The organism is Paenibacillus monticola (assembly GCF_009664975.1).
GTDB lineage: Bacteria > Bacillota > Bacilli > Paenibacillales > Paenibacillaceae > Paenibacillus_AQ > Paenibacillus_AQ monticola.
On record NZ_WJXB01000001.1, the window covers coordinates 519,043 to 576,713 of the forward strand.

At 48.6% G+C, this 57,671-nt stretch carries 29 protein-coding genes (2 of these 29 only partly in view); 26 read left to right on the forward strand and 3 right to left on the reverse strand.

The window, feature by feature from the left end; translation table 11 throughout:
* The 5 genes from GJB61_RS02345 to GJB61_RS02365 form a co-directional block, all read left to right on the forward strand.
* Positions 1–34, forward strand: partial view of a metal-dependent hydrolase gene (locus GJB61_RS02345; RefSeq protein ID WP_154116718.1) — the end only. The gene continues 677 nt to the left of window position 1, outside the view; the window shows 34 of its 711 coding nt (coding positions 678–711); its start codon lies beyond the left edge, outside the window; its stop codon occupies positions 32–34.
* A gap of 195 nt (positions 35–229) precedes the next feature.
* Entirely contained in the window at positions 230–886 is a 657-nt protein-coding gene (locus tag GJB61_RS02350; RefSeq protein ID WP_154116720.1) for a response regulator transcription factor, read from the forward strand.
* Positions 886–2,301, forward strand: coding sequence for a sensor histidine kinase (locus tag GJB61_RS02355; RefSeq protein ID WP_154116722.1), 1,416 nt, complete (start codon positions 886–888; stop codon positions 2,299–2,301). The genes GJB61_RS02350 and GJB61_RS02355 overlap by 1 nt, the downstream gene beginning before the upstream one ends.
* Positions 2,302–2,364: 63 nt before the next feature.
* Positions 2,365–2,931 (forward strand): hypothetical protein, encoded by a 567-nt coding sequence (locus GJB61_RS02360; protein ID WP_154116724.1) that lies wholly within the window; start codon positions 2,365–2,367, stop codon positions 2,929–2,931.
* A 72-nt stretch (positions 2,932–3,003) separates the two neighbouring features.
* The gene (locus GJB61_RS02365) at positions 3,004–3,690 is read left to right on the forward strand and encodes a M15 family metallopeptidase (RefSeq protein WP_420819727.1); all 687 of its coding nucleotides are present in this window, start codon (positions 3,004–3,006) and stop codon (positions 3,688–3,690) included.
* Between the two features lie 361 nt (positions 3,691–4,051).
* Here the strand turns inward: GJB61_RS02365 and GJB61_RS02370 are convergent, their stop codons facing one another.
* A complete protein-coding gene (locus GJB61_RS02370; RefSeq protein WP_154116728.1) occupies positions 4,052–6,052 on the reverse strand; it encodes an oxidoreductase in 2,001 nt (666 codons plus the stop codon).
* 192 nt (positions 6,053–6,244) lie between these two features.
* Between GJB61_RS02370 and GJB61_RS02375 the strand changes: the two genes are divergently transcribed.
* Positions 6,245–6,832, forward strand: a complete 588-nt coding sequence (locus tag GJB61_RS02375) for a TetR/AcrR family transcriptional regulator (protein WP_154116730.1) — start codon at positions 6,245–6,247, stop codon at positions 6,830–6,832.
* 85 nt (positions 6,833–6,917) lie between these two features.
* Here GJB61_RS02375 and GJB61_RS02380 read toward each other — a convergent pair whose 3' ends face one another.
* Positions 6,918–7,919, reverse strand: coding sequence for a lipoate--protein ligase (locus GJB61_RS02380; protein WP_154116732.1), 1,002 nt, complete (start codon positions 7,917–7,919; stop codon positions 6,918–6,920).
* A gap of 205 nt (positions 7,920–8,124) precedes the next feature.
* On the opposite strand from GJB61_RS02380, the gene GJB61_RS02385 reads away from it, so the two are divergent.
* The 4 genes from GJB61_RS02385 to GJB61_RS02400 all read left to right on the forward strand — a co-directional run bounded on the left by GJB61_RS02385 (position 8,125) and on the right by GJB61_RS02400 (position 11,985).
* A complete protein-coding gene (locus GJB61_RS02385) occupies positions 8,125–9,246 on the forward strand; it encodes a pyridoxal phosphate-dependent aminotransferase (protein WP_154116734.1) in 1,122 nt (373 codons plus the stop codon).
* Positions 9,247–9,564: 318 nt separating this feature from the next.
* Positions 9,565–10,326 carry an adenosylcobinamide amidohydrolase gene (locus GJB61_RS02390; RefSeq protein ID WP_154116736.1) on the forward strand — a complete coding sequence of 254 codons (762 nt, stop codon included), beginning with the start codon at positions 9,565–9,567 and terminating at the stop codon, positions 10,324–10,326.
* Positions 10,327–10,360: 34 nt separating this feature from the next.
* Complete coding sequence (gene cbiB / locus GJB61_RS02395; RefSeq protein ID WP_338115643.1) at positions 10,361–11,320, forward strand: adenosylcobinamide-phosphate synthase CbiB; 960 nt, start codon at positions 10,361–10,363, stop codon at positions 11,318–11,320.
* Positions 11,321–11,328: 8 nt separating this feature from the next.
* Positions 11,329–11,985 (forward strand): histidine phosphatase family protein, encoded by a 657-nt coding sequence (locus tag GJB61_RS02400; RefSeq protein WP_195724201.1) that lies wholly within the window; start codon positions 11,329–11,331, stop codon positions 11,983–11,985.
* 100 nt (positions 11,986–12,085) lie between these two features.
* Here GJB61_RS02400 and loaP read toward each other — a convergent pair whose 3' ends face one another.
* Positions 12,086–12,619, reverse strand: coding sequence for an antiterminator LoaP (gene loaP / locus GJB61_RS02405; protein WP_154116740.1), 534 nt, complete (start codon positions 12,617–12,619; stop codon positions 12,086–12,088).
* Positions 12,620–13,316: 697 nt separating this feature from the next.
* Here loaP and GJB61_RS32115 point away from each other — a divergent pair.
* The 16 genes in view from GJB61_RS32115 to GJB61_RS02485 are tightly spaced (at most 34 nt apart) and all read left to right on the forward strand, a layout consistent with a single transcriptional unit that may run on beyond the window.
* On the forward strand, positions 13,317–13,994 hold the full coding sequence (locus tag GJB61_RS32115) for a 4'-phosphopantetheinyl transferase superfamily protein (RefSeq protein WP_195724202.1): 678 nt from the start codon (positions 13,317–13,319) through the stop codon (positions 13,992–13,994).
* 17 nt (positions 13,995–14,011) lie between these two features.
* Positions 14,012–14,689, forward strand: coding sequence for an MBL fold metallo-hydrolase (locus GJB61_RS02415; protein ID WP_154116743.1), 678 nt, complete (start codon positions 14,012–14,014; stop codon positions 14,687–14,689).
* Between the two features lie 26 nt (positions 14,690–14,715).
* Positions 14,716–15,684 carry an acyltransferase domain-containing protein gene (locus tag GJB61_RS02420; protein WP_154116744.1) on the forward strand — a complete coding sequence of 323 codons (969 nt, stop codon included), beginning with the start codon at positions 14,716–14,718 and terminating at the stop codon, positions 15,682–15,684.
* Positions 15,685–15,700: 16 nt separating this feature from the next.
* On the forward strand, positions 15,701–18,061 hold the full coding sequence (gene fabD / locus GJB61_RS02425) for an ACP S-malonyltransferase (protein ID WP_154116746.1): 2,361 nt from the start codon (positions 15,701–15,703) through the stop codon (positions 18,059–18,061).
* 19 nt (positions 18,062–18,080) lie between these two features.
* Positions 18,081–18,332, forward strand: coding sequence for a phosphopantetheine-binding protein (locus tag GJB61_RS02430; RefSeq protein WP_154116747.1), 252 nt, complete (start codon positions 18,081–18,083; stop codon positions 18,330–18,332).
* Entirely contained in the window at positions 18,329–19,606 is a 1,278-nt protein-coding gene (locus GJB61_RS02435; protein WP_154116749.1) for a beta-ketoacyl synthase N-terminal-like domain-containing protein, read from the forward strand. Before GJB61_RS02430 ends, GJB61_RS02435 begins: the two co-directional genes overlap by 4 nt.
* 5 nt (positions 19,607–19,611) lie before the next feature.
* Entirely contained in the window at positions 19,612–20,844 is a 1,233-nt protein-coding gene (locus tag GJB61_RS02440) for a hydroxymethylglutaryl-CoA synthase family protein (RefSeq protein ID WP_154116751.1), read from the forward strand.
* A 21-nt stretch (positions 20,845–20,865) separates the two neighbouring features.
* A complete protein-coding gene (locus tag GJB61_RS02445) occupies positions 20,866–21,636 on the forward strand; it encodes an enoyl-CoA hydratase-related protein (protein ID WP_154116753.1) in 771 nt (256 codons plus the stop codon).
* Positions 21,637–21,656: 20 nt separating this feature from the next.
* The gene (locus GJB61_RS02450) at positions 21,657–22,337 is read left to right on the forward strand and encodes an ABC transporter ATP-binding protein (protein ID WP_154116755.1); all 681 of its coding nucleotides are present in this window, start codon (positions 21,657–21,659) and stop codon (positions 22,335–22,337) included.
* Positions 22,338–22,363: 26 nt separating this feature from the next.
* Positions 22,364–23,581 carry an ABC transporter permease gene (locus tag GJB61_RS02455; protein ID WP_195724203.1) on the forward strand — a complete coding sequence of 406 codons (1,218 nt, stop codon included), beginning with the start codon at positions 22,364–22,366 and terminating at the stop codon, positions 23,579–23,581.
* A 34-nt stretch (positions 23,582–23,615) separates the two neighbouring features.
* Positions 23,616–24,938, forward strand: coding sequence for an ABC transporter permease (locus GJB61_RS02460; RefSeq protein ID WP_154116759.1), 1,323 nt, complete (start codon positions 23,616–23,618; stop codon positions 24,936–24,938).
* Between the two features lie 10 nt (positions 24,939–24,948).
* The gene (locus GJB61_RS02465; protein WP_154116761.1) at positions 24,949–29,592 is read left to right on the forward strand and encodes a beta-ketoacyl synthase N-terminal-like domain-containing protein; all 4,644 of its coding nucleotides are present in this window, start codon (positions 24,949–24,951) and stop codon (positions 29,590–29,592) included.
* Entirely contained in the window at positions 29,567–35,614 is a 6,048-nt protein-coding gene (locus GJB61_RS02470) for an SDR family NAD(P)-dependent oxidoreductase (protein WP_154116764.1), read from the forward strand. Before GJB61_RS02465 ends, GJB61_RS02470 begins: the two co-directional genes overlap by 26 nt.
* The gene (locus tag GJB61_RS02475; RefSeq protein ID WP_154116766.1) at positions 35,611–45,564 is read left to right on the forward strand and encodes an SDR family NAD(P)-dependent oxidoreductase; all 9,954 of its coding nucleotides are present in this window, start codon (positions 35,611–35,613) and stop codon (positions 45,562–45,564) included. The genes GJB61_RS02470 and GJB61_RS02475 overlap by 4 nt, the downstream gene beginning before the upstream one ends.
* Positions 45,565–45,588: 24 nt before the next feature.
* Positions 45,589–51,846 (forward strand): SDR family NAD(P)-dependent oxidoreductase, encoded by a 6,258-nt coding sequence (locus tag GJB61_RS02480; protein ID WP_229521416.1) that lies wholly within the window; start codon positions 45,589–45,591, stop codon positions 51,844–51,846.
* A gap of 23 nt (positions 51,847–51,869) precedes the next feature.
* Positions 51,870–57,671: the beginning of an SDR family NAD(P)-dependent oxidoreductase gene (locus GJB61_RS02485; RefSeq protein ID WP_195724204.1), read on the forward strand. Its footprint extends 9,264 nt past the window's final position; 5,802 of the gene's 15,066 nt are visible here — the first part of the coding sequence; the start codon lies at positions 51,870–51,872; its stop codon lies beyond the right edge, outside the window.

Consider the following 57,671-nt stretch of genomic DNA (forward strand, 5'->3'; position numbering starts at 1 on the left):
GGCACTGGTTATTTATGTATTTGTCCTAATATAAGAATTTTCGCACGATAAATTATCCTTATATTTCTCGAAGAAACGGATACCGTCCATTAAAGGACGGCGAAGCCGTTTCTTCTTGTTTCTTCCTAAGAAACGTGGCTGTCCTCACAACTGTAACGAATTTTACAACTCTATAACATCTTTTTGTTACAGTTATGCCACAATAAAGGATAAGAAGGAGGCCAAAGACATGGCAAATATACTGATTGTGGAAGATGAAATGGCAATAGCGGATTTGATAGCCATGAATTTAAAGCTTGTGGGACATGCTACCACTCAAATAGATGACGGTAATGAAGTTATGGCGGCTATTCAAGCTACTACGCCTGATCTCATTATATTGGACGTTATGCTGCCGAATAAAGATGGTTTTGAGCTAATGAAAGAGATCGCGCCGCTTGGCGTTCCTGTTATTTTTCTCACGGCCAAAGATCAGTTGGATGACAAAATCATGGGACTGCGATCCGGAGCGGATGACTACATAGTAAAACCCTTTGCCATAATAGAGCTGATTACGAGAATCGAAACGGTCTTGAAGCGTTATCAGGTACACAGCAGTATTTTCAGGCTCGAACAGCTGGAAGTGCGGCTGGATGAACATGTGGTTCTGCTAAATGATGAACAGGTAGATCTAACGACCAAAGAGTTTTCCCTGCTAACCCTATTAATTGCGAATCAGAATCTGGCACTCTCGAGAGAGAAGCTGTTATCCCTGGTCTGGGGTGTTGAGTTTATGGGCGAAACCAGGACGATCGATGTTCATATTCAAAAGCTGCGCAAGAAGCTTTCTCTGGAAGACCGAATCAAAACCGTCTATAAAGTCGGCTATCGACTTGAGGTCCGCTAATGAAACTATGGCAAAAAATGGTCCTCAGTATTATTATCGTTTTTGTGCTGGGCATGGATATTGTGGCGTATGTACTTATTAATAAAAGCTACGCTCTGAATAAGACTACGGAATATTCCGCTGCGCAGAATGAACAGTTTTTTATCAAAAAATCGTTGAGTCAAAGTATAGCTTCCACTGCTGGAAATTATACAGCCCTGAATTTAGACAATTTAAAGTCTAATATTATTCCTTATGCCGATTATTATCGTAATCAAAAAGTCTACTTGGAGCTTTATATTAACAATGAAATCGTGTATTCCAACTTTAACAATTCCATGAACTCAAGACCTGAGTTAAACATAGGGATCGGAGAACAGAGTCGTATCGCACAGGATAGTGGAGAATCTCGTTATTTATTTATCGCCAGCTACCTGGCCGAACCCTATTCCAAGCTGAAATTTGTATATATCAAGGATGTACAGGGATTAATGGATTATAAAAAACAAATTACAGACTACTTTGTGATCATCAGTTTAGTAGCCGCACTTTGTCTATCTTGCATAATCATCCTGCTGGTCTGGAAATTGACCCGACCCCTTAGAGCACTCACTAAAGCAACAGGTGAAATTGCAAAAGGTCATTATCAGCAGCGTGTGCAGATCAATAGTCAAGATGAGATCGGAGAATTCGCCCGTAATTTTAATATTATGGCGGGTTCGGTGGAAACACATGTTCAACTGCTATCCAATGCAACTGCGGAAAAGCAACGGTTTATCGATAATCTTGCTCATGAGATGCGCACACCGATCACAGCTATTATGGGATACGGTGAATTTCTCAAATATGCTAATTATAGTGAGGAAGAACGTATTAAAGCACTGGACTATATCATCAGTCAGAGTGAACGCATGCAGAATATGAGTTTGAAATTGTTGGATTTGGCCGGGATAAGAAAGGATCAAATCTGTTTTGGAAATATCAAATTGGATGAAATTGTCGAGCGAGTAGAGGCGACCCTTGCCCATAGACTCACCGAAAATAAGCTTGAAATAAAAAAGATTCTGCAGCATACCGTGCTGTGGGCTGATGCCCATTTAATGGAATCCCTGCTGTTGAATTTACTGGAGAATGCGATCCGTGCGTCTTCTCCGGGTGGCAGTATCGATGTGCTTTCTTATGTGAAACATGAGCAATTTGTCCTCCAAATATCCGATCATGGACAAGGAATGGCTGAAGATGAAATACAGAAAGTTAGGGAGCCTTTTTATCGAGTTGATAAAGCAAGATCCAGCCAAAATGGCGGAGCCGGACTCGGACTAGCGCTTTGTGAGCAAATTTGCCTGTTGCATCAGGCGACCATGAACATTTCTTCAACCCTGAATATAGGCACAACCGTGGAAATCATATTTTACAACTCGATGACGACTTTATGAAATGATCGGTGCTAAGATGAGCTTGTTTTTCAAATACCAGTTAGTAGAAGGAGTGGACATGTAATGAAAAAAGCGACAAAAATGTTATTGAGCGGTGTGATTACACTTACTGTAGGTTCGGGAGTATTCATTGGGAATGGCCTCTTGGCTTCCAATGTAATGGCCAAAGACTATGACAGCAACGAGCTGGTGATTACTAAGGACAGCTCAAATACAGTGCCGGCAAATGAAGACCAGCCGGTGAAGATCATTAAGAGAATTAAGAACGGAGCAGTCATTGCCAATGGACAGGAGGGCTTAGACTCAGATCAGAGAGAGGGGATTTGGGATGAGGGTACTCCGGGAGTGAATGAAATAACCAGAGAACAATCGCTTAGCACTGCCAAAGAAAAAGTAATCGAAAAGTATGCCCTACGTCCAGAGATTCTCGGCAAATTCACAATTGAGGCTACCTATCATGAAGCAGGAACCTACATTGCGAACTCGAAAGGTAATCATTCAGTATGGGCTATTGAACTCCAGCCGATCAATCAAAGTGATTTTGCAGAAATTGGCACCTATGCGGTTTATATCAATGCAACAACGGGCGAAGTCATTAAAATATTCTCTGCCGCAGATGCAGTAGGTTGATCATTAATGAATGCATTACAACATAAGCATTACCGCATTACAGTTGGTCTATGGCTTCTTCCGCTACTACTGATGACCCTCATCACAGCTTGCACTAAGGAAGACAGTGTCGCTGGCAATACAGAAAACACAGGGAAAGTAACAGCCGCCCCAACTCCTGTAATTTCTGTAGATACTGACCCCGAGAGCATTGCCGTTCTGGTGAACCCACAGCTTGGGCTGCCAGACCATTATGTACCAGCTGACCTGGTGTATCCGGATGTACGTTTTATTTTCACGGAAATGATAGAGAAACGAATGATGCGCCAGGAAGCCGCCTCAGCTTTGGAGCAGTTGTTCGCTGGAGCGGAGAAGGATGGTGTTTATCTGGCTGGGGTATCTGCTTATCGTTCTGCTTCGACCCAGACCACATTATTTAACCGTTATGTCCAACGGGATGGGGAAGCGAAGGCGAAAACCTACAGTGCGGTTCCAGGTTACAGTGAGCATCAGACCGGGCTTGCCATAGACGTTAGTGATTCTGCCGGAAATTGTGCAGCTGAAGCCTGCTTTGCGGGTACGAAGGAAGCGAAATGGCTGGCAGAGCATGCGCCAGAATGCGGGTTTATTATCCGCTATCCGGAAGGAAAGCAGACCATTACAGGATTCACCTATGAGCCTTGGCACATAAGATACGTAGGAACAGAGCTGGCCCAAGAGATCAGCAATAAAGGGATTACGCTTGAAGAGTATTATGATGCAGTACCTGTTTCTAAATAAGCTAAGTATGATATGCAAATGAGACAGCGTCTTGCACTCCAAAGCTGTAGAAGCTAATAAAAACGAGTCAGCCTCCGGTTTAATGGAGACTGACTCGTTTGTTTTTTTAGTGGATTGTAGAAAATTTTTCTGCTCAAAGCAGCGGAGAGGACGGAACGATTGTGGAAAAGCGATAGCGTTCGCCCGAAAGCTTTCCGTAGGAAAGCTCGCTTCGAAAGCATATGCTGTCTCCGGATTTTCACCGCTAAGGGGAATGAAAAAAATCTGGAGACCACAGCGATTGGAACAACGGTCCGTTCGCGGAGCGTCCACATCGAGTGCCAAGTCGATCCTACTCCAAAAGCAAAAACAAAAGCAAAAGCTACAGGTTGCGGGCAACCTCATAGGCATCCCATACCGCATACATAATGTTCTGCACTTGTCTAGCATCGCCCAGCAGATGAACATTCACTGGCAGGTCTTTGTAAACCTCTTCATACAAAGCCTTCTGCGGCAGGTAGCCAATCGCTACAATTGCCGAATCTGCAGTGATCTGTTCTTCCGCATCTCCCGATTTGAGGGTGAAGCCGTCTGTGGTATTTCCACTGACCATGGTATTGGTCCGCAGATTGATATTTTTGAAGGCGACTAAATCCCGCAGCATATCTTCATTCGCATGGCAAAGTGGGCCGCCAACGGTGAGAATATCATCCTGCAATTCAACCAGGGTAACCTGTTTCCCCTGATCAGCCAGCCACAAGGCAGTTTCACAGCCAACGAGCCCTCCGCCGATAATCACAGTTGATTGGCCGGCGTCCTTTTTGCCTAACAGAACGTCTTCGGCGCTATACACATTGTCCGCATTGCCGATGGCCAGCATTCTTGGTGTCGAACCTGTAGCGACAATAATCTCGTCCGCAGCAGCCTCAAGCAGGCTATCCCGAGTTACGACACTATTCAGCCGGACATCCACGCCCAGATCGCTTAATTGTTCCTCATACCATGATATCAGCATATGATCATCTTCTTTGAAGTCAGGCACACCGCCGGCAATTACATTGCCGCCGAGACGGTAGTTCTTCTCATGTAGCGTAACATGATGGCCTCTAATGGCGGCTACTCTTGCCGCTTCGCAGCCGGAAATGCCTCCACCCACAATCAGGACATTCTTAATCTTACGGGCAGGCTCAATGCCGTATTCCTTTTCCCGGCCGCAGGCAGGATTGACCGCACAGGAGATCGAGGCGTATTTGGCCAAACGGCCCATGCAGCCTTCCTGACAGGATAGACAAGGACGAATCTGGCTAAGTTGTCCTTTTCTTATTTTGTTGGGGATATCAGCGTCCGCCAGCAAAGGTCTTCCTAAAGCGACCATATCGGTCATGCCGTTAAGAATGGCCGCACTGGCCAGATCAGGATTCTCCATTCGGCCCGCCGTAATAATCGGCACAGACAGATGCTGCTTCAGAATTTCGTTGAAGGGAAGGTACAAACCCTTCTTTTGATACATTGGAGGGTGGGACCAGTACCAGGAATCATAGGAACCTACGTCTCCATTAAAAGCATCATAACCCGCTTCTTCGAGGATTTTGGCGGCTTCGATCCCTTCTTCAATGTCGCGGCCCATCTCGGTGAATTCCTCGCCAGGTAAGCCGCCTTGTCGCCAATCCTTAATAAAGCTCTTGATGCTGTAGCGAATGGATACTGGGTAATCCTGTCCGCATTCCGCCTTGATCGCCTGCACGATTTCTATTGCGAAGCGGAGACGATTGCGTAGGGTACCGCCGTATTCATCGGTTCGCTGATTGAACATGGCAATCGCGAATTGATCAAGCAGATAACCTTCATGAACGGCATGGATTTCTACACCGTCGAAGCCGGCTTTTTTGGCAATGGCTGCGGATTCAGCAAACTTGCGAATATAGGTATGAATTTCTTCGATCGTCAGCTCGCGGCAAGTCACGCCGTCCAGCCATCTATGGGGAATAGGGGAAGGAGCGACAGCCGTTTTCCCTACGATAGAAGGAATGCTGACTCTGCCGAACCCGGCGGATAATTGCAGAAATATTTTGGCGCCATAAGCATGAACTCTTTCGGTCATCAGCAGTCCTGTCTTCACAAAATTAAGCGGGCTCAAGGTTGGACAGGGCATGGAAGGCAAGGCACATTTCTCAATGTCGTTCTCGACCATCGTTACCCCGGTCATAATTAGTCCGGTGCCACCTTTGGCGCGTTCCACATAATACTCTACTCCGCGCTCATTATACGTACCGTCAATGTCACAGAGCCCTCCGGGTCCCATCGGGGCCATGGCAAAACGATTTTTAATTTCCAGCTTGCCGATTTTGAGTGGTTGAAAAAGAATCTCATGATTGCTATTCATCGAGAAAAAACTCCTTCAGCTATCCTATTTTATTTTGGGTGAACGCATTCACCGAATGAGATCATTATATTCTCTGTCTTCTATTTATTTTGTGATTTATTTCACTTAACAGCGAAAACATTGACTTTCTAAGCAGTAGCTTCAATAATTTAGAGTATCAAGTTTTGGGGACAGGAGAGTTTGCGTAACCTTATGACTAAATTAACAAGCCGACAGCTACAGGCCATTCAGACCAAAAACAAAATTTATGAGACATCCCTTTCACTCATGGAGCTTCATGGCTATGATCAAATTACGATTGAGCAGATCTGCCGTAAGGCAGGCGTATCGGTCGGGTCTTTTTACAATTATTTTAAATCCAAAAATGATATTCTGATTGAGCTGTACTCCAGAGCCGATGAATATTTTGAACAAGAGGTTATGCCCCACCTAACGGAGACTTCCATGCCGGAGAGAATTGTCGAGTATTTTGACTCCTATGCGAATTTTAACGTTAGTACGGGGATTGGTACGATGAAGCAATTGTATAATTCCAACAACAGTCTGTTTATTCATGAGGGCAGGCTGATGCAGGTTTTTTTAACCCAAATGATTAGTGCAGGCCAAGCGAAACGTGAAATTACCGCGTCCCAGTCGCCTGAATATATAACCGAGTTTTTATTTATTGTTGCCAGAGGCTTGATCTACGATTGGTGTCTGCATAATGGAGAGTATAATCTGCGGGAAAGAATGCATGAAATGATGCTGCCCATTGTGGGGGTATTTCGTGAGGTGGAATAGCGCTAAGTATGAGAAAAAAAGGCTGTCCGCTGCATAATGCAGTAGAGAGCCTTTTGTTTAGGTGACAGTCTGGTCGCTTAAGAAACTATTCCTCCAGAAAAATCAAACCAATGAAGTCCTCCGGCTCTATGCGGCCGAAGTAATGCCCCAGGTCCAGCTCAGCTAATGCTTGTCTGACTTCGACCTCCGCATAACGTTTGCCGCGCAGCGCATTCTCTACATCGGCAACGTCACCGACTCCGAAGAAATCGCCGTAGATTTTGATCTCTTGAATGAGTGCATCCTCAATATCCATCCGGATATCTACTAGTCCTGCTGGGAATTTACGCATATGCTTCACATTACTCTTAGGAGACAAACCGTAGTTCCACTCCCAATTCTGGTAGTGCTCCTTGGAGATTTCTTCTATTTTCAGCCAATCATCCGGTTTCAGCTTGTACTGCGGAACCTCGGACGGTTCCATGTCAAAGATCGAACGCAATAGCCCTTCGCGGAACTCCTCAATCGTGATGTCGGTGCCAAGCAATTCTTTGATGTTCGCTACGCGGCTGCGCACGGATTTGGTGCTCTTGGATTTGAATTTCTCCGGATTCACATTCAGCGATGCTTGTACATCATCCAGGTTCAGATCAAACATCAACGTACCATGGCTGAACATGCGTCCGCGTGTGGAGAACTGGGCGTTGCCGGAGATTTTGCGCTCACCGACTTGAAGATCATTACGACCGCTAAGCTCAGCATTCACACCCATGGCTTGCAGATAGTCGATGACCGGCTGAGTGAATTTCAGAAAGTTATGGAACGATTGCCCGTCGTCTTTGGTAATGAAGCTAAAGTTCAGGTTGCCTAGATCATGATATACGGCCCCGCCGCCGGATAAACGCCGCACGACCTTGATATTATTGTCTTTCACATACTCCTGATTGATCTCTTCAATAGTATTCTGATGTTTGCCGATGATGATGGACGGACTGTTGATATAAAAGAGTAGATAGCTATCGTCCATAGGCAAATGTTTTAGCGCATATTCCTCAATCGCCAAATTAATAGAGGCGTCAGTAATCCCAGTATTATCAATAAAAATCATCGTGAAATTCCTCCGTTGCAGCATGATTAGATACAGCATTTATTGTAAACTAAAAGAGGAATTTTCACAAAAAAGAAAGCCTTGCCATGGGCGTTAGCATTGACGTTATTCTGCCCTTGCGGCAATAATGGGGCATTGAACTACATATATCTGGTAGAAACTGATTAAGAGATTTAGGACAAGAATGATTAGAGGGAGTGTAGGCATGCTTGAAAAATATGGCCATGGCGGCGATGTGCTAACTGCGGCTGAGCTCTATGGGGGCGAGAGCGGCGCTTTTCTCGATTTTAGCGCCAATATCAACCCACTTGGGCCTCCGCCCGCCGTGTTGGAGATGCTGCAGAATGCGCTGCCAGCAGTGATTGCATATCCGGACCCCGGGCACCGGCGCTTAAAAGCTCTGCTGTCTGAGAATCTTGGAACGGACAGCAGCTGGCTGACCGTAGCTAACGGTGCAGCTGAATCCATGGCTTTGTTGTTACTGGCGATAGCCCCTAGGACAGTTGGCATCGTAGAGCCGTGTTTCTCTGAATACCGTCAGCTCTCGGAGCAATTTGGAGCGCAGGTATTATCTGTGCAGGGGACAAGAGAGTGGAGCTTCAGGGCAGGCGTGGAGGAAATCTCCGGGCTGCTGGAGAAGGTGGAACTACTGTTTCTGGGGCAGCCAAATAATCCTAACGGCGTGCAGTATTCACTGGATGAATTAAGAGTATTGGCTCAAAAAGCAGAAAGCTACGGCACCTATCTGGCAGTGGATGAGGCTTTTATCGATTTTATTCCGCAAGTGCAGCGGAACTCGCTGCTGCCGGAGTTGTTGCATTACCGGCACACGGTGCTGGTGCGCTCGATGACGAAGTTCTATGCAATTCCTGGGCTGCGCCTCGGGTTTACCATTGCGCATCCAGAGCTTGCAGCAGCCATGACCGGCAAGCAGGTCACCTGGAGCGTGAACGGCTTGGCGCTGCTGGCAGGGGAAGCCTGCCTTAGGAGCGGTGAAGACTATGAGCAGCGCACACGCGAGCTCATTATCACAGAGCGCGCGCTGCTGCGGCAGGGGTTGCAGCAGCTAGGCTGCGACGTTCCGCCAGGCGAAGCCAATTTCCTGCTCTGCGGCTTGCCTGCGCCGTGGCGTGCGGCTGAGCTGCAGACGCGGCTTGGCCGCAGCGGTATTCTGGTGCGCAACTGTGCGATGTATCCGGGCCTTGGGCCGGAGCATATCCGCGTTGCGGTCAAAGGCCGCGAGGATTGTACCTCTCTGCTGCGGCAGATGGGGAAGATCCTCGCGGCGGGACCGGAAGTTGTGTCCAGTGCGCGTGGGAGGTACTGAGAAGTAAGCGGCAAGCGCTGAACAGCAGATTTAGGATAAATCCTGTATTTTTTACAATATCTCTCTCAAAAAAATCAAGATAAAGCTGAATTCCTGTATGAAGTCCAACATTTTATCTCAAATGAGACTTTACAGCTAGCGAATGCTGGATTTGATCCAACATTTAAAGACTGCAGAGTAGATACAACAACGTTTGTTGGATTTCATACAGTATTTTGCTTAAGTAAAAGTAACAAAGTGAAAAGCATCTCCAAGAGAAGCGTGATTCCCATTAGCAGTAGATGGGCTTAAGCTAAATTGAAAGGAGCAACGATCAGAATGGATACAATAATAATGCCATTTAATCCTATAGAAACTATATTGCCTTATCAATCAAAGGTATGGCCGGGGCTAACGCTGGAGTTGAAGGGAGATCATCTGCTGCTGGAGTTTCCGGTAGAGGTGGATGGTTTGTCGAGTGCAGTATACGGTGGTGGCATGGTCCGCCTGAAACGGGCGGTTAATTTGTTTGTCAGCCGTGATTATGAATGCAGCGACCCGGTAAGAGATATGGAGAACAAGCTGCACGAATGGGGTTATCCGATATCGGCAGTTGCCGGCCTCATGACGGCAGTGCCGCTGGAGCATGCGGCGGTCGCGGAAGAGGATACGGGTTCGGCGAGCATAGTGTGCTGCGTCACCGCTGCTGCGGGGAATGCGGCACGCGCAGGTGTGAAGCGCAACGTGCTGAAGGCTTACCACCTGGGCACGATTAACATCATGCTGGGTATTGACGGCCGTCTGACCCCATCGGCAATGGTTAATGTCGTGATGACAGCAACGGAGGCCAAAGCGGCTGCACTGGCCGATCTCGGAATCACAGATCCCGAAAACGGCTTGGTGGCTACGGGTACAACCACCGATGCTATGGTGCTCGGTGTGAGCCAGAGTGGGCGATACGGCGCAGAGCATGTGTATGCTGGAACAGCAACCGATCTTGGCGGGGCCATTGGCCGCTTAGTATATAGCGCTGTGACGGGCAGTCTGCAATCCGTGCAGTCCGCGTTTTATACTGCTGAGACAAAGAAGGACAGCCAATGAGCAAGAGTGAGCGGATGCACAGGGGGGAGCTCCTGTGACAGTTTCTTTGATTCTGCTGGCTGCCTATGTTATTGACCGGATCGTAGGCGACCCACGGCGTCTTCCCCATCCTGTGATCGGCATGGGAAAGGCAATTCATGCGGTAGAACAGCTGATTCGGCGTTTCTTTACCCGGCCGCAAAGTCTGCGGGTTGCAGGGATACTGCTGCCGCTGATCGTGGTGGGTGGTGCCTGGCTGCTGACGGCGGTGTTATTATGGCTGCTGTCTTTGGTTTCGCCCTGGCTGGTGTGGTTGGCTGAGGCCTGGCTGATCTCTACCACAATTGCCTCCAAAGGATTAAAGGATGCGGGTATGGCGGTGTACATAGAATTGCATAAAGGTGATCTGCCCGCTGCCCGCAGGGCGCTAGGTATGATTGTAGGGCGTGACACGACCACTCTTAGCAGTCCTGAAATTGTGCGCGGTACGGTGGAGACGGTGGCGGAAAATATCGTTGACGCGATCATTTCTCCACTCTTTTATGCGCTGCTTGGCGGGGCGCCACTAGCTATGGCCTATCGTGCAGTCAATACACTAGATTCCATGGTTGGCTACAAAAATGAGAAGTACCGCGATCTCGGCTGGGCATCTGCGCGGCTGGATGATGTCGCGAACCTAATTCCGGCGCGAATCGCAGCGCTGCTGCTGGCCCTATGCGCTTGTCTGCTGCAGCTGGACTGGCGGAGAAGCCTGCGTACGGTTCGCCGCGATGCCCACCGTCATCCCAGCCCTAACAGCGGTTATCCGGAATCTGCCGTTGCCGGAGCACTGGGCATTAGACTAGGAGGCGAGAACGTGTATCACGGCGTTGCTTCTTTTCGGGCGTACATGGGCGAGCCGCTGCGGCCCTTGGAGCCGGAGGATATTATCCGCACCTCCCGGCTGATGCTGCTCTGCTCTTCAATATTTGTCTGCCTCTGCGCAGTGGTGGCATGGTTCTGGATTGGGGGTTGAATGAAAGAATGATACCTCCAATAGAGATACCACAGATAGAGCTTGAGTTGGTACTTATTCGCCACGGGCTGACGAAATGGAATGCAGAACACCGTTATCTCGGTCATACCGATCTTCCGATCCTTCCGTCTGCATTGGATGAACTATCAGCACTTAAAGAGCAGCTCCAGCTAACTGGAGAATTTTGGCGTGTGTTCTGCAGCGATTTGCTAAGATGCCGGGAGACCTTGGCTTACATTGCTCCTTCATTAGAGCAATCCACTATCTACGATAACCGGCTGCGCGAAATGAACTTCGGGGATTGGGAAGGTTGTACCTATGAGCAATTAAAGGACAATGAGCAGTATCGTAGCTGGATCGACTCTCCAGCCGCGGTTACACCGCCGGGTGGAGAGTCGTGGAGGCAGTTCGAAGCACGGCTGGGGAGTTTTTTATCCGATTTGGGACAGGCAGCTGAGAACGGTAGATATGCTTCTGCTGCCAAGCTTCCGTTTCGGCGAGCGCTTATCGTGACACATGGCGGTGTGATTAGGGGTTTACTGGCGCAGACATTACCTGCTGTTACGTTCCATAATACGGCTGCACCGGCTCACGGTACCGTAATCGTAATAAGGATGATATGGCAGAACGGACAATGGTCCGCAGCTTCCTCCATCTCCACTTAAGCGTAGCCATTCAGTTCCACACAATAAATGATCCTTCTATTTCTCGAAGAAACGGGTGCCGTCCATGTAAAGGACGGCATCCGTTTCTTCTTGTGGAATTCTATAGTTCACGGAGAACTTCTATGCCTACATCAACGGTCAGATTCTGCTGCAGTAAGTTAATTACGATTTTCGCTCTGTTCTTATGTCGGTCAATTTTTTTGATAATACCTTCCAAACCCTTTAGAGGGCCTGAAATAACCGTGACCTTGGAGTTCTTATCGATGTGGACAGTGGAGTAATCAATACAACCTTCAGGTCCGACCAACTTTAAGATTACATCCATTTCTTCCAGATCAATACTTGAGAAATGGATTTCTTTACTTTCATAAACATTCCCAATGTTGACCAGCTTGTATATCCGCGGTGTGCTTTTAATGTCATTATAGATGACACTGTTCATTTCCGTTTGAATAAAAATATACCCCGGAAACATTTTTTTAAACACATGCTTAACCATACCTTGTTGCTTCTCAGGTATTTTTCTTTTGGGCACTAGTGTCCGCAATGTATATTGATCAAATTTCAAATGCAGATGCTTCTGGACCAGATCTTCTTTACCACTCTCGACGAACAAGGCATACCAATTAACCATTCTCAACACCTCATAATTTTATAGTGAACTTTGAAGCAGTTTTAAGTCAATCGAACACTAAATAGCATGAGTTAAAGGCTAGAGGAGGATCACGGGTGCGATTGCTGTGTGTGATAATTGGTGTGTAATAGATAAGGGGGATGATTATGAGTATATAATACATGAATTTTATTAAAAGAATTATAGAGTTTCAGTGAAATATTTATCAAATATCAACTGTGAATTAAGTGGTGAAATCACTAATTTTACAAAACATTACAATATGTTCGAGAAAACTATGCTATTATGTTTTTGAAATCACTAACATAATAATAAACACAAATCCCAAAAAATGTGATTAATATCATAATGGAAAACACTTAAAATATTTAATATATAAGTATATATAGAATTTAATGAATATTTAGGGAAAAATGATTATTTATATATAATTATCCCAAATTTTAAAATTGACTAAACGCTGTTTCGGCACGTTAGCACAGTTTTAAAATATATATTCGACTTAGCGGCCTGCATTTCGGGTAGGGATGGTGGTGAACTGCCGAAAAATATGTAAAATAATTACATTTAAATATTAAAAGATTAATTTCTCATATTTGGAGGAGTGAAAGGCCTGACAAATGAAGCTCTTTTTACATGTTGCCTTGTTCAGAGATTACTGATAAGGCTGGATAACTGTTCATATAGTGCTTGCTTAGTGATCGCAGATTTTACAGAACGTTCTTTCAAGGCCGCAGAGAGTACATTGCATCCTCAGGAACTCAACTATTATCGGCAGCTCATTTTTCCCAAAAAGGCGCAAAGTTATCTCATTGGCAGGTTTGCAGCTAAATATGCAATATCCTCGCTGGAAACAGAGATTGATCTGAAATATATCAGAATAGACAACGGATTCTTCGGACAACCGGTAATCATCGGCCATCCGCTGGAGAGAGGTGTGCAGGTCTCGATAAGCCATTCAGGCTTACTGGGAGCTGCCATTTCTTTTTATGAGGATTGTCCGACCGGAGTAGATATTGAAGTTATCGATGCTGACAATTCGAGATTTCTGCACATGACTACTTCGGTGAGTGAACAAGAGCTGCTTGCTCTGCTGCCTATAGCAAAGGAGGTCAGTTTGACCCTATTGTGGACAGCCAAGGAAGCGTTGTCGAAGGCTATACGGACCGGATTTACTTTGGACTTTGAAATATTGGAAGTTAATCAGATTACTCTGGTAGGCGGTGGTTATGAAATAAGCTTTAGTCATTTCCCACATTTTCGAGTGATCTCACACCACTACAATAACTTTATCTTTTCTATAGCATTTCCTTTTAAAAGAGATTGTGAGTATTCATTGACAGGTTGGAAGGATGAAAAAGTTAACGGTAATTAAAGAAAGGGGGGATTTTTTTGAATGCTAGCTACGAGATTCATGAGCTCAAGACGGGTTATTTTCATTTTCTTAACTATGGCTACGTTATTGTAGACCTGGCAACCAGATATGCGGCTATTGTAGATCCTGCTTGGGAAATCAGGAAATACACGGACTTGCTAAAGAGCTTGAACGTTGAAGTAACCGCTATTTTATTAACGCATTCTCATGAAGATCATGTAAATCTTGTCCCGCCTTTATTAAATTTGTATCAGCCCAGGATATATATGTCGGAAATTGAAATGGATTACTATCACTATCAAAGTCCCAATCTTACCGGGTTCAAGCACTTGGACCGCATTAGAATCGGAAATACCGTTATAGAATGTCTTGTAACTCCAGGACATACGGCGGGTAGCACATGCTATCTGCTGGCAGACAGCATGTTTTCCGGGGATACGGTATTTACTGAAGGCTGCGGCATCTGCAATTGCCCTGGAGGTTCACCATCCGATATGTATGAGAGCATTCAGATGATTAAAAGCTATGTGCCTGACAACGTGAAAGTATACCCGGGACATTCGTTTGGCAAAAGCACGGGGCATACCCTCGGCAGTCTCAAAGAAGACAATATTTATTTTCAGATTTATAAGAAAAACCATTTTGTGGATTTCCGCATGCGGGCAAATCAGAAAAACATCTTCAGCTTTAAATAAGCAGGCAGCAGATTGGAGAGGAAACTGTGAAACCGTCCACCGTATTTCTGTTCTCAGGTCAAGGCTCCCAATATTATCAGATGGGCAGCAGTTTATTTCAGGGGAATTCTACATTCAAAGGCTATATGAACAGGCTGGATGAACGGGTTCAGCAGCAACTGGGTATCAGTCCACTGTACGAACTGTACCATGTTGGCCGGAAGGCAACGGAAACATTTGATCATTTACCAGTAACCCATTTGTCCATATTTATGGTGGAATATTCCCTTGCTAGCACCTTGATGAATGAGGGTATCATTCCAGACTATGTACTGGGAACAAGCTTAGGAGAGTTCGCGGCGGCGGCAGTAGCAGGAATTATAACAGCAGATCAGGCAGTGGATATGCTTGTTACTCAAGTACGATATATCGAAGAGAACTGTGAACAGGGAGGGATGCTGGCCATTCTGGGTAATCCCGCGATTTTCAGCCAAGTGCCGTCTATTTATGAAAAATGCAGTTTAGTTTCAGAAAACTATAATATGCATTTTGTCATTTCGGGCAGTACAGGCGATCTGGAGAAAGTGGCGCATGATTTGGATGAACAACATATCCTCTCTGTTAAGCTGCCGGTACGGTATGCCTTTCATTCTCCGATGCTGAGCGGGATAGGGTCCAGATACAAAACGTATTTGAATTCTATGAACTTCCAGGCTCCTCAGATTTCTTTTATATCCAGCTTGTATGGAAAAGAAATCTCTCGGCTGCCGGAAGCTTACTTTTGGAATGTAATCAGATATCCAATCCTGTTTCGCAATGCCCTATCGGGAATGGAGCAGTCCGCTCCCCACTTGTACATCGATGTAGGCCCTTCCGGCACACTCGCTACAATGGTCAAGTACAACCTGGCACAGGATTCAATGTCGCAGCAGCATATGGTATTGACACCGTACGGCCGAGCTGAATTTAACAACATAGAGAATCTCAAGCAGACGTTGATGTTATCCAAAAATTAGATGAAGAGGTGACTGTATGACAACGTATCTTTTCCCCGGTCAAGGCTCTCAGTACAGGGGGATGGGAGAGGAATTGTTTGAGAGCTTCAAAGAATATGTTGAGGCCGCGGATGACATTCTGGGCTATTCTCTAAGGCAGCTATGTTTGGAAGACCCGGAGCGGAAATTGGGACTTACTCAGTATACTCAGCCGGCACTGTATGTCGTGAATGCTTTGAGCTACCTGCAAGTGCTAAGAGAGACGGGGATTAAACCTGACAATCTCGCGGGCCACAGCTTGGGAGAGTACAATGCATTGTTCGCAGCGGAAGCCTTTGATTTTGCCACTGGGCTCAAGCTTGTTCAAAAGAGAGGGGAGCTGATGAGTACCGTCTCCGGCGGAGGTATGGCTGCTGTATTGGGTCTTGAAGAAGAGGCGATCCGGGCTATTTTGCAGGATGAGAGATTCAGGCAGATTGATATAGCCAATCTGAACACACCCACGCAAATTGTGATCTCTGGCCCTCAAAATGATATCGAGCAGGCTAAAGAGGCGTTTGAAGGCGCAGGCGCTTATAATTATGTCGTTTTGGCTGTGAGCGGAGCGTTTCACTCCCGGTATATGGAGTCGGTAAGACAAGAATTCGAAAATTTTCTGGGTGGATTTACGCTGTCTCCGCTTAAGATCCCTGTCATTTCTAATGTTCTCGCCAGACCGTATGCCGAAGAATCTGTCAGAAAGATTCTGGCTGCTCAGATTACAAGCTCGGTAAAGTGGACGGAGAGCATCCGCTATCTGATGGGGAAAGGAGAGATGGAGTATAGACAGGTCGGCCCGGGCCATGTGCTGGATGGGCTTGTGAAGACAATTCAGCGCGAGTCGGAGCCGCTTGTTTTGGTTGAACCGGAGAAGACAACCAGTCGATATGAGTCTGAAGTTGAGACCCAACCCCAAACCCAAGCTGATCCTCAACCGATGCAGACCGGCAGTCGTGTGCTTGCTTCGCGGCCTGTAATTGCACAAGCTTTGCAAGCAGAACAGCTGGGTAGTGCGGAATTTAAAGAGGATTACAACTTGAAATACGCTTATTGGGTTGGAGCCATGGGCCGGGGTATTGCTTCCAAGGAGTTCGTGGCGGCCTTGAGCAAGCAAGGTATGATGAGCTGTCTCGGTACGGAAGGGCTGAAAATGGATGAGATTACTGCCTCGCTTGATTACTTGAGACAAGAGCTGGGGGGTGAGCATCCGTTTGCCGTCAATGTGATGTATGAATACAGCAACCCGAGACGTGAAGAGCAACTACTGGAACTGCTGATCCGCCAAGGCGTTCACAATATTGAAGCTTCCAGCTACATCAGTTTAACTGCCGCGTTGGTTAAATTCAGGGTTCAAGGCCTGAGAAAAGATTCCTCAGGTCGGGTTATTCCGGCCCGGAGGATTCTGTTAAAGGCTTCCCGGCCCGAGATCGCAGAGATCTATCTTAGCCCTCCTCCGAGGAGCGTGGTAGATAAGCTGCTGGAGGAGAAATGGATTAGCTCCGAGGAAGCACGGTTGTCGCAGGAGATCCCCATGATTGATGATCTATGTGTACTTGGCGATTGCGGAGGATATACCGACCAGGGGACGGCCTTAGCTATATTTCCGCTAATCTTGAAGCTGGCCGGGGAAGCGCAGCGCAAATTTGCTTACACCAAGAGAGTAAGAGTCGGACTCGGTGGAGGCTTAGGGACGCCTGAAGCCGCGGCCGCGGCCTTTGTACTCGGTGCCGATTTCATTGTAACGGGATCGATTAATCAATGTACGGTAGAAGCCAATACGAGTGAAATGGTCAAAGATATCTTGCAGCAAATTAGTGTGCAGGACACCGGGTACGCCCCTTCGGAGCATATGTTTGAGATGGGGGCCAAAGTGCAAGTTGTCAAGAAAGGGGTGTTCTTTCCTGTCCGGGGGAACAAGCTGTATGAGACTTATCGGCAATTCAACGCTCTAGAGGAGATCGGAGATTCCTTAAGATCACAACTGGAAGATAAGTACTTCAAGAAAAGCTTCTCCGTGGCTTATCATGATTTGAAGCTGCAGCTGGGTCAGGACGAAATTGCCAAAGCCGAACAAAATCCTAAGGTTAAGATGGCTCTGCTATTCCGTTCGTATTTGAGCAGCAGCTATCAATTGGCTTTAAGCGGGGTCAAAGACCGGAAGGTCGATTTTCAAATCTATAGTAGCTCTGCGCTGGGCGCCTTCAATCATTGGGTGAAGGGAACCCCTTTGGAGGATTGGCATGAGCGGCATGCCTGGACTATTGGCGAGAAGATTATGACAGATGCGGCTGGACTGCTGAATGAGCGTCTTTCGTGGAGAAATACGGACAGTTATGAAAAAGTTTTTTCAAAAATTTAATTAAACGGAGGGTAAACCTATGAATAAGGAATACGTATTGGAATTACTGAAGGGCTGCATTACAGAAACCTTGGATGATCTTGACATCAACAGTATCCGGCATGATCAGTATCTTAAAGATCTGGGTGCCAATTCATTGGACCGAATGGATATCATTCTGACGGTCATGGAGAAATTGGAGATTAAAGTGCCGCTTGTTGAGATGGCCCAGACCCGAAGCATTCATGATTTGGCAGAATTCCTCCTCCAGAAGAAGGTTGCAGTTCAGTGAACCCTGTTATTGGTGGAGACAGGGTTGCGGTAACCGGAATGGGGATTGTTAGTTCAATCGGGTGTGGCATTGAAGATTTCACGCAATCATTAAAGCAAGGAAACAGCGGTGTGGGAAAGCTTCTCTTGCCCGCACTGCCTGATTTCCCGGTTCAAGTTGGGGCTCTATTGGATGAGTCCAGTTTGAACTTCACCTCCGATGAACCGGAAGGCAGCAGTCATGTCTCACGAGCCAAAAAAGGTTTTAATCGCTTGAGCAAGTCGATGAAGACAACCATCATCGCTGCGCTGGAAGCCTGGAGGATGGCAGAATTGCAGCAGAAGGAAATGGAGCCGAGGCGGATAGGTCTAATCGTTGCCGGCAGCAATCTAACTACCGCAATGCTGTATGACAATACAGATAAATTTCGTCAGTCACCAGAGTATACTTCACCAAGCTTTGTCCTGCAGCAGATGGATACCCATTATGTCGGTGTCCTCAGCGAAATATTCGGGATTCAAGGCGAAGGTTTTACGGTCGGCGGAGCTTCGGCAAGTGGGAATATAGCGATTATTCAGGCAGAGCGGTTGATTCGGCACGGATACGTTGATGCCTGTCTGGTGGTAGGTCCTATGGCGGATCTATCGCCAATGGAATTGTATGGGTATTTAAATATGGGGGCATTGGGTGGCAGCAGCTTCGCGGAGAATCCGGCGGCGGCAAGCCGCCCTTTTGACCATTTGCACGAAGGTTTTATTTATGGTCAAGCCAGCGGTTGTCTCCTGCTGGAGTCCAGGAAACATGCGGAGAAGAGGGGCGTTACTCTATGGGCGGAAATTGCTGGTACAGCCTCGCAGCTGGATGGAAATCGTTCATCCGATCCAAGTACGGATGGGGAAGCTCATGTCATGGAGCGTTGTATGCAGCAGGCCCACAAATCTATTAAAGAAATACAATATATCAATACGCATGGTACGTCGACACCTCTGGGCGACCGCACGGAATTAGCTGCCATCCGGCAGGTGTTCCAAGAAGAAACATCGCGGATCTGGTTGAATTCAACCAAATGTATGACAGGGCACTGCCTGTATTCCGCGGGCATTATCGAGGCCATAGCGACAGTACAGCAGATGGTTCAAGGATTCCTGCATCCGAATATAAACCTGGATCAGCCGATCGATGAGCGCTTCCGCTTCACAGGTAAGGTGGCCGAGCGGTATCAAGTAGAGGATGCACTTAGTAATTCATTTGGTTTTGGCGGAGTAAACTCCAGCATTCTATTTACGAGGGGATAAAATACATGAACGTAGGGATTGAGTCCATAAATTTATATGCCGGACCTGCTTACATACCTGTGAGCACCATTTTTGAAGCAAGAGGTTTGGACATGGAGCGCTTTAATAATCTAATGATGGACAATAAATCGATGGGACTTCCCTGTGAAGATACGGTTACCAACGCTGTAAACGCAGCTAAGCCCATTATTGATCAATTATCACCGGAGGAAAAAGACCGGATCGAACTGGTCATTACTGCCAGTGAGTCCGGTCTTGATTTCGGCAAGTCGCTGAGCACCTATATCCATGATTATTTGGGCCTGAATCGAAACTGCCGCTTATTTGAGCTGAAGCAAGCCTGTTATGGAGGAACAGCGGCTCTGCATATGGCAGCATGTTTTGTAGCTTCAGGTGTCTCTCCAGGTGCCAAAGCTCTTGTAATTGCAAGTGATGTAGCCCGTGCAGCGGCTAAGAAAACCTATGCAGAGGTGTCGCAAGCGGTGGGCGCAGTAGCGATGCTCATCAGCGACAAGCCAGACATCCTGGAGCTCGACTGGGGTGCAACCGGCTATTATGGCTATGAGGTTATGGATACCTGCCGACCCTTGCCGGAAATAGAAACTGGGGACCCTGATTTGTCACTGCTCTCCTATCTGGATTGTCTGGAGAATAGCTTTAAGCATTATGCAGAGAGAGTGGACGAAGCGGATTTTCGTGAAACCTTCGATTATCTCGTATTCCATACTCCCTTTGCCGGCATGGTCAAGGGAGGTCACCGGAAGATGATGCGTGACTTATACCGTCTTAAGCCCGATCTGATTGAAGCAGATTTTTCCAAACGTGTAAGTCCCTCTCTCCAGCATTGCGTACAGGTAGGGAATATCTACTCTGCTACTGTGTACATGGCTTTATGCAGCCTGCTGGACAATGGGGATATTAATGATGTGAAGCGCGTGGGCATATTCTCATATGGTTCGGGCTGCTCTTCGGAATTTTACAGTGGGATAGTAACGCCGGACTCCCAGCACAAGATCAAGCAAATGAACATCCAGCAGCAGCTGTCCAGACGTTATCCGCTGAACATGAATGAATATGATACTCTGTTGGATTTGAATCTGGAATGGATTTTCGGGGTTCAGAACAAAACAGTCAATGTAGCCCAGTTCTCCGCAATGTATGATCATTTCTTTGCAGGCAGGAATTTGCTGGTGCTGGATAAAGTCACGGAATTCCACCGTGAATACCGCTTTAGCTAGGCAGACCGGGGAGTGCAGATAATGACATTGAATACCGTATTAGTTGAATCGATGAGCTATGGAACCCAGATTACTTTGAACAGGAGAGCCGCCCGGAATAGTATTAATAGGGAACTGCTGCTCGAATTAAACATGCTGCTGGATGAGCTGGAAGGCGATCCTTGCAAGATTATTGTTTTGCAGGGACAGCCGGGTTATTTTTGCACAGGGATGGATTTTGCCGAAGCCACTGAAAGCTCTGCTGGGGCAGACGATGAAATTACATTGGAATTGAGTACGTTGTACATGCATACATTGAAACGTATTTCGTTATATCCCAAAGTAATTATCTCTGTAGTGGATGGTGAAGCCATTGCCGGCGGTCTAGGAATGATGGCCGCCTCTGACCTGGTCATTGCGACTTCCAGATCCAGATTCGCTCTTTCCGAAGCGTTATGGGGACTGCTGCCTTCGATGGCGGTGCCCTATATTATGCGCAGAACCGGTTATCAGAAGGCTTATATGATGTCTTTAACCACATTGCCGGTTAACGCAGAAGCAGCCTTATCTATGAATCTCATCGACGAAATTCATGATTCTCCGTCCGAGAGTATCCACCAGTTCAGCCAAAGATTGCTGCGACTAAAGTCAGAAACGGTAATGAACATGAAAGCCTATTTCCGCAAGCTATGGTTGATTGACGATGAGATGGAAGAAATGGCTATAGAAAGAACGAACAGCCTGGTGTCAGACCCGAGAATTAAAGAAGACATTCGAAACTATCTGCTCTACAAGAAGTTTCCGTGGGAATAGTTGTGTGAGGGGGCTGCGAATTGATTGTAATTAAAAATGTGACCAAGGATTACCGCTTGGGTGAGACAGATATCAGAGCTTTAAGAGGTATCAATCTACAAATAGACAAAGGGGATTTCTCAACCATAGCCGGAGCCTCCGGCAGCGGGAAATCAACGTTGTTGAATCTGATTGGGTGTCTGGACCGACCTACCAGCGGGGAGATATGGATTGGCGGCACACAGGTTAATATCATGACCGAACGCCAGCTGGACCAGCTGCGGCTACGAACCATCGGCTTCATCTTTCAAAGCTTTAATCTGATTCCAGTCCTGAATGTATATGAGAATGTGGAGCTGCCGCTGCTGATTATGAAGGAAGTTAGTACCGCAGAGCGTAAAAAAAGAGTGAATCATTTCATAGAAGCCGTAGGCCTGCAAGACTTTGCCCAAAGAAAGCCTTCAGAGTTGTCAGGTGGTCAACGGCAGCGTGTTGCGGTCGCCAGAGCGCTCGTGACGAAACCGCAGCTAGTGCTGGCGGATGAACCGACAGCCAATCTCGATTCCAAGACAGCGATTGAAATTATCGATCTGATGAAGCATATTCGCAGTTCAGAGAACACCACCTTTGTATTCTCCACCCATGATCCCAAAATCATGGAGCGAGCGGATAAGGTACTCCACATTGAAGACGGCGTAATTATCGGCGGGAAGGGAGACTGAATATGTTTCGGATCTCTTTTAGGAATATGTTCCAGAATAAGGGCCGCTCTTTGATGATCGGTTTTTTTGTGATGTTCGCGACCATCCTGTATATCGTATTCAGCTCTTTCGTAAGCACTATGCGGAGCGGAATGGAGGATAAGATCATCCAGGCGGTAACGGGCAATCTGCAGATTAGGCCGGCTAGTGCAACGGACGTGGATATGGTAACGCTAAAGCATCAGGCTGACAGCAAGAGCTTTATGGAGGATGCGCAATCCAAGCAGATTGTGTCCGAAATTGGGAGTGAAGACGAGCTAGCGGTCCGGCGGGTTCGCTTCAGCACCATTTTAACCGCCAATGGGGTGAAATACCCGGTCACATTGGTCGGATTGGATCAGGATTTCCCGGAGTATAAGCAAGCCTTTAAATTGACGGACGGACGTTATCTTGATGGCAGCGCCGAAGGAGAAACGCTTTTGACCACGACCCAGGCAACCAAGCTTGGAGTTAAGGTAGGAGACAGCATTGAAGTTTATTCTATGAAGCTGGATCCTCCGGCGCCGGACGGAAAGTTAAAGGTTGTTGGCATCGGAGACTTTGAAATGCTCAGTATGTTTGGCTATTCGGCTGCCTATACACAACTCTCCAGTGCGCAGCATTTTATTGGTTTTGAACACGGTGAAGTCTCGGAAATTATTGTGTATGACCGAGCAAACCCGAAAGCGGGCGACACCAGCCAACTGCAGAATAAATTACATGGTCTGGGTATAACAGCAAGTGATGTTAAGGTCTCGGCATGGAAAGACATGGGCGGTTTTATTATGGGTGGAGTAACCCTGTATAAAGCATTGTTCTTCGCCTTCATATTCATCCTTCTGTTCATTACCTGCATCCTGCTGATGAATTTAATCCTGATGATTGCCATGGAAAGACGTCAGGAGATTGGCACCTTAAGGGCTATCGGCTTTAGTAGAAACAATATCATCCTGATCTTCATCGCTGAAATTTTGCTGATCTGCCTATTTTCCAATCTGGCCGGATTTGTCGTTGGCAGTGGTATTGTAGTTGCAATATCCCATATTGCCATCCACACGATGCCTCCTTTAGCCTATATCATGGGAACTGAATTCTTTATCCAATATCATGCGATACAGGTTCTTCCGATCATAGGCATCATGCTGGGAATTGGACTGCTATCATCGCTCATCCCTTCATTCCGAATATCATCACTCAAGCCTGTTGAAGCCTTAAAGGAAGAATGAAGCAGATGCTGACAAACTTTTGGGAGGAACTGTAATGGTGCTGATAAAAATCGCGTTACGCAATATATTTGCCCACAAGAAAAGGTCGGCAATGATCGGAGCAGCCATTCTTATTTCCTGCTTGTTCATCCTGCTTAGTGCATCCACCATGAACGGGGTTCAGCAGCAGGTGTTGAAGGGATATATGAACATCCAGTCCGGACATGTGGCAGTGGAATGGGAAGAGCAGTACAAGATCAGCGGCAGTGACGCCGGGAAATTCTCCGAGAATGGCAAGACCTATGATCTGCAAAAAGATGCTGAGAATAAAGTAGCTCTGCGTAGACTGGATACTTACTTACAGCAGCATGAAGATGAGATCAAGGCTTTTTATCCTACGCTTCATCGCAATGCTTATATTACGGAAGGCAGCTCCATGGATTATGTAATGCTGTATGGGATTACCGAAGCAAGCGGACAATTCTTCAGTGATACGAAGACGGTGGAAACAGACAGCGGTACATTCGAATTCAAGCAGGAAAATGATCTTTATCTCAGCAAAGAAAAGCTGGTGGATAACAACCTTAAGGTGGGAGATACCATTGCCATAGATTACACTTCGGCGGAGGGTGAGGCCAAAAGCGCAAATTTCAGAGTAGCCGGAGCCTACGCCAATGGGGCCGGTTACAATAATATTTATGCATATATGTCGGACAGCTATTTAAGAGAATTGCTGGCTATAGAGCCGGAATATTTCGATATCGGCAGGTTGTATCTTAAGAACGATGCTAAATCAGGAGTCTTCTCATCTGCTTTGGATGCCGATCTGTTGCAGGAGAGCCCGGTGCTTCGTGCGGAGTCTTATTCCCTGGCTTCAGAATTTTATACGAACACCTCCAAAATTATGAAGCTCTTTTTCAATATCTTCTTCATTTTCTTCCTGTGTGTCATTGCCGCAGGTGTATATACCACGATCAAGATGAACATATCCGAACGTTTAAAGGAATTCGGGAGCATGAGAGCCATCGGATACAGCCGTTTGCAAACCTATCTGATTGTGTTCTATGAACTGTTCTTTTTATCGCTGATCTCCTTGCTGATTGCATTCGTTCTGTCATTCGTACTGGTCCTTTATTTCTCCAATGCCGGGATCTACGTAGGACCAGGGGTTGTAAGTTTTGTGCTTGGCGGAGAGAGCTTCTTCCCATTCATGAAGATTGGGGACGTTGTCTTTTCCTTTGCAATTATCCTGTTGTTTTCGCTGATCTCGACCCTGTATCCCGGGCTGCAAATGTGTTACCAGAACATCACAGATCTGATGCTTAAGCGCCAGAAACGGGTCCCGATTATATCGAGATTGTTTAACTCAAAGGGATAGGGGGAATACGATGCGCTTTACGGATAATGGTGAGCAAAAAGAACCGGGGATTGCGATTATTGGTATGGCAGGACGTTTCCCCGGAGCCGAAAATTATGAGCAGCTGTGGGATAATTTAACAACGGGAGAACGTTATATTCAGGAAATTCCAGCAGACCGCTGGTCACAGGATCTATATTATCACCCGGACAAAATGCAGACTGGAAAAAGCAACAGCAAATGGAGCGGGATGATTGAGGATATCTACAATTTCGATCATCTTTTTTTTAATGTTTCGCCAAAAGAAGCGGCCGCGATGGACCCGCAGCAGCGTCTTTTGCTGCAGGAAACCTGGCATTGTATGGAGGATGCCGGTGTAACGCTTTCGCAGCTGCAAAACGGTATTACAGCTGTCTATGTCGGAACGATGGCCACCGATTTTGCAGCACAGCCCACTTTTGCCGAAGGGGATGACAGATACAGAACTACAGGCAGCTATGAGAGTTTCCTGGCCAACCGGATTTCATATTTTTACGATTTGAAGGGAATGAGCTTGCCGGTCAATGCCGCTTGTTCGTCCTCGTTGGCCGCGCTGCATTTGGCGGCCTCTTCTTTGGAAAAGGGAGAATGTGATTATGCGTTCGTTAGTGCGGCTAATTTAAATCTGGACCCGTTAAAGTATGTTTCTTTTTCAAAAATGGGTTTGCTAAGTCCCGATGGGAAATGCAGATCCTTTCAGGAGGATGCTAACGGCTATGTTCCTGCCGAGGGTGTGGGTGTATTGCTGTTGCGCCGCTTGGATGCAGCCGTACAGAATAGAAATCATATCTATGGAGTGATTAAAGGCTCGGCAGTGACTCACGGGGGAAGTACACGCTCTATTCTGGTGCCAAGTGCCGAAGCGCAGCAGCAAGCGATGCAGAAGGCACATCAGCAGTCCGGTTTCCTGCCCGAGTCTGTTAATTACGTGGAAGCGCACGGTACCGGCACTTATGCCGGAGACACTACGGAAATAGCATCCCTAACTAATTTTTACCGTAATAATACAGCGAAGATCCGCTTTTGCCGGATCGGCTCCTTAAAACCAATTATCGGACATACTGAGGCTGCTTCGGGTATCGCGGGCATTATCAAAATCATGCTAATGATGAAACATAAGCAACTGCTCGCCCTGCCCCATTTCAACCATCCGAACCAGACCATTGATATAGAGAAAAGTCCCTTTGAATTTGCGGATTCCATGAAGGAATGGGCTCCGGAGCAAGGATATTCGCATTTACGGGCAGGCATTAATTCATACAGCATGGGAGGGGTCAACGCCTATGTATTATTGGAGGAATACATTCCGATGTCATCTACATTGAAGAAGAATGCTGAACAGGCAGGACAGTCTCATATTTTTGCACTTTCCTGCCGGTCGATGAATGCGCTGGAGGAACTAAAGAGCACATGGAGGACGTTTGCTGATCGTGAAAATTTTTCGGAGATTGCCCTTCAGGATTGTTGCCGAATACTGCTAACAACGAGAGAACAATTCGATTTCCGCTTCGGCTCGGTTATCCACAGCAAGGAAGAGCTGAAAAAGTCTTTAGCCGCCCCTGTGAATGAGCAGCAGAATGCCGGTTCCAGACCGCGTATGTTGAACATCGCTGAATTGGATCGGATGAATGATAGTGATTTTAGACAGTGGATTGAAGAGAACCGGCTGTTAAAGTCAATCTTAAGCGATAACAAGCATAGGCAAACTGGCCACGGACCTTTACAGGGGCTACGGAAGGTCTTATTTGGGCATTCATGGGACAAGAATAGCGAGCTGCAAGCTTTTATCGTCAACTATTGCTGTGCAACCACACTGCTGGAGCTGGGATTCACACCGGATGTGGTAACCGGAACGGGTTCAGGGGTATGGGTAGCGCTGGTAATCAGCGGGGCCATTACGTTAGACAATGCATTGCAAGCTCTGGATGACCGTAAACAGAATTGGAATTTCAGCCTTCAAACGCCACAGATTCCATTTTATGATCACAGCACCCAGACTATTATCCGGCAGTTTAATGATGAAGTGATGGGTATCCGTCTTCCTCAGGAATGGATACAGCAGGCTGTCCGCCAAGAATTCCGGAGCTTTGATAATGAGGACATGAGGATTTTTCGGTGGGGAAGCTCAAGCAGTGAAGCACCTGCGGCTTATGAGCCTGCCATTGAATTCAACCGTCTCCTGCTGGATTTATGGATGGACAAGGTTGATATCCGCTGGCAGCTGATCTATCCGCAGGATACGTTTCATACAGTTCCGCAGCTTCCGGGTTATCCCTTTGAGCAGAAGACCCACCGGAATGGAATGAACACACTGCTAAAGGCCGGGAATGCCGTACAACCGGTATATCGTCAAGAGCAAGCTGCATCTGGAGCCGCCCTGCAGCAAAGGCTGGTAGAAATATTCAGCAGGATTGCCGGACTTGAAGCCTCTTCTGCCGGAACGGACGTGGATATCCGTGCCTATGGGGCTGATTCCGAAATGTTAGGTGAGTTTGCCTATGAGATCAGCCATGTTGTCAACCAAGATATCAAAGCTTCGTTATTGTTTGAATATCCCGTGCTTTCCTCACTTGCTCAATATCTAATGAAGCACAGCCCACAAGCAGGCTCGTCCATTCCGGTTAGCGAGCCTGAGCTAACTGACAAGAAGCCAGCTGTTGCAGGCCGGGATGTAGCGATCATTGGCTTGAGCTGCCGCTTCCCGGCATCCAACACTGCTGGGGAGTTCTGGGAGCATCTGATTCAGAATGATGATTTAATTACACAGGTCCCGCAGAACCGCTGGGACTGGACTGCATATGAGGGTGATCCGCAGGGAGATGAGAACAGGACTAACTCCAAATGGGGCGGGTTTCTGGATGACATCCAAAGATTCGATGCGGAGTTCTTTCATATTTCCCGAAAAGAAGCTGAGTTGATGGACCCGCAGCAACGGGTAATGCTTGAAGAAGCCTGGCATACCATTGAGGATGCGGGCTATAAAGCTTCCGAGCTTTCGGGCAGGCAGGTGGGTGTGTACATTGCTGTTTTTAATAATGATTATAATGATTTGCTGGGCTTCGGCAGGGAAACAAGGTGGGATGGACATTCGTCAACCGGGACCTATTTCTCGATGATTCCCAACCGGATCTCTTACACTCTGGATTTGCATGGGCCTAGTGTAGCCATAGATACGGCCTGTTCAGGTTCGCTGGTAGCTATTCATCAGGCCGCCGCAGCTATTCTTAATGGTGATTGCGAGCAGGCGCTTGCCGGTGGAGTCAATCTTTTCTGTACCCCAAGGCGGCATTTATCCTTTGGCAATGCAGGAATGCTGGCCAGTGATGGAAGGTGCAAGTCCTTCGATGCACAGGCTGACGGGTACGTCAGAGGCGAAGGAGCGGGCATGCTGCTCTTGAAGTCTTTGGAGCAGGCTATTCAGGATGGGGATCACATCTATGGAGTGGTGAAAGGAAGTGCTGTGAACCACGGTGGTTATGCCGTCTCGCTGACAGCCCCGAACCCTCAGGCCCAGAGTAATCTGCTGATTCAAGCTTATGAAAGAGCAGGCATTGACCCGGTACAGGTCACTTATGTTGAAGCGCATGGAACGGGGACAAGTCTTGGTGATCCGATTGAGCTAAATGCCCTTAAAAAAGCGTTCACGCAGATGAGGCCTTCAACAGAGGGTACAACTGTTGAGGCGTCGATCCAACCCTACTGCGCAGTAGGGTCTGTCAAAACCAATATCGGTCATTTGGAATCGGGAGCCGGTATTGCCGGGGTAATTAAAGTACTGCTGGCCATGAAGCATGGGATTTTGCCGGGCAACCTGCACTTTAAACAGCTTAATCCACAAATCAGGCTGCAAGATTCCCCTTTTTACATTTTGGACCGGAATATGGAATGGCTGCGTTTGAGGGACGAATATCACCGTGAATTGCCCCGGTGCGCGGGCGTAAGCTCCTTTGGTTTCGGTGGTGTGAATGCCCATGTAGTGCTTCAAGAATACCTTACACAAGAGGACGTATTCGTGCAGCCCTCAGGGGAGAAGTTTTTTTGTCCGCTCTCCGCTAAAACGGCTGAGCGATTAAAGGACTATGCCTCCAGCCTGTATCAGTTTTTGCTGAAGAATCCTGAACTCCCGCTGCGGAATATTGCCTATACCTTGCAAACGGGCCGGGAGGATATGGAAGTGCGGATCGGCTTTTTGGCAGACTCGTCGGAAGGCTTGAGAGATGCTTTATACCAGTACCGTCATGAGGCTGCTTCGATTAAAGACATATATTCAGGGAGTCCCCACAATAGGGGGCTCTTCGCAGGACGAAGAGTTGCCGCTATGGAACTCCTTGTAAATCCTCAAGAAAAGGATCTGGAGGAAGTGAAACAGCAATGGTTGAACGGCGCCCGAGTGGATTGGAAACGGCTGTATAACGGTCATAAACCTACTAAAGTCAGCCTTCCCGGCTATTCGTTCGGTGGAGAATCCTATTGGCTGCCGGAGGAGCATAGTGCTGCTATTCAGACCTTGTCCCCACCAGATGCCCAAGCGTGGCTGAAGGATTTATTACTGCAATTGAGGAATGGCGAGATCAGCGCAAATGAAGTGAAGCGGAGGGTGGAAGAGAATTATGGGGAAAGTCAATATGAATCTTGAGGCTATATTGTCCCGAGTGGAAAACCGGGAGCTTAGTATTAATGACAGCCTGCAAATCATCGACGGGCTCTTTAACAAGCCGGAAACGGATAAGCAAGGGGTGTCCCAGCCTGCAGTTGAGTCTTCCTTATGTTACTTTCATAGTTCCTTGCAGCGGTCGGAGCTTCCGAACTCATCCAAGCCGGCTCCTGCTGCTGGCTACTACTTAATCTTTGATATGAATCCGGCAATAATGGAGGATTTGCATGCTTATATTCGCAGCACTGGAAGTGCTGCTGCCACAGTAGTTTGGGTCAAACCGGGAACCCATTTTCACCGGAGTGATGAGGGACATTATGAGATTGATCCTTTGAAGGCAGCAGATTATATCACCCTGTTGGAAGGAATTACTGCTGAGCAGCAAGTATCTGGTGCTTCTTCAGGCCGCCTGCATATCGTACTCCATCCGCTTCAACTGGAGAAGGCAGGCCCTGACCAGCCGCTGCTTCACGAAGCGGAATTTTATTCGCTTTTTTATATAGTTAAAGCCCTTTTACATTTAAAAATAAGTCATTCTGCCTCCATCTTGCTACTGGCCCAGGTTAGTGATTCGGCTGTTATAAACGGGCTGCAGGCTGCCGCCGGTTTTGCCAGAGCACTGCAGCAAGAGGATCCGCGAATGGTATGCAAAACGGTAACCTATCGCATGGCCGCGAATACTTTCTCTGAAGCTGCCAAAGGCGGTATTTCCAGGTTGCTGCTGAACGAATTGCAACTGCCAGCAGCCCGAGATATAGAAGTTGTGTATACAAATGGAGTACGCTATCTTCCTGTGGCAGAGCCTTTGAAGATCGCCACTCCGGAAATGTCCACCCTTCCGGTAAGTGAGAATGGCCTCTATTTAATTACTGGAGGTCTGGGAGGAATCGGGTACAGTATTGCCTGTTATCTGGCAGAGCGGGCCAAGGTCAGGCTGCTGCTGATCGGCCGTTCAGAGCTCAATGCCACGATGAATAGGAAGCTCGAAAGGTTACGGGATCAAGGTTCCGCTGTCTTCTATGCCCAGGCCGATGTCTCTAATGAGCTGGAACTGCAAACAGCGATACGATCAGCCTTGAGTGGGCAGGAAAGTACTGACGTGTATGGCATCAAAGGTGTAATTCATTGCGCAGGAGTCATTAAGGACAGTTACCTGTGGTATAAAACAGAGAAAGAGGCCGCTGAAGTACTGGCTCCCAAAGTACAAGGGACCCTTAACCTGGATACTATAACACAGCTTGAGCCGCTGGATTTCTTTCTTCTCTTCTCTTCTATTGTGGCTTCCTTGGGCAATGCCGGACAGACCGATTATGCTTACGCGAACGGCTTCATGGATGGATTTGCCGGAAACAGGCACTCATGGGTTCAAGCAGGACAACGCAAGGGGCGTACCCTTTCCATTAACTGGCCGGTCTGGCTGGAGGGCGGAATGAAAGCTCCGCAGGATGACTTTTCACGATTCACCAGTGCCGGGCTGCGTCCGCTGCCAACAGATTTGGGAATTGAAGCGTTGGAACATGCTTACGCTTCAGGTAGTTCAAAGGTGATTGTAGGATATGGTGAACCACAAAGGATATATAAGTCTCTCCAGCCAGTTAATGATAATGATACGCCGGAGAGCCATTTTCTTGTCCAGGAGGATCAGGAAGAGAGTGGACAAGCCGCTGCGCTGCAGACGCATACCGAGGAGTTGCTGGCAGAGATTTTTGCCGGGCTGCTCAAAATACCGGCAAGTTCAATTAGCCCGGAGGCTCCTTTTTCCAAGCTGGGAGTGGATTCCTTTATCGTTAACCGTTTCAATTATCTGATGAAAAACAGGTTCGGGAAAATGTCGGCAACGCTTCTTTATGAGTACAATTCGCTGAAATCATTAGCCGCATATCTGATCAAGCGTTACCCCGAGCGGCTGACGGATGAGATCACCGGACAAGCGGAAGAGAACAAGCCAGCCCGCGAAGCTGAACAAGCCAGTCCCCGAAAAGTGCAGCAACCTTTACCGGTACAAGCCCCACTGGTGGAAAAGGTGGAAAAGGTGGAAAAGGTTCAGGTGAATACACAGGATATAGCGATTATAGGCGTTAGCGGGAGATATCCACAGGCGGAGAATCTGGAGCAATTATGGCAGAATTTAAGCGCCGGAAAGGATTGCATTACCGAGATCCCCAAAGAACGCTGGAGCTGGCAGGATTATTATGATGACGATCCGGGTAAGGCGAAGGAAGGCAAGATATACGGAAAATGGGGCGGATTCATAGACGGGTTTGACCAATTTGATCCGCTTTTATTTCATATCTCTCCGCGTGAAGCCAAAGCGATGGACCCTCAGGAAAGATTGTTTCTGGAGGTTTCGCGGGAAGTCATGGAGGATGCAGGCTATGGCAACAAGCTCAGAAGTGAGCTGTCGGACAGCGGCATGGAGAAGAGCATAGGTGTTTTTGTCGGGGCTACCAGCCATACTTATTCGTTGTGGGCACCGGAAAGCTGGCAGAAGAACAGCGCTGTTCTTCCACAATCCATGCCGTGGTCCATTGCGAACAGAGTGTCCTATACATTCAATTTCAGCGGGCCTAGCATGCCTGTCGATACGGCGTGCTCTTCCTCACTGACTGCCATTCATCTGGCCAGCGACAGCATTCGCAGAGGGGAATGCAGCATGGCGATTGCCGGAGGCATCAACCTGTATCTTCATCCCCTTAAATACTTATATTTGTGTCAGATGAAAATGCTCTCCACGAGCGGCCGCTGCCGGAGCTTTGGCGATGAGGGTGACGGCTTTGTACCCGGCGAAGGAGCAGGGGCTGTTCTATTGAAGCCGCTGCAGGCGGCAATTAAGGATGGCGATCATATTTATGCGGTTATCAAAAGCAGCGCTGTTAATCACGGGGGCCATACCAGCGGCTATACCGTGCCGAATCCGAATGCACAAGCTGCATTAATCCAGGACGCAATGGGCAGAGCGGGCGTTCATCCACGCACCTTGGGTTATATCGAGACGCACGGAACAGGAACATCTCTGGGTGATCCTATCGAGATAAGCGGCTTGCAGAAAGCTTTTGAGGGGCACACAAGCGATAAACAGTTCTGCTCTATAGGCTCCGTCAAAAGCAATGTAGGGCATTTAGAAGCAGCAGCAGGCATACTGAGCCTGACCAAAGTGATTTTGCAGCTGAAGCATAAAATGCTTGTGCCTTCACTGCACGCCGATCCGCCCAATCCTAACATTGATTTTGCTGATACGCCTTTTTATGTGCAAAGAGAACTAGCCGAGTGGAAGCCGTCACTTATCTCTGCGAATGGGGTAACGGAAACCCATCCCAGAAGAGCAGGCATCAGCTCCTTTGGTGCAGGCGGGGTGAACGCTCACCTCATTGTTGAGGAATATAACCCGCAGCAAAATGCAGTTCTGCATAGGGTTAAACCTAACGAGCCGCAATTGTTCGTACTCTCTGCTGTGAATGAAGAGCGGTTGAAGGTATATGCAGCAAGAGTGGCGGAACATGTGCATATGCTGCTGTCTAGTAAAGGGGACGAGGGGAATAGGACATCTCACCAGGCAGTTCTGAAACAAGCTGTAGAACAGGATTTCATCGCCTTTGTAGCTGCCGCCGCCGAAATTCATGCGGACGAGGTGAATCTCGATGGGGATATGCAGGAATATAACATCGATTTGTATACCTTTACAGAAATTGTTGGCAAGCTTATGCAAAAACATAACCTGACCCAGGGGATTCCCGATCTTCCGCTGACAGGAAGCCTGCGGGAGTGTCTGCAGGCTTTTAGCTTTGCCTCAACGGAGTTCATGTCCGTCTCTCCAGCAATTACATTGCTGTCCGATATGGCTTATTCCTTGCAGACTGGACGGGAAGAAATGAGTGAAAGACTGGCTTTTAAAGCTTCAAGCTATGAGGAGCTTTACCGCAAATTATCTGCATTCTCCAAAGAAGAGCCTAACCTTGAGCATATGTATACCGGCAATAGTCTTCAGGACCACAGTCAACTCATGAACCTGATGGAAGGACCTGAAGGCGGCCAATATATCAATGAACTTATTGACCATAAGCAGCTTGGCAAGCTGGCCCGGTTGTGGAGCTGGGGCTTTCGAATCCAGTGGGAACGGCTGTATAAGGAAGCGCCGCCCCACCGCGTACCTTTGCCTGCGTACCCTTTTGCCAGAGACAGGTATTGGTTTGACAGGGTAACGGACAGTAAAGAGAGCAATGCAAATCAGCGTTCCATGGGGAGGTTGGAGGAGATGAGGAGTTATTCTGCGAGAGATGAAGTGGAGTTGAGTGTGTCTGAGGACGGTTTTGCTGTAGTCACTCTTCAGGACCGGGAGAACCGAAACATGTACAGCGAAGGCATTAACGAAGGGCTTATATCCGCTTTTGCCCAGATTAACGGGAATGAACAGATTAAAGCCGTTATCGTCACTGGAGCAGATAAAGTGTTCTGTATGGGTGGCACAGCAGAGAATCTGAACAACATCTCCAATTTGGAGAGTAAATGTACAGATTTATCTTTTGTTTATCAAGGTTTCCTGCAATGCAAAGTGCCGGTAATTGCTGCTATGCAAGGGCATGCAGTGGGCGGGGGACTCGTGTTGGGCTTATTCGCGGATATTGTCATTATGGCAACGGAGGGCGTATACAGCGCAAATTTCACTCAGTACGGCTTCACCCCAGGTGTAGGTGCCACGTATATTTTGCGGGAAAAGCTGGGCAATGCGCTAGCTATGGAGATGATGTTTACAGCTCGTTCCTTCACAGGTGGAGAACTGCAGAAGCGCGGAGCTTCGCTTATCTTCAGAGATTCTGATGACGTATTAAATGAAGCCATTGCTGTAGCCAAAATGCTGGTTAAGAAGCCCTATCAGACGCTGACCGTTCTAAAACAGGAGTTGGCAGGCAGAATATTGGCTCAGCTTCCGGCGGTTCTGGAGAGTGAAGTCACCATGCATGATACCGTCTTCGCCAAAATTGATGTCAGCGGCCTGATTAAGCATTACACCCGCACGGACTCAGAGCGGCCGCTGGTTCAGGCTAACAACAAGCTCAAACTGAAAACAACCGCTTCTGCTGTACAGGCAGAAGATACGAGACCTGCTGTTCCACAATCTGTGAACTTGGGTTTGTCCAATTTACAGACAGTGACTCTACGCGGATTCAAGCCGCATCCTGTGTCCTTGGAAATGGACGAAGCAAGGCTTACCTCCAGCCTTAAAGAGCTGGTCGGTGCTATCCTTCATATTCCGGCCAAAGATGTAGGAGTGGAGTTGGGCTTTCATGAGCTGGGCTTCGATTCCATCAGCGGAGTGGAGTTGGTGCGGGATATTAACCGGCTGCTGCCTATTAATGTGGATTCGATAGTGATCTATGATTATCCTAATATCCGTGAGCTGGCTAAGTATTTATCGGAGGAGGCCCTGCCTAATCCTTCCCTATTGAACACTCAAGTAGCCGGGGGACTGCAGAAGAACCAGCTGCCTGTTGAACCCTTGGCGGAGGCAGGTCCGATCTCCTTCGCCAGCCAGCAAATTGACCGCAAAAGGGGAAGACCAGACAAGCTGAAACTCTCCAGAGCAGATCAAACCGCGCCAATAGCGGCTCCACTTAACAGGAAGGAAGCCACCCCAATACCTGCAGTAGCTGAAATCAAGCAGATCATAGCAGAATTGGTTGCCAATGTGCTGCACCTGTCTCTCCCAAACGTATCCACACAGTCTGCCTTGCGTGAGCTTGGGGTAGATTCGATTACTACAGTTGAAATGGTCAGAGATTTGAACAAAACCTTTCAAATTGAGCTGGACGCTGTAACTATATATGATTATCCAACCATTGATCTGTTGGCTGTATATATTTACGAGGAAATATCTATGAAGACAGTTGTTCTCATTGGTCCAGAGCAGGTTACAGAGCGGCAGAAGACCATGAATTGGCTGACAGAGCTGGAGGCCGGGCAACTGAATATCGACGAAGTGGAGAAGCTTCTGGAGGATATCTCATGAGGGGACAAATATTGAACCGCAAACAAATTCTCGAACAAATTCAAAGTGGCCATTTAAGTCCTGCAGCTGGCTATGATTTAATCCAATCTTTGCAGCAAGGGAAGGACAATAGAGCTGCCCAGGACGAACGTATAGATTCTAAACCTACTGATATCGCTGTCATTGGCATGTCTGGCCGATTCCCTGGGGCCAGCGACCTGAACATGTTCTGGAATAATCTCACCCGCGGCGTGGATTCCGTAACCGGGATTCCGCAGAATCGCTGGCGTTATGAATCCGGCGGCAGTCAGCTCAAAGCTTCAGGCAAGCCACTGCAATGTGACCGAGGCGGATTTATTGACGGGATTGATGAATTCGATCCATTGTTCTTCAATATTTCGCCGCGTGAGGCTGAGCTGATGGACCCGCAGCAAAGAATATTTCTGCAGACGGCCTGGCATGCCATCGAAGATGCAGGTTACGCGCCGGAAGACCTCTCGGGAAGCAAGTGCGGTGTATTTACCGGGGCTACCCAAGGAGATTATTATCTGAACATCCGCAATTCAGACCGTGAGCTTGATTCTCAGGTTCTTACCGGATACAGCAACTCTATACTGGCAGCGCGGATTTCCTATTTTCTAAATCTGAAGGGTCCCAGCATCCCCATTGATACCGCTTGTTCTGCTTCATTGGTGGCAGTGCATCAGGCCTGTCAGAGTATTATGCATGGTGACAGCGAATGGGCGCTGGCGGGCGGTATCTATTTATTATCCACGCCTGAGATGCACGAGATGACCGAAAAGGGGGGCATGCTGTCCCCGGAAGGGAAATGCAAAGCCTTCAGTCATGACGCAGACGGTTTTGTGCCAGGGGAAGGCGTGGGTGTTGTTCTGCTTAAGCCTTTGGCGGCGGCGATCAGGGATCATGATCATATCTATGGAATCATCAAGGGTTCGGCAATCAATCAGGATGGGAAAACTAACGGAATTACGGCTCCCAGCGCTGTTTCTCAGCACCGCCTGCAAAATGATTGTTATCAGCGCTACGGTATTGATCCGGATTCGATCAGTTATCTTGAAGCCCATGGAACGGGTACACAGCTGGGTGATCCGATCGAAATATCGGCCTTGAGCAAGACATTCGCTCAGTATACGTCACGGAAGCAGTTTTGTGCGATCGGTTCGGTAAAAGCCAATATCGGTCATACCTTAACAGCGGCGGGGGCAGCCAGTTTAATTAAAGTTCTGCTGAGCATGAAATATGGCAAGCTGGTTCCATCGCTTCATTATCAGTCCTCCAATGTACACATCAAGTTCGAGGATACGCCATTTTATGTTAATACCGCATTAAAGGAATGGAAGCAGGAGGATGGACAGGTACGAAGAGCAGCTGTCAGCTCCTACGGTCTTAGCGGAACCAATTGTCATATGGTTATTGAAGAATTTCTAGAGCGTCCCACAATCGCGGAGCGATCGCCATCGCCTCTGTATCTGTTTCCGTTCTCGGCTAAAACCGCTGATGCGCTGGAAGCGAGGATGAGAGAATTCCACCACTGGCTGCTGAATGAGAAAATGACAGTTGATACGGCTGCCGATATCAGCTTCACTCTTGCTGCAGGACGCAATCATTTCTCGTTCCGTTCTATCATAACTGCCTGTAATTTGGATGAGCTGCGGCATACACTTGAGCAGGTGCTAGCCGGAAATAAAACAGAGCAGTATGCAACAAATATCGAAGCTGAAGGCCTCCCCACGGAGCAGCCTACAGCGAAGGTCCATAGCTCAGCCCCATCTTTCGTCGGCTTCTATCAGGAGAGTATCCAAACTTTGAAGGAAAGAACGGCCAGCTTTGTACGTTTCTATCTTGAAGGCGGCAAGCCTGATTTCATGCGGATGTACGAAGGATTGGAGTGGCGAAGAGTTGCCGGTTTGCCAGGGTATCCATTTGCTAAAGAGAGTTATTGGATTGCCGGTGAAGACAATGGGCGATTCATTCATACAGTGGACAGCAGGGACAGCGAGCTTACTACAGGAGCTGGCAGTATTACCGAGTTTGACGGTACCGAATCTGTGCTGAAGGATCATCTGGTGGGAGGCGTGCAAGTGCTGCCCGGCGCAGCCTACGTAGACCTTGCCATACAATCTGCCAAAAAGGCGGGCTATTCAGTGCACAGCAGATTGAGGGGCGTAACCTGGCTTCATCCATTTAGTGTGGAGCAGGGGCCAATGAAGCTGGAGATAGTGTTCACCGATGAAGTGAGGCTCGATAATGAGCTGAGATGCCAGGCCTTCTCGGACGGGGAGCAAGGGCGGCTGATCCATTTTCAGGCTGACCTGTTCACAGGGGAGCGTTCCGCTTCTCTTCAAGGGTCGAGGCCGACCGCTGTTAAGAAGTCGGAGCTGATCAGATTCATGAAGCCGCTGGATGTAGAGCAGTGTTATGAACAGCTGCGTTCCAATGGTATAGAGCATAGGGGGAGCTTCAAAAGCATCCGAGAATTGTATTCCTCGGGTACAGAAACGGTTGCCCTTCTGGAATTACAGGAGGACAGCGAGCATGGTAAGACACCTGCCAATGGGCAAGTGATGGAGATGGACTCTGGCATCCATCCTGCTTTGCTGGATGGGGCTTTCCAGAGCGCCATTGGAATAGATGGCTTTGCAGATAGTGGCTACATTCCCTTTTCAGCGGATGAAATAATGATTTACAGCGGCTTACCTAAACGCTGCTATGTCCATACGCGGCACAAGGGAAGCGCTGGTGAAAGCCGGATTCAGCGGTTCGATATGGTTATTTTTGATGAGCAGGGTGAAGTTCTAATTCAGGTTAACAATCTGCTGGCGCGCGGTCTTAAAGATATTGTCAAGCCTTCACCGGATCGAAGTTTGCTGTATTTCCGTGAGGAATGGCAGGTTGTGCCTGTAAGTGAGGTGCGATCCCGGCAACTGCGATCTCCCGGCAATGTGCTTGTGTTCGAGGAGGGCAGCCAATGGTTTGATTACATGCAGACTGCGCTTTCGGAAGCGGAATTAATGGAATCAACACTCACTTTGGTGAAACAGGCTGATCGCTATCATATTGGGCAAGCAGATACCTTTGGAATCAACACCAATGAGCCGGCGCATTATCAACAGCTGGTAGAAGAATTGAACCAGAGCGGGAGATTGCCTGCTACTATACTGTATATCAGTAAGGAGGACAAGGCATCCGACTCTTCGGTTTTCGGTTTGTCCAGCAAGATTAGAAGCAGCTTTTATCCCATGCTGTACTTATGCCAGGCCCTGATCGGCGCTAAGCTGCATCATCCTGTAACTCTTTATTATATTTACCATTCAGATAATTCTGTGTGCAATCCACACCAGACGGCCATGACCGGATTTGCTCGTACCTTGAATCTTGAGAATCCGCAGCTTGAGCTAAAAACGGTTGAACTTTATAACATCGACAAGCAGGAGCAGGCCTATACAGCAGTGTTCAATTTATTGACAGGCTCAGCCAGAGCACAGCTTGGACCGGAGCATGATTTGATCCGTTTTGCCGACGGGCAGATGCTGCTGAAGCAGCTCGTAAGATGTGAGCCTGTTGCTGGGCAGGAAGGCCTAACGCTGAGAACCAATGGCGTGTATCTGATTACAGGCGGATTAGGTGGAATTGGAATGATTACGGCGGCGCATCTGGCCCGCTTATCCAAGGTGAAGATTGTACTGACCGGACGTACAGCACCTAATCTTCAGCAGCAGCAGCGTATCTCTCACATGCAGAGCAGCGGTTCTGAAGTAACGTTTATGCAGGCTGACATCGCGGACAGAGAAAGCGTAGATGCGCTGGTTCTGAAGTTGAAGCAAAGATACGGCCGTATAAACGGCATTTTTCATAGTGCGGGTGTGCTTCGGGATTCTTTTATTCTCAGAAAAACAAGGGAAGAGGCAGAGAGCGTAATCGCTCCCAAAGCCTATGCAGTTTGCTTGCTGGACCATGCGCTTAAGGATGAGCCGCTGGACTTCTTTATCCTTTATTCAGCTATAGCTTCCATTGTAGGCAACCCCGGACAAAGCGACTATGCGTATGCCAACCGCTTCATGGATGATTATGCCCGTCATCGGGAGCAGTGTCGGATGCGGGGCCAGCGTTCAGGAATCACGGTATCCATTAATTGGCCGCTCTGGGCAGAGGGGGGCATGACTATCCCTGAGTACACTGCACAGAATCTTCGCAAACGGCTCGGGATGTTGCCCATGACCACACGGAATGGACTGCAAGCATTACATGACTGCCTGACCTTCGGACATCCGAGCGTCATGGTATTAGAAGGGAATGAACGGGAAGTGATGAAATCCTTGGGTATTTCCGCAGTGAATGAAAGTCATAGATCCTCAGCAGAGCCAGCTGTCAACCTCCAGTCCGCTGCGGAACAGCTGCTGAAGGACGTCTTCGCCAAAGTAATTCAATTGTCCACAGCACGTATTAGTGAGCATGCTCTATTTGAGCAATACGGCATCGATTCCATTGTTGTTATGAAAATTAATGATGAGCTGGAAGCGGTATTCGGCAGATTGTCCAAAACGTTGTTATTTGAATACACGACGATTGCAGCCTTGGCCCAATATTTTGTAAGCAAGCATGCGAATGTACTGAGCTCCCGACAAACAGAGTTGGAGCAAATTCAGCAGATGAATGTGATTCCTGATCGCGTAGCTGACCCTGAAGAGAAGAGGGCTGAAGAGAGTCCGCTGCAACTGGAAGGCTTTGCCGTCATCGGGCTGGGTGGGCGTTATCCGCAGGCGGAGGGTCTGGAAGAGTTCTGGGACAATCTGGTGGCTGGCAAGGATTGCATTACTGAAATTCCAACGGATAGATGGGATGCCCGAACTGAATCCTTACGAAATAAAGCAAGCACCGGCAAGCAGATGAGCAAATGGGGTGGATTTATAGACGGTGCTGATCAATTTGATCCGTTGTTTTTTAATATTTCGCCAAAGGATGCCATTGGAATGGACCCTCAGGAGCGACTGTTCCTGGAAACCGCCTGGAATACCCTTGAAGATGCTGGATATACCAGACAGCAGCTGGACAGCAAAGAAATAGGCGTGTTCGTAGGGGTGATGTATGGACATTACCCGTTGATTGGGCTTACGGGACCGGCGGAGGGTAATCCTGCCGTGAATTCCTCCTTTGCCTCTATTGCCAATCGGGTCTCTTATTATTTCAACTGGTGCGGACCCAGCATGGCGGTGGATACGATGTGTTCATCCTCGCTAACCGCTCTGCATCTGGCCTGTGAAAGCCTGCGCAGGAAGGAAAGTGAGCTGGCGCTGGCTGGCGGTGTCAATCTGTCCCTGCATCCACTGAAGTATCAGGTGCTAGGCGAAGGGCAATTCACCTCCAGTGACGGACGGTGCCGCAGCTTTGGCGAGGGCGGGGACGGTTATGTCCCAGGCGAAGGAGTGGGTGCTGTGCTGCTTAAACCGCTGGAGCTGGCGGTTCGGGACGGCGACCATATCTATGGTGTGATCAAATCAACAGCTATCAATCATGGCGGGCGCACAAACGGTTACACGGTTCCTAATCCGAATGCCCAGGCCAAAGTAATTGCCAGAGCCGTTGCGGAGGCCAAAATCGAGCCAAGAACGATCAGCTATATTGAGGCTCACGGCACAGGCACCTCGCTTGGAGATCCAATAGAGATCACCGGACTGGCCAAAGCTTTCGGTGCTTATTCAGAGGATAAGCAGTATTGCCGGATTGGCTCGGTGAAATCCAATATCGGACATTTGGAATCAGCAGCTGGAATTGCCGGGTTAACCAAATTATTGCTGCAGCTCGAGCACAAGCAGCTTGTCCCTTCCTTGCATGCTGATCAGCTGAATCCTTTTATTGATTTGGAGGAAACTCCATTCTCTGTCCAGAAAAAGCTGGAGTATTGGCCTGAAACGGTGGTTGAAAGCCATGGGGAATTGCAGAAGTATCCACGCCGGGGCGGCTTAAGCGCCTTTGGGGCGGGCGGATCCAATGCGCATGTTCTTGTGGAGGATTATGAAGAAAATTATAGAGGAAGAAATGGTTCCTTGACTGATACTGAGCGAAGACTGATCGTGCTTTCGGCTCATAGTATGGACAGATTGCAGGCATCTGCCTTGAAGCTGGCAGCATTTGTGGAGCGCAGTATGTTATCCGAACCATCCCAGCTAGATACAGCGGGAGAGGATTCGCTGAAGCTTGCGCTCTGGAACTCCATTCAACAGGGGCTTGCAGAGATCACGGGGATTAAAGCAGATGAGATTCGTCATGACGATGCCCTGGAGTCTTTTTCAATTGATCCGGTACAGTGGGATACGATGGCCAGTCAACTGGGCAGCCGCTGGAAGATAAGTATCGGACTGGCGGAACTGTTCAATCACCGGACTGCCGGGGATTTGGCAGACCATTTATATTGGAGCAACCCTCAAGCAGCTGATTCCCCAGCGGCTTCTTTGTCTTTGCAGAACATAGGCTACACCCTGCAGGCCGGGAGGGAGGCTATGGAGTATCGGTTAGCTTTTGTCGTCTCGAATTGCAGCCAATTGCAGGAAGTATTGGAGGCATTCGGCCAAGGGCGAGCTGCCCGGGAAACCCTTTTCACTGGAAAGGTCAAAAAACATGTGGAGGAAAATGCTCCCTACAATGCCTCCATTCAGGAGCAGGTGGAACAAGCATTAGTACAACGTGATCTCTCGCTTTTGGCGGAATATTGGGTGGAAGGTGCAGAGATCGAATGGACGCGGTTGTATCCCCATGCTGCTCCCCGGCGGGTATCTTTGCCTACCTATCCTTTTAAACGCAAAAGGTATTGGCTTAACACGGGTTCTGACCGCTTAGCCAGCAGCACAAGCACCACCGAACCGGCAGTTTCATCAGCCGTAGAGTTGTCACCTTCTGTTGCTTCAGTACCAGCGGCTGCGGCAGCCTGGGCTCCCCTGGAATTGGAGTCTTCCGCCGGATATGCCGGAGATGAGGTTACCCTGGAAGTCGTCGAAGGCAATATCGCACTGGTAACCATGCGGGACAAGCCCAACAAAAATATGTTCTCCAATAATATCATGCAGGGATTAATGGCCAAATTCCATGAAATTAAAGGCAACCCAAACCTCAAAGCAGTTGTCCTTACGGGGTATGACCATGTGTTCTGTATGGGAGGAACGAGAGAGCAATTGCTGGATATTTCAGAGAAAAGAAGCCAGTTTACCGACAATCCGTTTATGTTCCGCGGGTTGCTGGAAGCTGAAATCCCTGTTATTTCTGCCATGCAGGGACATGCTTCCGGAGGCGGCATGCTGTTCGGTCTGTTCGCGGACATCGTAATTATGGCTGAAGAAAGTATTTATAGCGCGGTGTTCACAAAGTTTGGCTTTACGCCGGGTATGGGAGCGACCTTGATTCTGAAGGAGAGGTTCGGACCCAACATCGCCACGGAATTGATGTACACAGCAAGGAGCTATTCAGGAGAAGAACTGAAGAATAGAGGTGCTTCGGTACTCTTCAGGAAGAGGGCGGATGTGCTGCAGGAGGCGCTGAATATAGCCCGCTCATTGGCTGAGAAGCCGCTGTTCACCTTAAAGGTGCTGAAAAAAGAGCTGTCGGCAGCCATTTTAGAGAAGCTTCCGCTATATATTCAAAAAGAAATCGAGATGCACGAACTGACGTTTAACCATCCCGAGGTTATTCAACGGATTCAGCGTTATCATGTCAGCAGTCAGGACATGCCCTCAGAAGAAACGATCTGGCAAAAAGAAGCGTCTGCTGCTCTGCAGAGCATTCAGACGCTTGAGAACGAAGCTCCAGAAACTGCATTTGAGGATAATGCGGAGGGAATTATCACCGCTATTGTCAGCCGTATACTGCATCTTCCTGCCGGGGAATGGAATGCTGATTCAACTTTCAAGGAGCTTGGAACGGACTCCATTAGCGGTATTGAGATAATCCGGGAAGTGAATTCCAGCCTGGGTGTGAATTTTGATGCTGTGGTCTTGTATGACTATCCTACCATCCAGCGGCTGGCGCAGGCGGTTAGGGTGCAAAAGGGCAAGCCGTTCCTACATCAGCAGGACCCGCCCGCACCTCCTGTAAAGCCCGAACCTCATGCCAAGCTTCGGCAAGTAGAAAACGCACCTTCCATTACATTATCCAGCACGTTGGATACCGTGATGAGAGCGGTAAAGGATGTGCTGCACATCGCGGATACGGAACAGTTGGAAGCGGACTCTACCTTTAATGAATTAGGCGTGGATTCGATCAGCGGCGTGGAAATCACCAGACTCATCAATGCGTTGCATGGATTACATGTGGATGCAGTAGCTTTGTACGACCATCCTACCTTAAATCGTATGGCAAAGCATGTGTTCGATGAACTCTCACGCAGCCATGCAGTCTCATCTGCCTTTGTCTCATTGCCAGTACCTCCATTGTCTGATTCAGTACTGCTTGAGCCAGTATTAACAAGCTCTTATTTGAGAAGCAGCAACCGCACGGAAGCCAAATATGTGCCGCAAACTGGCAGTCCGAGGCAGCTAAAGATCAAGCTGGGCGCTGCAAGTACTCCTCTAAGCACGGCGGGAAGGTCGGAACGCAGGGAGGAGCAAGCGACTCCCTCTTCTGAAGATAGCGAAGGGGAGAGGGGAACCGGCAATTTAGCGGATAACCGGCAGTCCGGCGACGATGTCGCTGTAATCGGCATGGCGGGCCGCTTTCCGGGTGCTGACAATATAACGCAGTTCTGGTCCAACCTGAAGAATGGGGTGGACAGTATTTCTGAGGTCCCGCAAGATCGCTGGAATATGGATAGTTATTATGATGAAGATGCCAAGGCTCCTGGCAAATCATATTGCAAGGTTGGGGGCTTCATCAAGGGTGCGGACAGATTCGATCCGCTATTTTTCAATATTTCCCCAGTTGAGGCTGAGCTTATGGACCCTCAGCAGAGGGTGTTTCTGGAGGAATGCTGGAAAGCCCTCGAGGATGCCGGATATTCGGATAGAAGCCTGTCGGATATCAAGTGCGGAGTATTCGTAGGTGCAACGCAGGGCGACTACCTGCAGAAGCTCAGTGTGAACGGCCACGACAAAACCGCTGAGGCATTTACCGGTTCGTCGTCGTCCATTTTAGCCGGGAGAGTCTCTTATTTCCTGAATTTGAAGGGGCCAAGCATAGCGATCGAAACGGCCTGCTCTTCCTCGCTGGTTGCTGTGCATCAAGCCTGTCAAAGTATTAGAAGCGGCGAATGCCAAATGGCGCTCGCCGGTGGAATCAGGCTCATGTTCACTCCGGATCTGCTGATTCAGTCCAGCAAGATGGGTATTCTGTCCCCTTCCGGACAGTGCCGGACCTTCGATAAGAATGCGGACGGGACGCTGATTAGCGAGGGAGCCGGGGTTGTCGTGCTGAAACCGCTGAAGCAGGCCCTTCTTGACGGTGACCCCATCTACGGGGTCATTAAAGGCTCGGGCATAAATCAGGATGGCAAAACCAATGGAATTACTGCGCCAAGCTCACAGTCACAGATCGAGCTGGAGCGTGGCGTATATACCCGTTATGCCATTAATCCCGAGGATATTGGGTATGTTGAAGCGCATGGAACAGCTACCAAACTGGGAGACCCGATCGAGGTCAAGGCATTGACAGAGGCGTTTGGGTTCTTTACGGCAAAGAAGCAATATTGTGCCATCGGCTCAGTAAAGTCAAACATCGGCCATACCACGATGGCTGGAGGAATTGCCGGATTAATCAAAGCGCTGCTCTCGCTCAAAGCTAAACAGATTCCGCCCTCCCTTCATTATGAGGAGGAGAATGAGCATATCCACTTCCGGGATACTCCGTTTTATGTGAATACACAGCTTGCGGAATGGGCGGTCAAGCCTGGTGTCCGGCGTATGGCAGCGGTCAGTGCTTTTGGATTTAGTGGAACGAATTGCCACATTGTTCTTGAAGAAGCTCCTTAAAATAGTTTGAGTGGGGTGATGAGTATGGTGAAAACAAAGCTGAAACCAAAGGGCACTTACGAAGTCGCGCCTGCTTCAACAGACAATGGGCCCTATGAGCTTATTGTTCTGACTGCGAAAACTGCAACGGCCCTTCAGCAAAAAATAATCGATCTGGAGCAATGGCTGGAACAGCAGTCCGAGCCAGAGATCGACTTGGTAAATGTGGCTTACACTTTACTTGTGGGAAGAAGCCATTTTCCATATCGTAAGGCCGCGGTCGTCAAGAGCTTGGATGAGCTGCGGCAGATTCTGCGGGCCGATATCTCTGCGGAATTTCACGACGGAGAATGGCTCCAGGGAGGACCTGGCTCCGAATATGGCAAGGGTCAATCGTCTGCCAGTCTGGAAAGAATGGCTGAAATCATCCGGGGAATTCGCTTAGTTCCGGCGAAGGTACGGATAAAGAGTCACTATCTGGAGTTAGCACAGATGTTCGTTGCTGGTATAAGTGGAAATTTAGAAACGCTTTATGCAGGGCAAGGCTGCCGCAAGCTCTCATTGCCTGCTTATCCGTTCGCCCAGGACCGGTATTGGGTTCCCGACTCACCAGCAGAGACAGGAAGCGCAGCAGGTTCAGGAGCAGTCCGAAGCAAGGACAATACCCACAGGGCTGAGGCTCTGCATCCCTTGATTGATAGCAACTGCTCCACTGTCACAGCTTTAGGCTTTCACAAAACCTTCTACCCGCATGAATTTTTCCTGGCCGATCACCTTGTGGAAGGCGAAGGCGTGCTGCCGGGTGTGGCCTATCTGGAAATGGCCCGGGTTGCCGGAACCCTGGCTAATCCCGGTGCAGTCGTCAACAAGCTGACGGATATTATTTGGCTGCAGCCTTTCAGAATAGCGAAAGGTGAACAGCAAAAAGAGGCAACGCTGCAGCTGCTTCCTGCAACAGACCGGTTAGGTGCATTTCAATATGAAATGAGCACTACCCATCAGGAGGGTCTGCGGATCGTGAACGGCAAGGGTATAATCCACTACGCCGCAGCTGTGGGCACTCAGAAACCACAGCACATCGATGTGGATCTGATCAGGTCCAGATGCAACGTCACCATGAACAAGGAGACCTGTTATGCCGCTTTCCGGCAACGAGGGCTGCAGTTGGGAAGGTCTTTTCAGGCATTAACGGAGCTTCGTCATAATGACACGGAGACCTTGGCCTATCTGGAGCTTCCTGACTTGCTGGAGGAACAGTTCTCCCATTATTTGCTTCATCCTTCTTTAATGGACGGAGCACTGGAGGCGGTGATTGGACTCGTTCATTCTGGTGACGGAAGGGTGCTTTCCCTGCCTTTTGCCATCGATGAAATCGAAATACACGCACCGCTTCCCAAGGTTTGCCTCGCCTATGTTACCAATAGTGAAATCCAGCAGGATGATCGGTACAGCCGTAAGTTTGATGTGCAGCTTACCGATAAGGACGGCAGGGTGCTGGTATCGGTTACAGGCTTTACACTAAAGGTTATGACGCCGGCACAGGCACTGGATGATGTAAATGAGGTTCTGTATTACAATCCAGCCTGGGAACTGGCGCCCTTGCAGCAGACTGACGCCGAACCAGTAACAACCACAACTTCCGCGTCAGGGGCGCGCAGCGTAACTGTTGTGTTCAACGACGAGGTATTGTACCGTTCACTTGCCGGTACAGAAGCTTTCCTGACCGGGAAGCAGGTCGTATTCATCGAGCATGGGGACTATAAAGAAAGAGCGGATGGAGGATATTCCCTTCATTATGCGCAAAGAGATGATTTCCATAGAATGCTGCTTACGCTGAAGCAGAATCATAAGTTTCCGGGCGAAATTCTGTTTGTGGGTTCCCAAAGCGCACGAACTGCCGCAGCGCATGACGTGGATGATTTTACAGATGAACTGCGGACCTCTCTTCAGCCTGTTCTTTTATTGCTGCAAGCTCTGATAGATATGAAGCTGGAAACGCAAACGCAGGTGCTGTACCTGTGTCCCGCCTTTGAACATCCGAGTGCCTACAGTGCCGTGCATACGGCGTTAAGCGCTTTGGGAAAGACGGTCCAGCTTGAGAACAGTCGTCTGCAATTCAGAATCATCGAAGGGCAGAAGGATCTGCCCGACAAGCAGAAGCTTGCGTTAGTGCAACAGGAGCTTGGAGAGAAGAACCGCGATGCAGCTCATATTCGCTATATTGACGGAATTAGGGAATGTCTGCGTTTGCGGGAGAGTCCAGTGAAGCTGCAAGCTTCTGGAGGATTGACGGTGCGTAAGAACGGCACTTATCTGATCACCGGAGGGGCCGGTGGTCTGGGGCTTATATTCGCTGAACATTTTGCTGAGCAGGCAAGTCCGACTTTAATTCTGACCGGACGTTCGCCATTAACGGAAAGTCAGCAGAATAAGATAAAGGCGATCAGGGCCAAGGGAGCGACGGTTGAATACCGGAGGGCGGATGTGACGGTCCGCGAAGATGTGCAATCTTTAATGGCCTACATTCAGAACCAAGGGTATTCCTTAACGGGGGTTGTTCACGCAGCAGGCATAACAAGCGATGGATACCTGGCTAATAAAGCTGCTGCTGATTTCTGGAAGGTCATTGAACCCAAAACAGCTGGAACCGTATTTCTTGATGAAGCTACTAAAGATTTGTCGCTGGAGTTCTTTGTATTATTCTCGTCCATTGCAGCCGTAAATGGGAATGCCGGGCAAGCCGATTATGCATATGCGAACTGCTATATGGATCATTTTACGAAAGTGAGAGAGTACTGGAGACAGCAAGGCATCCGTTCCGGTAAAACGTTGTCCATCAACTGGCCGCTATGGGCCGAAGGTGGGGTGCGGATGGAGGAGTCTACACTTGCATTATATAGCCGGACTGCGGGCGTGATCCCGCTGGATACACTGAAGGGGATAGAAGCTTTTGAGAGAGGACTCTCGCTTGTGGAATCTTCTCAATTCGGTATTGTTCAAGGGGATGCAAGAAAGCTGCGTCTCCTGCTCGAACTGGACCCTGCACCCTTGAGTTCCGGGCAGCACATACAGCACTCGACCGTTCGGCTCAACGACGATGAGCTAACAGATGCTCTTAATGGCAATCTAATTGCCATTGTTAGTGCATTGACGAAGGTAAAAGCGCGGGATATCTTTCTGCACAAGGCGCTCAGCGAGTACGGATTCCATTCTATTAATCTGGCTGAATTTGCTGACAGGATCAACGAGCAGTATGAGCTGCGGATCAATCCGTCTATTTTCTTTGAATATGCTACGCTGGAGGCTCTCGCCAGGTTTCTGCTGAATGATCATAAAGATGCGGTAACAGCAAGGCATACAGAGTTATTAGCGACGCGTATTGATAAGTCTTTAGATAAGCCATTCATGGCTGCTGAGCCCGCAGCTCCAAGGAAGCCTATTGCTGCACCAGGTAAGTCTCAAGTCCGCGAAGAGGATGTGGCGATTATCGGAGTGGCCGGGCTGATGCCGCAGAGCGAAGATCTGGACCAATTCTGGGAGCATCTTAGCTCGCAAAGAGATCTGGTCACGGAAATCCCGCCAGAGCGCTGGGATTGGCGTGATTTCTACAGTGAGACAAATGAGCCTAACACCTCATCGTCCAAATGGGGAGGGTTCCTCAAGGAAGTGGATACCTTCGATGCCGCCTGGTTTGGCATATCACCTGCCGAGGCAGAACTGATGGACCCGCAGCAGCGATTATTTCTGCAAACGGTGTGGTCAACTATTGAGGATGCGGGCTATAAAGCTTCTGCGTTGTCCGGCTCGCGGACAGGGGTATTTGTAGGTGTAGGGACGATGGATTATTATGATGTGCTGCTTGCCAATGGCATTGAGATAGAACCCCATTTCTCAACAGGGAATTCCCACAGTGTTCTGGCTAACCGGATCTCTTATCTGCTTAACTTTCACGGTCCGAGCGAACCGGTCAATACGGCCTGCTCCAGCTCTTTGGTAGCGATACACCGAGCCGTGCAGAGTATCAGAAGCGGCGAGTCCGAGCTCGCCATTGCCGGAGGCGTCAACGTGATAGCCAGTCCGCTTTTGTATTTGGCTTTTGGGAAATCCGGGATGTTGAGCAAAGACGGGAAATGCCGCACCTTTGACCATAAAGCCAATGGTTATGTACGGGGCGAAGGGGCTGGAGCCATTCTCCTCAAGCCTTTAAGTAAAGCGATAGAGGATCGGGATCATATTTATGGTGTCGTAAAAGGATCGGCTGTGAACCACGGCGGCAGAGCAAATTCCTTAACAGCGCCCAATGTGAACGCCCAAGTGGATCTGTTGGTGGAGGCCTACAGCAAAGCTGATGTATCTCCGGGGACTGTTACTTATATAGAGGCACACGGTACGGGGACCCCACTGGGTGATCCAGCTGAAATCAACGGCTTGAAGAAAGCTTTCAGTACCTTGGGCAAGCTGCGCGGAGAAGCTGTTCCTTTGGCCAGTTATTGCTGTATTGGTTCTGTGAAGACCAATATCGGCCATTTGGAGACGGCGGCGGGCATTGCCGGAGTGATCAAGGTTCTTTTGGCAATGAAGAACGGCAGCATCCCGGGAAATGTGCATTTTGAAGGACTGAACCCTTACATCGAATTAGAGGGCAGTCCTTTTTATATTGCCGACACAACTCAACCCTGGGCAAAATTAACGGATGCCAGGGGCAATACCATTCCCCGCAGAGCCGGGATCAGTTCCTTTGGATTTGGTGGGGCCAATGCGCATGTGATTCTGGAGCAATATGAAGCTGAAGATTCCATTCCTGATGTCCATAACGTGCAGCGGACGGACGGTGAACCACAGGTCGTTATTTTATCCGCAAAAAGCAAAGAGCAGCTTAAAGAATATTCCCGAAAATTAGTAAGTTTCCTTAGCAGGCAGAATCACGACAGTGCGAAGCCATTGCTTGCCGACCTGGCATTTACTCTCCAGACCGGTCGTGAGGAAAGCGAAGAAAGATTGGCCGTGGTAACGGATAATCTGAATAATCTGCAAGCTTTATTATCTCTGTACTGTTCAGGAACAGAACAAGCGGATGGTTTATTTGCAGGAACGGCTGAGGCCCACAGAGGAGTAGGAGTACCAGAAAGCGTTACTTGGAGACAAGACGGGCAGCCCGATCTTTACCAGCTTGCCCGATCTTGGGTTCAGGGGGCGCTCATCCCATGGGCAGATTTACAGGGTGGCATTCCTCAGCGGCTTTCTTTACCAACCTATCCGTATGCCAAGGAACGTCACTGGGTGGGAAATAAGAATACATTCCCTATGTTCAAACCTAATGTCTCTGTTCAACCTATGCTTCATCCCTTGATTGGACAGAACACGTCCAGTCTGTATGAACAGAAATTCAGCTCCCGGCTCTCGGGAGAAGAGTTTTTTTTCAAAGATCATGTGATTGGGGGAACGCAAATTTTGCCCGGGGCGGCCTATCTGGAAATGGCCCGGGCTGCCGGACAGATTGCCGGGGAACAGCGAGTCAGCAAGCTTAGAAATTTCGTTTGGCTGCAGCCGCTGACTACGACTGGAGAAACCTGTGAGATAACCACCATTTTAGTCCCTAAGGGAGCATTCGTGGAGGCTCAAATCAGGTCTGCCCATGATCAAGGCATCATTTACGCACAAGGCAATATAATCCTGGCAGAGTCTCAGCCGGAAGCTGATTCTCAAGAGAACAGGCCGAAGCTGAATATCTCCGCAATCATCGAAAGATGCGATCCTGCGGTTACTAGTGAAGCATGTTATTGGGATTTGTCAGGGATGGGGTTTCAGTACGGTCCTTCGCTTCGCGTAATCCAGCAGCATGGGAGCAGGAGTAATAAGGAAGCTTGGGCATATCTTTCGCTGCCCGCCGGGATAACCGATACATTGCATAGTTACGAACTGCATCCTTCTTTAGTGGACGGTACGCTGCAGAGCGCATTGCTAATGGGCACGTTGGGGGCAAGAGACAGCAAATTTCTGCCTTTTGCATTGGATGAATTGGAATGGATCAGTCCGCTTGTGCAAGAGTGCTTCTGTCATATTGTCTCCGTAGAGGATGCAAGTGAACGGACATCAGCGCTCAGAAAATATAACCTGGCCATTGCCGACAGATCAGGTAATCTGTTAGTCCGGATGAACGGTTTCTCATCCCGGTTGGTGCAAACCACACTACCCGTGACAAAGGCAGTCGAAGATGAAGTGTTGGATATGCTGTATAAGCTGCAGCGCGGCGATATAGACCTGAATGAAGCCGAACGTATAGCGGAGGGAAGTGTACTGTGAGCCCAAAGACTAAAAAACAAATTTTGAATAGGGTTAAAGATAAGCAAATTACACCTGAACAGGGTAAACAGTTGCTGCTGGAACTTCAAGCTGACGACAGCAGTCGGAAAGCAGCTGAGCTTCATCTTTATCAGCCTTCTTGGACACAATCTATCCTAACGAATGATCTGGAAGCAGGACATGGATTCGGGAATTTGCTCATTTTTGAGGATAACGACGGCCTGTCTCGGCTTATAGAAGAATATGCCGGACAGAAGTCTCGGCTGCATTGCACCGTAATTCAACCCGGTGAGGCTTACAAAAAATTGGCAGATGACTCCTACCGGATTAGGGTGGATGTTCCCGAGGATTATCAGCAATTACTGGCTGATTTGAAGTTAGCCGAGTGGGAATCTCCACAAATTCTCCATGCCTGGTCCCAAGGTTCTAATTCTGTTCTATCTTCTGAGAGGGTAAGCGAACAGCTTGATAAAGGATTTTATTCGCTTCTTTATCTAACTCAGGCACTGCTTCGTCTAAAGATCACGTCTCCGCTTCCGCTGCTGTATTTGCACACGGCGGAGCCGACACATATTCAGCCGTTGTACGCAGCTGTTGGTGCACTGATTCGTACCGTCAGACTTGAGCAGCCTAATTATCTGTTCAAAAGTGTTCAACTGGAGGCATTACCCGAACCAACGGGTATAGGAAATTTAGACCCGGCCCAGACTGTACAGTTCTTGTGCAGTGAGCTTGCTGAGAAGGGTGCAGCTTCACGCGAAGTGAAATATGCTGGCTATGACCGCTATGTCCGATCGCTTAAGGAAATGCACTCACAGGAGTTTAATCAAGAATTGCCGATCGTGTCTGGCGGTACCTATATAATCACCGGAGGCTGTGGCGGACTGGGTTCTTTTGTTGCCAAGCATTTTGCAGCCCGCTACCAGGCTAACCTGATACTAAACGGCAGATCAGAGGCAGACGAGCGTATAGACACACAACTGGAGGAATTACAGCGGTTAGGATCGTCCACCATTTATGTACAAGCGGATCTAGCTATACAAGCGGACACTCAGCGACTGATCCGTACTGCAAAAGAGAAGTTCGGAGCACTGAACGGCATCATCCATTGTGCAGGCCTATTGCAAGATGCCTTTATTCTCAATAAAAAGCGCGAACAAGCAAAATCGGTGCTTACACCTAAGATAACGGGTACCCTCAACCTGGATGAAGCGGCCAAAGACGAGGAACTGGACATGTTCGTGCTGTTTTCCTCCATCTCCGCGCTGCTGGGAAATATAGGACAAGGTGATTATGCCTATGCCAACGCCTTTATGGACCATTTTGCCGAGATGAGAAATTCTCTGGTTCACCGTCAGGTGAGACACGGAAGAACCCTGGCTATTAACTGGCCTTTGTGGGCAAACGGCGGTATGGAGATCAGCCCGGCACAGGAAAGTTGGATGCAGAATTCACTCGATATTTCCGTCATGGAAACAGACCAGGGAATCAGCGCTTTAGAGACCGCTTTGCGGGCTGGCAAGGGGATTAGTCAAATCCTGGCGATCACGGGAACAGGCAGTACAGCGGCCAAAGGTTTGCTTGAGCTGTATCATAACAAGGAAATCAAGGGAACTCAGACTTCAAAGAAGACAGAGAACACAGAGAACACAGAGAATACAGCAGCTCACCCCGCAAGCCCTAGGCTCAAAAGTTATGCCGAGCAATGGTTAGTTAAACTGCTGGCGAAGGTGACCAAATATCCGCTTAACGGGATCAAGGTCGATCGGGCCTTTGAACATTACGGCGTTGACTCCATGATCGTGATGGCGATGAACCGGGAGCTGGAGGCCGATTTTGGAGAGCTGTCCAAAACGCTGCTGTTCGAATATCAAAATATAGATGAGCTTGCCGGTTATTTTGTCGACAATCATTCGCTAAAGTTAACGCAGCTTGCCGGTCTGGTAGATGACAAACCCATCTCTACCGCAAAAAACGGAGCCGTGCCGACTAACGAGCATCTTATGTCTGCGAAATCCTCAAGATTCGCTGTTTCCGGCTCTGCTTCGGCGGTTCCAGAACCGCCGAGATCCGCACAAGCTGCTATTGCTGCCTCCAAGTCTCAAGAAGAGAAAGCGAAGTTGGAAAGTGGCGATATTGCTGTGATCGGGGTCAGTGGTCGCTATCCGTTAGCCCGTAATATAGCGGAATTCTGGGATAATCTTAAGAACGGCCGGGACTGCATTACGGAGATTCCACAAGAACGCTGGGATGCGCTTGCGGCCTATTCGGAAGATGTCAACGATAAATCGAAGTCCTATTCAAAATGGGGTGGGTTTATTACCGACGCGGATAAATTCGATCCGCTTTTTTTCAGTATTTCACCTAAAGAAGCGACTATTATGGACCCGCAGGAAAGAATTTTCCTGGAGACCGTGTGGCAGACGCTGGAGGATGCGGGATACCCCAAATCCTCACTGAATCATAGCAAAGCTGGCGTTTTCGTCGGGGTCATGTACGGCCAGTATCAATTGTTCGGTGCGAACAGCGACGGAACTTCCTTGGCTCCAACCTCTTCGTATGCGTCCATTGCTAACCGTGTGTCGTATTTTTTCAACTTTCATGGTCCAAGCATCGCATTGGATACGATGTGCTCCTCTTCGCTGACTGCGATCCATTTGGCTTGCGACAGTATCCGCCGGGGAGAGAGTGAGATCGCTATAGCTGGCGGGGTCAACCTGTCCATACATCCGCAAAAATATCTGATGCTCAGCCAGCAAAGATTCCTTTCTACAGACGGCCGCTGCCGGACTTTTGGTGCCGATGGAGACGGATATGTGCCAGGTGAAGGTTCCGGATCCGTTCTGCTGAAGCCGTTACACCAAGCTGTCGCTGATGGGGACCGCATATACGCTGTAATCAAAGGAAGTACGATGAATCATGGGGGGAAAACGAATGGTTATTCCGTCCCGAACCCCAACGCTCAGGCAGATTTGATCTCTGAGGCCTTGAAGCAGACCGGAATCCACCCGAGAACGATTAGTTATATGGAAGCTCACGGCACGGGGACTTCATTAGGCGATCCTATCGAAATTACCGGCCTCTCCAAGGCGTTCGGCAAATGGACCGGAGATACCGCCTTTTGTGCGATTGGTTCCGTTAAGTCGAACATTGGACATGCCGAATCGGCTGCCGGAATTGCAGGCTTAACAAAGCTCTTACTGCAGTTCCAGCACAAGCTGCTGGTGCCTTCCCTGCATTCGGAAACGCCAAATCCCAACATCCGGTTTGATCGTTCGCCCTTTAGCGTCCAGCGGGAACTGGCAGAATGGACAAGACCGGTGGTCTCCATTGACGGAGAGGAACGGGAATATCCGCGCCGCGCCGGAATCAGCGCCTTTGGGGCAGGTGGAGCGAATGTGCATGTACTGCTGGAAGAATACAGCGCAGAAGCCGCAAATGAAGTTTTATCCGAGAAGACTGGTCCACATTTAATTATTCTTTCCGCTCAAAATAAAGAGCGTCTGGGCGAATATGCTGAAGAATTGGCGGATTATTTAAACAAGTCATTAAACGAACCGTTGACCCATCCCATTGAAGGTGCTGTGGTTTCCACCAGGTCCCATAATCAGGAGAAGATCGAGTATGAACTGGCTTCGATCACGTCGGTGGTGCTGGAGATTGCTGCGGATATTCTGCAAATGGACAAAAGTGAGCTGGATGCAGCGGCTAGCCTGCAGGACGGTTGGCTGCAGGGCAGTGAATTAATTCGACTGGCCGAGGAATTGCAAAAGCGCTATTCGTGGCCTTCGGAGATTCATGAGCTGATTAACGCTCCATCCTTGGAGTCGGTGGTGCAAAAAATTGCCGAGCTTTCCGCTTACCCTGAGGAAATGCATCTTACTGCTGCAACTATAGAAGCACCAGACCGGAGCTTCCTGGATACAATAAATTCCGGCAATGCTGCTCCGGCTCTGGCAGATCTGGCCTACACATTGCAGCTGGGCCGGGAGGAAATGGAGGAACGGCTGGGCATGGTCGTATCTTCTCTCGCTGAACTGCAGGACAAGCTGTCCCAGTATGCACAGAGCGGAGCGGATGGCGTATCTCTGTATTATGGAAATACCAGAGCAGAGGAATCCCCGCTGCGGTTGATTATGAACGGCGAAGAAATGAATGCTGTAATTGAACAACTGCTCGCTAAACAGGAACTTCAGCGTCTGGCCCCGCTTTGGGTGAGCGGGATCAAGGTGGATTGGTGCAGACTATATTCTGCTGATACTGCGTTACCAAAGAAGATATCACTGCCCACCTACCCTTTTGCCAAAGAACGTTATTGGGTAAATCAAACTGCGGGAACAGTGTACTCATCAAGGGCATCGAATGATTATAGAGGGGATTTGCATCCTTTACTGGATGTGAATGCCTCAACGTTACAGGTTCAGAGCTTCAGCAAAGTGCTGGAACAGCGGCAATGGCATTGGCGTGACCATTCCGTTGCAGGGAGCACGTTGTGGCCTGGGGCAGCATTCATGGAGATGGCCCGTGCAGCAGGTGATTTATCCAATTCTAATAAGAGAGTCATTGAAATCCGTAATGTGGTCTGGAGACAGCCGCTCTACTTAACGGATATTCCCACTCACCTCACGATAGAGCTGATCCCGCAGGATCAAAGAGTGGAGTATGAAATCCTCACTACAGCGCCTGACGGACAACACTTGGTGTATAACAGCGGGGAACTGGTGTATGCTCAGCCGGATGATCCTGCTGCCGTGCAGGTCATCGAAACAGAAGGAATCAAGCAGAATTGTCCTGTACATTATGACCAGGATCAATGCTATGCCCTCTTTGAGCAGTTCGGTATGAGTTACGGGCCTGCTTTTCAGAGTATACAAGCGCTTTACTGCAGTGGGAATGAAGCTCTGAGCCTCTTGTCTTTGCCGGATGAGCTTGCTGAACGCAGCGGTGACTTCGGGCTTCATCCCGCACTGCTCGACGGAGCCTTTCAGACGGTTGCCGGAATGGCTTGGGCTAATCACCAGGACGGCGGACGGCCTTATTTGCCGTTCAGTGCGGATCGTATCATGCTGCATAGTTATCCTATTAATAAATGTATGGTTTATGTAAAGCGCGAAGAAGACAAAGGGCTGGAGAATTCCGGTTTTCAGACCGTGCATTTGTATATTCTCGATCTGTTGGGTCAGGTATTGGTGGATATTCCGAATTTCACATTAAAACGTTTGGCGGAGACGGAGCATTCCCCGGCAGCTGCTTCTGCTGAAGAAAACAATCAGGAATTATTGTATTGCCGTCCGGTTTGGGAAGAGGACACACAGCTTGCAAGCGCTGCTGCTACAAGCGGGTCCGGTATCATGCTGCTTATAGGTGGAAGTGATCCATTGGTAGAGGAATTGCAGAACTCAGGCCGCTACCGGCATATTGTACGAGTGAGCAGCGGGGACGGCTACCGCCACACGGCCAAGGACAGCTATGTGCTCCAATCGGGAAATGAGCAGGACTATGAGCAGCTTCTCCAGCATTTGAAGCAGAGTCATAAGCTGCCTGATACCATCTTATTTGCCTTTCCCGAAAGCCGCTTCACATGGAATTCGCAAGAGCTTTCGGAACAGCTCAGCCATACCCTGTATGACCTGTTTGCGTTCAGTAAAGCCTTGGTGGCCGACAAGATGAAGCCGGATACAAAGCTTATTTGCTTATTTCATAGTGAACGAAATGAAACGGGGCCACTGCATGCGGCTTTGAACGGTTTTACCAGAACCCTGCAGCTGGAATACCCACAGATGCACTGCAAAGTTATAGAAGTCAAAAAAAGCATCTCAAGCAAC

Excerpts from the sequence above, each read along its gene's own strand:
- fabD (WP_154116746.1), top strand. The coding sequence starts at position 15,701 with ATGACAACGTATCTTTTCCCCGGTCAAGGCTCTCAGTACAGGGGGATG.
- GJB61_RS02465 (WP_154116761.1), top strand. The coding sequence starts at position 24,949 with ATGCGCTTTACGGATAATGGTGAGCAAAAAGAACCGGGGATTGCGATT.
- GJB61_RS02480 (WP_229521416.1), top strand. The coding sequence starts at position 45,589 with ATGGTGAAAACAAAGCTGAAACCAAAGGGCACTTACGAAGTCGCGCCT.
- GJB61_RS02355 (WP_154116722.1), top strand. The coding sequence starts at position 886 with ATGAAACTATGGCAAAAAATGGTCCTCAGTATTATTATCGTTTTTGTG.
- GJB61_RS02390 (WP_154116736.1), top strand. The coding sequence starts at position 9,565 with ATGGATACAATAATAATGCCATTTAATCCTATAGAAACTATATTGCCT.
- GJB61_RS02385 (WP_154116734.1), top strand. The coding sequence starts at position 8,125 with ATGCTTGAAAAATATGGCCATGGCGGCGATGTGCTAACTGCGGCTGAG.
- GJB61_RS02460 (WP_154116759.1), top strand. The coding sequence starts at position 23,616 with ATGGTGCTGATAAAAATCGCGTTACGCAATATATTTGCCCACAAGAAA.
- GJB61_RS02430 (WP_154116747.1), top strand. The coding sequence starts at position 18,081 with ATGAATAAGGAATACGTATTGGAATTACTGAAGGGCTGCATTACAGAA.
- GJB61_RS02370 (WP_154116728.1), bottom strand. The coding sequence starts at position 6,052 with ATGAATAGCAATCATGAGATTCTTTTTCAACCACTCAAAATCGGCAAG.
- GJB61_RS02470 (WP_154116764.1), top strand. The coding sequence starts at position 29,567 with ATGGGGAAAGTCAATATGAATCTTGAGGCTATATTGTCCCGAGTGGAA.
- loaP (WP_154116740.1), bottom strand. The coding sequence starts at position 12,619 with ATGGTTAATTGGTATGCCTTGTTCGTCGAGAGTGGTAAAGAAGATCTG.
- GJB61_RS02475 (WP_154116766.1), top strand. The coding sequence starts at position 35,611 with ATGAGGGGACAAATATTGAACCGCAAACAAATTCTCGAACAAATTCAA.
- GJB61_RS02360 (WP_154116724.1), top strand. The coding sequence starts at position 2,365 with ATGAAAAAAGCGACAAAAATGTTATTGAGCGGTGTGATTACACTTACT.
- GJB61_RS02440 (WP_154116751.1), top strand. The coding sequence starts at position 19,612 with ATGAACGTAGGGATTGAGTCCATAAATTTATATGCCGGACCTGCTTAC.
- GJB61_RS02375 (WP_154116730.1), top strand. The coding sequence starts at position 6,245 with ATGACTAAATTAACAAGCCGACAGCTACAGGCCATTCAGACCAAAAAC.
- GJB61_RS02365 (WP_420819727.1), top strand. The coding sequence starts at position 3,004 with ATGACCCTCATCACAGCTTGCACTAAGGAAGACAGTGTCGCTGGCAAT.
- GJB61_RS02350 (WP_154116720.1), top strand. The coding sequence starts at position 230 with ATGGCAAATATACTGATTGTGGAAGATGAAATGGCAATAGCGGATTTG.
- GJB61_RS02400 (WP_195724201.1), top strand. The coding sequence starts at position 11,329 with ATGATACCTCCAATAGAGATACCACAGATAGAGCTTGAGTTGGTACTT.
- GJB61_RS02445 (WP_154116753.1), top strand. The coding sequence starts at position 20,866 with ATGACATTGAATACCGTATTAGTTGAATCGATGAGCTATGGAACCCAG.
- GJB61_RS02380 (WP_154116732.1), bottom strand. The coding sequence starts at position 7,919 with ATGATTTTTATTGATAATACTGGGATTACTGACGCCTCTATTAATTTG.
- GJB61_RS02455 (WP_195724203.1), top strand. The coding sequence starts at position 22,364 with ATGTTCCAGAATAAGGGCCGCTCTTTGATGATCGGTTTTTTTGTGATG.